At 38.3% G+C, this 57671-nt stretch carries 46 protein-coding genes and 4 tRNA genes (1 of these 50 cut by a window edge); 34 read left to right on the top strand and 16 right to left on the bottom strand.

Annotated elements, in window-relative coordinates; translation table 11 throughout:
• Nucleotides 1-492 carry the start of a penicillin-binding protein 1B gene (gene mrcB / locus ABLC00_RS12655; RefSeq protein ID WP_004886236.1) on the bottom strand. Its footprint begins 1905 nt before the window's first position, so 492 of the gene's 2397 nt are visible here — the first part of the coding sequence; the start codon lies at nucleotides 490-492; the stop codon falls past the left edge of the window.
• Nucleotides 493-677: 185 nt separating this feature from the next.
• On the opposite strand from mrcB, the gene ABLC00_RS12650 reads away from it, so the two are divergent.
• Both ABLC00_RS12650 and ABLC00_RS12645 read left to right on the top strand, forming a co-directional pair.
• Nucleotides 678-1586 carry an NAD(+) kinase gene (locus tag ABLC00_RS12650; protein ID WP_002049094.1) on the top strand — a complete coding sequence of 303 codons (909 nt, stop codon included), beginning with the start codon at nucleotides 678-680 and terminating at the stop codon, nucleotides 1584-1586.
• On the top strand, nucleotides 1583-1855 hold the full coding sequence (locus ABLC00_RS12645) for a YeaC family protein (protein ID WP_003650690.1): 273 nt from the start codon (nucleotides 1583-1585) through the stop codon (nucleotides 1853-1855). Before ABLC00_RS12650 ends, ABLC00_RS12645 begins: the two co-directional genes overlap by 4 nt.
• A 211-nt stretch (nucleotides 1856-2066) precedes the next feature.
• On the opposite strand, the gene ABLC00_RS12640 is transcribed toward ABLC00_RS12645, so the two are convergent.
• Entirely contained in the window at nucleotides 2067-3071 is a 1005-nt protein-coding gene (locus tag ABLC00_RS12640; protein ID WP_004886239.1) for a glycosyl transferase family protein, read from the bottom strand.
• Between the two features lie 498 nt (nucleotides 3072-3569).
• On the opposite strand from ABLC00_RS12640, the gene ABLC00_RS12635 reads away from it, so the two are divergent.
• Nucleotides 3570-4925, top strand: coding sequence for a dicarboxylate/amino acid:cation symporter (locus ABLC00_RS12635; protein ID WP_002049312.1), 1356 nt, complete (start codon nucleotides 3570-3572; stop codon nucleotides 4923-4925).
• A 159-nt stretch (nucleotides 4926-5084) separates the two neighbouring features.
• Nucleotides 5085-6230: an acyl-CoA dehydrogenase family protein gene (locus ABLC00_RS12630; RefSeq protein WP_004886242.1), complete on the top strand. Its 1146-nt coding sequence runs from the start codon at nucleotides 5085-5087 to the stop codon at nucleotides 6228-6230.
• Between the two features lie 50 nt (nucleotides 6231-6280).
• On the opposite strand, the gene ABLC00_RS12625 is transcribed toward ABLC00_RS12630, so the two are convergent.
• Both ABLC00_RS12625 and ABLC00_RS12620 read right to left on the bottom strand, forming a co-directional pair.
• Nucleotides 6281-6904 (bottom strand): hypothetical protein, encoded by a 624-nt coding sequence (locus ABLC00_RS12625; protein WP_004886243.1) that lies wholly within the window; start codon nucleotides 6902-6904, stop codon nucleotides 6281-6283.
• Between the two features lie 108 nt (nucleotides 6905-7012).
• Nucleotides 7013-7957 (bottom strand): alpha/beta hydrolase, encoded by a 945-nt coding sequence (locus ABLC00_RS12620; RefSeq protein ID WP_004886246.1) that lies wholly within the window; start codon nucleotides 7955-7957, stop codon nucleotides 7013-7015.
• Between the two features lie 185 nt (nucleotides 7958-8142).
• Between ABLC00_RS12620 and pheA the strand changes: the two genes are divergently transcribed.
• From pheA to ABLC00_RS12595, 5 genes are all read left to right on the top strand, one after another.
• Nucleotides 8143-9252 carry a prephenate dehydratase gene (gene pheA, locus ABLC00_RS12615; RefSeq protein ID WP_002049199.1) on the top strand — a complete coding sequence of 370 codons (1110 nt, stop codon included), beginning with the start codon at nucleotides 8143-8145 and terminating at the stop codon, nucleotides 9250-9252.
• 108 nt (nucleotides 9253-9360) lie between these two features.
• Nucleotides 9361-11607 (top strand): bifunctional prephenate dehydrogenase/3-phosphoshikimate 1-carboxyvinyltransferase, encoded by a 2247-nt coding sequence (locus ABLC00_RS12610; protein WP_004886249.1) that lies wholly within the window; start codon nucleotides 9361-9363, stop codon nucleotides 11605-11607.
• 127 nt (nucleotides 11608-11734) lie between these two features.
• Nucleotides 11735-12118 (top strand): hypothetical protein, encoded by a 384-nt coding sequence (locus ABLC00_RS12605; protein WP_004886252.1) that lies wholly within the window; start codon nucleotides 11735-11737, stop codon nucleotides 12116-12118.
• A gap of 233 nt (nucleotides 12119-12351) precedes the next feature.
• On the top strand, nucleotides 12352-13782 hold the full coding sequence (locus ABLC00_RS12600; protein WP_004886254.1) for a formylglycine-generating enzyme family protein: 1431 nt from the start codon (nucleotides 12352-12354) through the stop codon (nucleotides 13780-13782).
• A gap of 148 nt (nucleotides 13783-13930) precedes the next feature.
• Nucleotides 13931-15391, top strand: coding sequence for an aminoacyl-histidine dipeptidase (locus tag ABLC00_RS12595; protein ID WP_004886256.1), 1461 nt, complete (start codon nucleotides 13931-13933; stop codon nucleotides 15389-15391).
• 94 nt (nucleotides 15392-15485) lie between these two features.
• Here the strand turns inward: ABLC00_RS12595 and ABLC00_RS12590 are convergent, their stop codons facing one another.
• On the bottom strand, nucleotides 15486-16442 hold the full coding sequence (locus ABLC00_RS12590) for a ribonuclease Z (protein ID WP_002049170.1): 957 nt from the start codon (nucleotides 16440-16442) through the stop codon (nucleotides 15486-15488).
• Between the two features lie 193 nt (nucleotides 16443-16635).
• Nucleotides 16636-17268, bottom strand: a complete 633-nt coding sequence (locus ABLC00_RS12585; RefSeq protein ID WP_016805219.1) for an alpha/beta hydrolase — start codon at nucleotides 17266-17268, stop codon at nucleotides 16636-16638.
• A gap of 125 nt (nucleotides 17269-17393) precedes the next feature.
• On the opposite strand from ABLC00_RS12585, the gene yaaA reads away from it, so the two are divergent.
• Nucleotides 17394-18173 carry a peroxide stress protein YaaA gene (gene yaaA / locus ABLC00_RS12580; RefSeq protein ID WP_004886263.1) on the top strand — a complete coding sequence of 260 codons (780 nt, stop codon included), beginning with the start codon at nucleotides 17394-17396 and terminating at the stop codon, nucleotides 18171-18173.
• Between the two features lie 217 nt (nucleotides 18174-18390).
• Here the strand turns inward: yaaA and ABLC00_RS12575 are convergent, their stop codons facing one another.
• From ABLC00_RS12575 to ABLC00_RS12555, 5 genes are all read right to left on the bottom strand, one after another.
• On the bottom strand, nucleotides 18391-19176 hold the full coding sequence (locus ABLC00_RS12575; protein ID WP_001154366.1) for a thiazole synthase: 786 nt from the start codon (nucleotides 19174-19176) through the stop codon (nucleotides 18391-18393).
• A 13-nt stretch (nucleotides 19177-19189) separates the two neighbouring features.
• Nucleotides 19190-19387, bottom strand: coding sequence for a sulfur carrier protein ThiS (gene thiS, locus ABLC00_RS12570; RefSeq protein WP_001167820.1), 198 nt, complete (start codon nucleotides 19385-19387; stop codon nucleotides 19190-19192).
• Between the two features lie 13 nt (nucleotides 19388-19400).
• On the bottom strand, nucleotides 19401-19766 hold the full coding sequence (locus ABLC00_RS12565; protein WP_002049118.1) for a DUF423 domain-containing protein: 366 nt from the start codon (nucleotides 19764-19766) through the stop codon (nucleotides 19401-19403).
• A gap of 109 nt (nucleotides 19767-19875) precedes the next feature.
• Nucleotides 19876-20742, bottom strand: coding sequence for an RNA polymerase sigma factor RpoH (gene rpoH, locus ABLC00_RS12560; protein ID WP_002049311.1), 867 nt, complete (start codon nucleotides 20740-20742; stop codon nucleotides 19876-19878).
• Nucleotides 20743-20875: 133 nt separating this feature from the next.
• Nucleotides 20876-21121 (bottom strand): sulfurtransferase TusA family protein, encoded by a 246-nt coding sequence (locus ABLC00_RS12555; RefSeq protein WP_004886267.1) that lies wholly within the window; start codon nucleotides 21119-21121, stop codon nucleotides 20876-20878.
• Between the two features lie 374 nt (nucleotides 21122-21495).
• On the opposite strand from ABLC00_RS12555, the gene ABLC00_RS12550 reads away from it, so the two are divergent.
• Entirely contained in the window at nucleotides 21496-21708 is a 213-nt protein-coding gene (locus ABLC00_RS12550) for a cold-shock protein (protein ID WP_000126912.1), read from the top strand.
• Nucleotides 21709-21817: 109 nt separating this feature from the next.
• The gene (rhlB, locus tag ABLC00_RS12545) at nucleotides 21818-22969 is read left to right on the top strand and encodes an ATP-dependent RNA helicase RhlB (protein WP_004886271.1); all 1152 of its coding nucleotides are present in this window, start codon (nucleotides 21818-21820) and stop codon (nucleotides 22967-22969) included.
• 39 nt (nucleotides 22970-23008) lie between these two features.
• Here rhlB and ABLC00_RS12540 read toward each other — a convergent pair whose 3' ends face one another.
• Nucleotides 23009-23389 carry a hypothetical protein gene (locus ABLC00_RS12540; RefSeq protein ID WP_002049100.1) on the bottom strand — a complete coding sequence of 127 codons (381 nt, stop codon included), beginning with the start codon at nucleotides 23387-23389 and terminating at the stop codon, nucleotides 23009-23011.
• 203 nt (nucleotides 23390-23592) lie between these two features.
• Here ABLC00_RS12540 and ABLC00_RS12535 point away from each other — a divergent pair, with 203 nt between their 5' ends.
• The 12 genes from ABLC00_RS12535 (at nucleotide 23593) to ABLC00_RS12480 (ending at nucleotide 35954) form a co-directional block, all read left to right on the top strand.
• Nucleotides 23593-24168 (top strand): nitroreductase, encoded by a 576-nt coding sequence (locus ABLC00_RS12535; protein WP_004886275.1) that lies wholly within the window; start codon nucleotides 23593-23595, stop codon nucleotides 24166-24168.
• Between the two features lie 34 nt (nucleotides 24169-24202).
• Nucleotides 24203-25276: an NAD(P)H-dependent glycerol-3-phosphate dehydrogenase gene (locus tag ABLC00_RS12530; RefSeq protein WP_002049214.1), complete on the top strand. Its 1074-nt coding sequence runs from the start codon at nucleotides 24203-24205 to the stop codon at nucleotides 25274-25276.
• A 55-nt stretch (nucleotides 25277-25331) separates the two neighbouring features.
• Nucleotides 25332-25787 carry a histidine phosphatase family protein gene (locus ABLC00_RS12525; protein ID WP_002049122.1) on the top strand — a complete coding sequence of 152 codons (456 nt, stop codon included), beginning with the start codon at nucleotides 25332-25334 and terminating at the stop codon, nucleotides 25785-25787.
• 22 nt (nucleotides 25788-25809) lie between these two features.
• Nucleotides 25810-26949, top strand: coding sequence for a type II secretion system protein GspL (gene gspL / locus ABLC00_RS12520; RefSeq protein WP_348941022.1), 1140 nt, complete (start codon nucleotides 25810-25812; stop codon nucleotides 26947-26949).
• Nucleotides 26949-27428, top strand: a complete 480-nt coding sequence (gspM, locus tag ABLC00_RS12515) for a type II secretion system protein GspM (protein ID WP_004707877.1) — start codon at nucleotides 26949-26951, stop codon at nucleotides 27426-27428. The genes gspL and gspM overlap by 1 nt, the downstream gene beginning before the upstream one ends.
• 89 nt (nucleotides 27429-27517) lie before the next feature.
• The gene (locus ABLC00_RS12510; protein WP_004707879.1) at nucleotides 27518-28522 is read left to right on the top strand and encodes a quinone-dependent dihydroorotate dehydrogenase; all 1005 of its coding nucleotides are present in this window, start codon (nucleotides 27518-27520) and stop codon (nucleotides 28520-28522) included.
• 6 nt (nucleotides 28523-28528) lie between these two features.
• Complete coding sequence (locus tag ABLC00_RS12505; RefSeq protein WP_002049156.1) at nucleotides 28529-29116, top strand: CvpA family protein; 588 nt, start codon at nucleotides 28529-28531, stop codon at nucleotides 29114-29116.
• 25 nt (nucleotides 29117-29141) lie between these two features.
• Entirely contained in the window at nucleotides 29142-30683 is a 1542-nt protein-coding gene (gene purF, locus ABLC00_RS12500; protein ID WP_004886278.1) for an amidophosphoribosyltransferase, read from the top strand.
• Between the two features lie 78 nt (nucleotides 30684-30761).
• Nucleotides 30762-32651 (top strand): M48 family metalloprotease, encoded by a 1890-nt coding sequence (locus tag ABLC00_RS12495; protein ID WP_033846050.1) that lies wholly within the window; start codon nucleotides 30762-30764, stop codon nucleotides 32649-32651.
• 100 nt (nucleotides 32652-32751) lie between these two features.
• Nucleotides 32752-33405, top strand: a complete 654-nt coding sequence (locus tag ABLC00_RS12490; protein ID WP_004886282.1) for a hypothetical protein — start codon at nucleotides 32752-32754, stop codon at nucleotides 33403-33405.
• An 11-nt stretch (nucleotides 33406-33416) separates the two neighbouring features.
• Nucleotides 33417-34382 carry a D-glycerate dehydrogenase gene (locus tag ABLC00_RS12485; protein WP_004886284.1) on the top strand — a complete coding sequence of 322 codons (966 nt, stop codon included), beginning with the start codon at nucleotides 33417-33419 and terminating at the stop codon, nucleotides 34380-34382.
• 144 nt (nucleotides 34383-34526) lie between these two features.
• Nucleotides 34527-35954 carry a M48 family metalloprotease gene (locus ABLC00_RS12480; protein WP_080775624.1) on the top strand — a complete coding sequence of 476 codons (1428 nt, stop codon included), beginning with the start codon at nucleotides 34527-34529 and terminating at the stop codon, nucleotides 35952-35954.
• A gap of 101 nt (nucleotides 35955-36055) precedes the next feature.
• Here ABLC00_RS12480 and ABLC00_RS12475 read toward each other — a convergent pair whose 3' ends face one another.
• Together ABLC00_RS12475 and rpsU are read right to left on the bottom strand one after the other, a co-directional pair.
• The gene (locus tag ABLC00_RS12475; RefSeq protein WP_004700591.1) at nucleotides 36056-36502 is read right to left on the bottom strand and encodes a GatB/YqeY domain-containing protein; all 447 of its coding nucleotides are present in this window, start codon (nucleotides 36500-36502) and stop codon (nucleotides 36056-36058) included.
• A gap of 26 nt (nucleotides 36503-36528) precedes the next feature.
• Entirely contained in the window at nucleotides 36529-36744 is a 216-nt protein-coding gene (rpsU, locus tag ABLC00_RS12470; RefSeq protein ID WP_001136722.1) for a 30S ribosomal protein S21, read from the bottom strand.
• Between the two features lie 145 nt (nucleotides 36745-36889).
• On the opposite strand from rpsU, the gene tsaD reads away from it, so the two are divergent.
• Entirely contained in the window at nucleotides 36890-37900 is a 1011-nt protein-coding gene (gene tsaD, locus ABLC00_RS12465; RefSeq protein WP_004886287.1) for a tRNA (adenosine(37)-N6)-threonylcarbamoyltransferase complex transferase subunit TsaD, read from the top strand.
• 2 nt (nucleotides 37901-37902) lie between these two features.
• Here the strand turns inward: tsaD and ABLC00_RS12460 are convergent, their stop codons facing one another.
• Together ABLC00_RS12460 and ABLC00_RS12455 are read right to left on the bottom strand one after the other, a co-directional pair.
• Nucleotides 37903-39006 carry a DUF6670 family protein gene (locus ABLC00_RS12460; protein WP_004886289.1) on the bottom strand — a complete coding sequence of 368 codons (1104 nt, stop codon included), beginning with the start codon at nucleotides 39004-39006 and terminating at the stop codon, nucleotides 37903-37905.
• A 101-nt stretch (nucleotides 39007-39107) separates the two neighbouring features.
• On the bottom strand, nucleotides 39108-39989 hold the full coding sequence (locus tag ABLC00_RS12455; protein WP_002049146.1) for an ATP-binding protein: 882 nt from the start codon (nucleotides 39987-39989) through the stop codon (nucleotides 39108-39110).
• Nucleotides 39990-40167: 178 nt separating this feature from the next.
• Here ABLC00_RS12455 and ABLC00_RS12450 point away from each other — a divergent pair, with 178 nt between their 5' ends.
• From ABLC00_RS12450 to ABLC00_RS12410, 9 genes are all read left to right on the top strand, one after another.
• A complete protein-coding gene (locus ABLC00_RS12450; RefSeq protein ID WP_002049303.1) occupies nucleotides 40168-41676 on the top strand; it encodes a DUF3336 domain-containing protein in 1509 nt (502 codons plus the stop codon).
• Nucleotides 41663-42469, top strand: a complete 807-nt coding sequence (locus tag ABLC00_RS12445) for a protein kinase (RefSeq protein ID WP_004886292.1) — start codon at nucleotides 41663-41665, stop codon at nucleotides 42467-42469. The genes ABLC00_RS12450 and ABLC00_RS12445 overlap by 14 nt, the downstream gene beginning before the upstream one ends.
• A gap of 102 nt (nucleotides 42470-42571) precedes the next feature.
• Nucleotides 42572-42656, top strand: a tRNA-Leu gene (locus ABLC00_RS12440).
• Between the two features lie 53 nt (nucleotides 42657-42709).
• Nucleotides 42710-42783, top strand: a tRNA-Trp gene (locus ABLC00_RS12435).
• Between the two features lie 27 nt (nucleotides 42784-42810).
• A tRNA-Leu gene (locus ABLC00_RS12430) sits at nucleotides 42811-42895 on the top strand.
• A 72-nt stretch (nucleotides 42896-42967) separates the two neighbouring features.
• Nucleotides 42968-43041 (top strand) — tRNA-Trp (locus ABLC00_RS12425).
• A 213-nt stretch (nucleotides 43042-43254) separates the two neighbouring features.
• Nucleotides 43255-45012, top strand: a complete 1758-nt coding sequence (locus ABLC00_RS12420) for a ShlB/FhaC/HecB family hemolysin secretion/activation protein (RefSeq protein ID WP_004886294.1) — start codon at nucleotides 43255-43257, stop codon at nucleotides 45010-45012.
• Between the two features lie 63 nt (nucleotides 45013-45075).
• Complete coding sequence (locus ABLC00_RS12415; RefSeq protein WP_033846049.1) at nucleotides 45076-57060, top strand: hemagglutinin repeat-containing protein; 11985 nt, start codon at nucleotides 45076-45078, stop codon at nucleotides 57058-57060.
• A 1-nt stretch (nucleotide 57061) separates the two neighbouring features.
• The gene (locus tag ABLC00_RS12410; protein WP_004886298.1) at nucleotides 57062-57544 is read left to right on the top strand and encodes a contact-dependent growth inhibition system immunity protein; all 483 of its coding nucleotides are present in this window, start codon (nucleotides 57062-57064) and stop codon (nucleotides 57542-57544) included.
• Nucleotides 57545-57671: the final 127 nt, after the last annotated feature.

Below are 57671 nucleotides of genomic sequence, written 5' to 3'. Positions count from 1 at the left end.
ATTATTGAGTTTGATCAGAACACGGTCTTCATTATGCTGAGGATAGATTCCCCCAATCAGTAAAGGTTCTAAACGAGCCACACCTGTTGAAGAAGGTTTTGTACTGCGTACCTCTGCAACTTGGTCGTTTGCAAAGCTAAGTTCTAAAACTTGTTCCGGTTCTACGCTATCACCATAGTCAAAACCGCGTGTATGTACATACATGTTGCTGCCTTGAGCAACGAAGGTTCCAGACTTGTCATAATTACTTGAAGTTTTGTAACCTAATAATTTTAATTCTTGGGTAAAATTTGCTTGAGTAATGGGTGCATTATTATAAATTTCCAAAGGCCGAGCGAACACTTTGGCAGGAATGTCCCAGCGCTGTCCTTCAAATTTTTCACGGATAATATTATCTAAACGAATCAGATAGATACTAAGAGCAATAAAAGCACCAATCACCAATATGGAAAAAATTAGCGCGAAGAAACCGATACCACGTTCAAACTTCATATAAATGAGATAAAACCCTAAACAATACGTTAATGATGCGATAGCTTGTCATCAATTTGCAATGATAAAACTGTGAATAAATGGAAAACTTAGATTGAATTTTACAGCATCTTGTTGTTATGTTTTTTTAAATTAATCAGGTTAATGTTATGATAGCGTAGAATCGCAGCGGAGCTTACTCATTCGTGCAAATTTCACATAAGTCCTTCAGAAACGTCGGGTTAATTGGTCGACCGGATAAATCATCAGTTGTAGAAACACTATGTTTAATTCATGACCATTTGCTAAGTTTAGGCCTAAACCCCATTTTTGATCAGGAAACTGCCGAATTAGTGCCCTATGATCATGCACAAGTTGTTAGTCGTCACTTATTAGGTGAAGTTGCTGATCTGGTGATTGTAGTAGGTGGAGATGGTTCTTTACTTCATGCAGCTAGAGCTTTAGTTCGCTACAATACACCTGTCATTGGTATTAACCGTGGGCGTTTAGGATTTTTAACTGATATTAAGCCTGCGGAAGCTATTTTTAAACTTGATCAGGTATTACAAGGTCATTTCCAACTTGATCGCCGTTTCTTGCTTGAAATGGAAGTACGGACCAATGGTGAAGTCATTTATGATGCAATTGCTTTAAATGACGTTGTACTACACTCAGGTAAGTCGGTACATATGATCGACTTTGAACTTAATATTGATGGTCAATATGTTTACCGTCAGCATAGTGATGGTTTAATTGTTTCGACCCCGACAGGATCAACTGCTTATGCATTGTCAGGTGGTGGTCCAATTTTACATCCGAGTATGGATGCTATTGCATTAGTCCCTATGCACCCCCATACATTATCTTCACGCCCAATCGTAGTTGGTGGGCAAAGTGAAATTAAAATCGTCATTCGCGAAAATCGGGTATTACCGATGGTGAGTGCAGATGGGCAACATAGTGTATCGCTCAATGTTGGTGACAGTTTGCACATCCGCAAACACCCATTTAAATTAAGTTTATTACACCCACCAGGTTATGATTTCTATATGGCTTGTCGTACCAAACTGGGTTGGAACCAAGATTTTGAATCTTTTCAAAGAGATGAATCATGAATATTGAACAAATGCTATCTGTTTTAAACCCTGAAATTGTAGAGCGTTTAAAAACAGCAGTAGAAATTGGTAAATGGCCAAATGGTGTTGTTTTAACGAAAGAGCAGCGCGAAACATGTATGCAAGCCGTGATTGCTTGGGAGTTAAAGAACTTACCGGAAGAACAGCGTAGCGGTTATATTGACCGTGGTACAAAAGAAGAGGGTGAGGTTTGTGAAGATGATCATCACAAGCATGAGCCTGAATTTAAACCGATTCGTTTTGTTTAAAACCGTATTTTAAAACAAAAGAATAAATCCTAGTTAGCATTTGCTATCGCGTCGGCGACATGGATGTCGCCAGTTGAGCAACAGTACATGGAAGTACTGTTTGCTCAACAAAAGATTTTTGTTACTTTTCATCTTTGAAAAGTAAGTATTGCCTATATGTAGCAATATAAGAAAAACATGCTATAGAAGGCTGTATGGTCTTATATTAGTTTTATTGGCTTGAATTACGTGTTTCCCATAACACTTTTGCTTTTTGCATTGCTTCCTCAAAATTAGAAACAACGCCCATGGTATATAACGCAATACCCATAGTTTCTGTTACGGCCATTTCCCCATATTCATGATTTTGCTTTCCAAGCCAGACCGCTTTAAAGGTGGCTAAGTCTAACTCTTCTTCAATTGGGCTACGTTCAGGCGTAAGCTTTGGCAACTCATGCTCATAGAGTTCTCCATTTTTAATTCCGCAAATCAGGGTTTTCGCGTCTGGGTTTCGTTCAAATTCACCGCCTTCACCTTTAATGACTGCACTATTTTGATAGCCTAAGCGAAGCGCACTATGCTGATGAGAAGTTCTGTATGCAGGATGGAATATGGCTTGCAAGGTGGCCTTAGCGCTAAAAGGATTAATGAGGCGGGCTAACGTATGAATAGGCGAGCGTAAACCCATCACATTTCTCAAAGAAATTAAATCACTTAAAACAGGTGAAATTACATCTAATGGTAAGTAAGCAAAATTCTGTTCGGCCAATTGTGTGCGGACTTCTTGTTCAGAATGGCAAATTTTATAATCTAAATATTGCAAAACTTGTTCGGTATAGACCCGGTTAATCGTATGTCCAGAAGCGCCATGCATGACGATTTTATAGCTGTGGTGAGCAAGGGTAAGAGCTGCTAATAAAAACCAAGGGTAATGTTTCCGCTTGCCTGCATAAGATGACCAGTCCAAGTCCACATCTAAAGGTTGAAAATTAAGTTGGTCTTTGGTGGCTTGTACAAAGCCTGCAAGCTCATCAATGGACTCTTCTTTAACACGTAGCAGCATTAAAAAAGCACCCAACTGAACATCAAGAACTTCACCTTTTAAAATCATGGTAAAAGCCTGATAGGCCTCTTCATAACTTAGTGAGCGAGAGCCGGTTTTCCCCTTACCTAAAATACGGACATATTGAGCAAAGGGATGTTCAGCATCTTTATAGATATTACGTTTAGTATTCATGGCAATTCAAAACAGTAAAAATAAGGGGGAGACAGCTCAAAATGAATTGTCTACAAGGACTTATCAATATGACATAAAAAACTGCTGAAAAAATATCAAAAGTGTTTCTCATACTAAAGTCTTAAGGCTGCATGAGTGTTTTTTGTGCGTATTAGCCAAAATTTTAACCGAATTGCTATTTAATTCGAGTAAACTTTCACGTGCTTTTTTGAGCACTCATATCATAATTTTATGTGATTCTCCTATATCTTCAGCTTTTTATTGGAAAAGTAAGAGGTTATTTCTGGCTACTCAAAGTGGTTGGAAACTTCAGGTATTCTCCTGTTTTAGAAAACTGTATTTCGTTTTCATTGAGGTAGTAGGAAGGTTTTTTGTTCCCAAAAAACCGTTTCCCTTTTGCGGTGTTTATGTGAAAGGTTAGGGCTGTGTATTCGTAAAGAATAGACGTTTCATTTTGATATTTCCAACGGACTTGGAAATATAGATTGAAGTAAAGTTATGGCTAAAAAACCGATTTATAAATCACTTTATTTTCAAGTGATTATTGCGATTATTGCGGGTGTTCTGGTTGGGCATTTCTCACCAAGTACAACGCAAATAGTGAATGGTGTTGAACACCATATTCCAGGTTTAGGTGAGCAACTCAAGCCATTAGGTGATGCTTTTATTCGTTTGATTAAAATGATCATCGCACCTGTTATTTTCTGTACAGTGGTCAGTGGTATCGCTGGTATGGAAAGTATGAAGTCAGTGGGTAAAACTGGCGGTGTTGCGTTGTTATACTTCGAGATCGTTTCAACAATCGCACTTCTGATTGGCCTTGTGGTGATTAACATTGCAAAGCCAGGCGTAGGAATGAATATTGATCCTGCGACTCTGGACACTTCAGGTATCCAAAAATACGTCACTTCTGGTGAGTCACAATCTACCGTTGATTTCTTAATGCATATCATCCCAGATACAGTAGTGGGTGCATTTGCAAATGGTGAAATCTTACAGGTCCTTCTTTTTGCAATTCTATTTGGCTTTGCACTGCATAAGTTAGGTGATGCAGGACGTCCGGTATTAAAGTTAATTGATCAAATTGCACATGTGTTCTTTAACATTGTAAATATGATCATGAAGCTTGCTCCACTAGGTGCGTTCGGGGCAATGGCGTTTACTATCGGTAAATATGGTGTGGGTTCACTGGTACAGTTGGGCCAGCTCATCCTCTGTTTCTACATTACCTGTTTATTATTTATTTTCTTGGTATTAGGAACCATCAGCCGTTTGAGTGGATTTAGCATTCTTAAAATGGTGCGTTTGATTCGTGAAGAACTTTTAATTGTACTTGGTACATCTTCTTCTGAGTCAGTTCTACCACGTATGCTACGTAAGCTTGAAATCGCAGGTTGTGAAAAGTCTGTGGTTGGTTTAGTCATCCCAACAGGTTATTCATTTAACCTCGATGGTACTTCAATTTATTTGACCATGGCTGCAATCTTTATTGCTCAGGCAACAAATACACAGCTTGATATCCAGCATCAAATTACTTTGCTATTGGTACTTTTAATTTCATCTAAAGGTGCGGCGGGTGTAACGGGTTCTGGTTTTATTGTTATGGCTGCAACTTTATCTGCTGTTGGTCATATACCAGTTGCAGGTTTGGCATTGATTTTAGGTATTGACCGTTTCATGTCAGAAGCTCGTGCTTTAACGAACCTTGTTGGTAACTCTTTAGCAACGATTGTGGTTGCGAAATGGGTTGGTGCATTAGATAAAGATAAACTAAATGATGCACTGAATAATCCCGATGAAGTAGATAGAAAAATGCTTGAGCAAAAAAGTGTAATTGCTGAGGCATCTCACTAATCATTTATCGTAATAAAAAAGGAGGCTAAGCTTCCTTTTTTATTGGCTGACTGAAAAGTACAGTTTAAATGAGCAGCTATGCCATGACAGTAACTAAAAAAATGATTAGCATGCACAGCAATGAGATTCGATAAAACAATAAAGCCGAAGGAAAATATTATGTTGGCATATGATGCAGATTTAGAATTATTCCGTGATAATTTTAAACGTTTTATGAATGAGCATATTGCTCCACATTACGACCAATGGGAACGTGAAGGAATTATGCCGCGTTCAGTGTGGAATCAACTGGGCGAAAATGGCTTTCTATGTGTGGATGTCCCAGAAGAATATGGCGGTTATGGGGTTCCAACTTACTATTCATTAATGTTAGTTGAAGAGTCTGCTCGAGCTGGTTTTTGTGCATTATCAACTGCTATTTCATGTCACTCTGAAATTGCTGCACCTTATATTTTACATATTGGTACAGAAGAGCAAAAACAATATTGGTTGCCGAAAATGGTAACTGGTGAAGTGGTTGGGGCAATTGGTATGACTGAACCGGGTGCTGGTTCAGACTTACAATCAATGCGTACGAGCGCCATTTTGCAAGATGACCATTATTTACTAAATGGATCAAAAACATTTATTTCAAATGGTCAACATGCTGACCTTGTGGTGCTTGCAGTAAAAACCGATCCTCAAGCGCGTGCGAAAGGGGTGTCATTATTATTGGCAGATACTCATCTGGAAGGCTTTAAGAAAGGTACCAACCTAGACAAAATCGGTCTGCATTCTCAAGATACTTCTGAGCTATTTTTTGACAATGTTAAGGTTCCTAAAAACCAGTTACTCGGTCAAGCTGGACAAGGCTTTGCTTATTTAATGCAAGAGTTACCGCGAGAACGTACCGCTATTGCATCTACCGCAATTGGAGCTATTCGTGGTGCAATTGATTTAGCAACGGCTTATGTAAAAGAACGTCATGCATTTGGTCAGCCTATTTCTCAATTCCAAAATACGCGTTTTGTTTTAGCTCAAGCAAAAATTGATGAGCTTGCTACTACTGCTTTTTATGAGAGAAACGTTGCTTTATATCAAGAAGGTAAACTTGATGTTGAAACGGCTGCAGCACTGAAAAGTTTTAGTACAGATATGCAAATGAAAGTAGCTGACAACTTGCTGCAACTTTTTGGTGGTTATGGTTATATGACTGAATATCCAATTTCACGTTTCTTTGTAGATGCTCGTATTCAGCGTATTTACGGTGGTACAAATGAAATTATGAAAGAAATCGTAGCGCGTGGCTTAATTGGTAAAGCCTAATTAAATAGTTTTAAAAAAAGCCTACCTTTGAGTAGGCTTTTTTATATTAACTATTTGTTAGTTCGATAAATGACAGGAAAGTCTTGTTGCTTGGGTAACTTGTGTAAGGCCTGATTGATCTTTATTAAAAATGCATCTGCTTCATCTTGACGAAAAGAGTCTTCGGTATATTTGCTACGTTTTTGATTGATGCCACAACCCGTTATTTCCATATTTTCAGGATTAAATGACCAGTCATTTGGATTCTTTAAGTTAATGTCTAAATCACTTTCACAGCTTTTCCATAAATGTAAAAACTCATTTGATAATTCTGTTTTAAATCCTCGTGCTGGATAGACCGAGAAGCCTTTCATTTCGGGATTAGAAAATTGTATAAAAATATCTACTGGCATACCTCCCCAAATGATTGCTGTATTTTCTGGTAATGCAATGCCTGATAAATTTTTTTCTTTTAAAGCATGTGTTTGCTCAAATTTCTGTCTGAAATTTTGCGATTGATAGGTCAGCTTGGTTTGAGGTGGGATTGGAATACCACGAATTTGATTACTGACAGTCGTCATATAGTACGGAGAATTATCAGTACCATTGCAACCTGCAATTATTGGACAACCGCCGCAAGCCGTTAAACTAAAAGTTGTAAAACCCAATAGGCTTAAAACAATAATTTTATTCATTCTATTTTACTGTTGTTATGACATATTGGGTCAGTATAACCAATCCATGCATTAAGAGGGCTATCTTTAAGAACAACGAAATAATCAGCTTTAAATGTAATTATGTTTTTACTTGGCTGGCTGATGTAATGGTCCATCAAATAAAGATTTACAGCTTTCTAAATTTTGACAAGAAGCAAACATAAGTGCTTTAGGTAAGCTCGCATATAAATTTGTAATGTGTTGTTCGGCAGGGTTATAAAAATGCCAATAACTAAATTCGTTTGAACGTTTATTTTCTAAAGCTTTAAAAAAGTCTGCTTCATTAAGCGTATTATTCAGTTGAGTAAGAGGGCCACCTTGTTCATGTGTACCGACTGTGGTCATGAGTAAAGGGAAATGATTTGGTTTTTGACTTTGCCAATGTTCTAACTGTTGAAATAACATGCCTTGATCAAACCACAAAGAAGGACTTGCAGCGAAGTAACGCTGAAATGCATTTGGCTTTTGAAAAAAATGATAAAGTACAAACAAGCCTCCAAAAGAGTGCCCATAGAGGCTTTGTTGCTGGCTGTTAACTGGAAACTGATTTGCAATTTCAGGTTTGAGTTCGTTATTTAAAAAGGCAATGAACTGATCAGCACCACCATATTTATATTTACCGTGTGCTTGAAATTGGGCAGAAGGTTCTGGTGTGTAATCATAAGCACGCTTTTGCACATCAAAGTTTTTTTGATGTGGATAACCAACAGCTACAATCATGAGCGGATCTAAACCTAATTTAGTCGAACCTGCTCCAATTGACTGAGCAATATTGGCAGCACTAGGGAAAGTTGCATTTCCATCTAATATATAAAGTACAGGGTAACCATGTTGGGGCGGGGCCACAGGCGGTTTATAAATTTGAATTAGATATTCATGACCTGTATTTTTAGATTTGATTTGAAATTGTGCCTGATTATTTTGAAAAACGATTTTTGATTGATCTTTTATTGAAGGTTGAGCCAAAACAGGCATACTTATTAAAGTGCCCAAGAGAAAACTACAAGATAAAAAGAAAAATGGTTTAAGCATAATAAAGTTAAGAAAATGTTATAAGTAAAATAATAAATGAAAATCATTATCAAATAAAGTAATCTTATTGACAGGTTTGAGAGTGATTAACGAAAAAAGCCGGTACACCGATATTGCCTAACAAATCAAAGCCGACTATTGTTATACTCTCGTTTAAAAGATGATTTTTCTGAGGCTGCATTCCAATGATCAACGATGATCAAAACAAAACGACTTCTCTTAGTTTAGAACAAATTCGCGAAGATATTGATAGCGTAGATCAACAGATTCAAGAGTTATTAAATCGCCGCGCAAGCCTTGCTGAAGCTGTTGCTAAAGCTAAATTTGCTTCCGAAGAGAATCCTTTGTTTTATCGTCCTGAACGTGAAGCACAAGTATTACGCAAAGTTATGGAACGCAATCAGGGACCTTTATCTGATGTAACCATGGCGCGTCTGTTCCGTGAAATTATGTCTGCTTGCCTTGCTTTAGAAGCTCCGCAAAGCATTGCATTCTTAGGACCTGAAGGTACTTTTACGCAATCTGCTGTGCTTAAACATTTTGGTAAAGATGCAGTTGTACGTCCATTACCAACTATTGATGAAGTGTTCCGTGAAGTAGAAGCGGGTAGTGCACATTATGGTGTAGTTCCAGTTGAAAACTCATCTGAAGGTATTGTGAACCACACACTAGATTGCTTTAAAACATCGAATTTAAATGTGATTGGTGAAGTTGAATTGCGTATTCATCATCAATTCCTAGTTTCTGAAAATACGCGTAAAGACAGCATTAAACAGATTTATGCGCACCAGCAAACTTTGGCGCAATGCCGTCAATGGTTAGACGCGCATTATCCAGGTGTTGAACGTGTTGCCTTAAACTCAAATGCAGAAGCTGCACGCCGTATTCGCAACGAATGGCACTCAGCAGCAATTGCATCTGATATTGCAGCAGGTATGTATAATCTTGAAATCTTGCATAGCAATATTGAAGATAATCCGGAAAATACCACTCGTTTCTTAGTGATTGGCCGTGAAAAAATTCCACAAAGTGGCAATGACAAAACATCGTTATTAATTTCAGCACATGATCGTGCAGGTGCTTTATTAGAAATTTTAGCGCCGTTTGCAAAACATAATATTAGCTTAACGAGTATTGAGACCCGTCCAGCATTACCTGAAAAATGGGCATATGTATTCTTTATCGATTTAGAAGGTCATATTGATCAAGAAAACGTTGCTGCTGCAATCAATGATATCCGTCCAATGGTAAAAGAGCTTCGTATTTTAGGTTCTTATCCTGCTGCTGTTCTTTAATTACTTACGTTGGAATAATGACATATATCCAAAGGAATATGTCATTAAGCTTAAAAAACAAATTGCTCAAAGATTTAAATAACTTTGAGCAAAAGCAAAGTTGAAGTTATGTCACAACCCCTATTTAAAAAAGTTGCATTTATTGGTTTAGGACTCATTGGGTCGAGTTTGGCTCGCGTTATTGTTGCAGAAAAGTTGGCGACAACTATTGTGGCATCTACACGCTCACAGAAAACTTTAGAAGATGCAAAATTACTTGGTTTAATACAAGAAGGATTTTCCGATCCTGTAGAGGCCGTGAGAGGGGCGGATTTAATTGTTTTAGCCTTACCTGTACGTGCTACACAAAAAGTGCTTGAGCAAATTAAACCTTATTTGTCAGAAACCACAATTTTGACCGATGTGGGAAGTACAAAAGGTAATGTGGTTGATGCAGCAAAAGCTGTATTTGGTGAAGATTTACCAACGGGTTTTGTACCCGGGCATCCTATTGCAGGTAGTGAACACACGGGTGTTCATGCAGGTAAAGTCGATCTCTTTGCAAATCATAAAGTGATTTTAACGCCGTTACCAACAAGTGCAGAATGGGCTGTTGAGAAACTAATTCAACTTTGGTCAGCTGCTAAAGCTGAAGTGATATGTATGGATGTTGCTAAACATGATGAGGTTTTGGCACATACGAGCCATTTACCGCATTTAATGGCATTTAATCTAGTCGAGCAACTTGCAAACCGTGAAGATAACTTGGATATTTTCCGTTATGCGGCTGGTGGCTTCCGTGACTTTTCACGAATTGCAGCAAGTGATCCTCAAATGTGGCATGACATTTTCTTTGCCAATAAAACCGCTATCTTAAATGCTGTAGATGGCTTCGAAAAGCAACTTACCGTACTTAGAAAATTGATTGAAAACGAAGATTCTCATGCATTAATGGGTTTACTCGGCCATGCTCAGGCAGCACGTCAACATTTCAATCATATGTTAGCCAAAAAACCTTTAATGGAGAAAAATAAGGTGACACAGCAATTCAGTATCTTACCGGGAAATAAGACTTTTAAAGGTAAATTTACCGTACCGGGTGACAAATCTGTGTCACATCGCTCCATTATGTTTGGTGCTATTGCAGAAGGCACTACGCATGTAACTGGCTTCCTTGAAGGTGAAGATGCTTTAGCAACTTTACAAGCTTTTCGTGATATGGGTGTAAGCATTGAAGGCCCTAAAAATGGTGAAGTGATCATTCATGGCGTGGGTATGTATGGCTTAAAAGCACCAGCAAGTGCATTGTATATGGGTAACTCTGGAACAAGCATGCGTTTGCTTTCAGGTATGCTTTCTGCCCAAAAGTTTGATTCTGTTATGACAGGTGATGCGTCACTTTCTAAACGTCCAATGGAGCGTATTGCTAAACCCTTACGTTTAATGGGTGCGCAAATTCAAACAACAGGCGAGAAAGGTACACCACCTGTAAGTATTACTGGTGGTCAGCAATTAAAAGGTATTCAATACGATTTACCTATGGCATCTGCTCAAGTGAAGTCTGGTATTTTACTTGCTGGTTTATGGGCTGAAGGTGAAACTTCGGTAACTGAGCCGGAACCAACACGTGATCATACAGAGCGTATGCTTCGTGCATTTGGCTATGATGTTAAAACTGAAGGTAATAAAATCTCACTCGTTGGTGGTGGAAAATTAGTAGGTACTAATATTCAAGTACCATCTGATATTTCATCTGCTGCTTTCTTTATGGTGGGTGCTGCAATTACTGAGGGTGCAGACGTTGTACTTGAAGCGGTAGGCATTAACCCAACACGTACAGGTGTAATTGAAATTTTAAAACAGATGGGTGCTGACCTGACTGTTGAAAATGAACGTATTGCTGGTGGCGAACCTATTGCTGATATTCATATTAAAGGTTCGCGTACCCTTAAAGGTATTCATATGCCTGAAGATCAAGTACCTTTGGCAATTGATGAATTCCCAGCATTATTTATTGCAGCGGCTTGTGCTGAAGGGCAAACAGTACTCACAGGTGCGGCAGAGCTTCGTGTGAAAGAATCTGACCGTATTCAAGTTATGGCAGATGGTTTAAAAATCATGGGTATTGACTGCACACCAACTGAAGATGGCATCATTATCGAAGGAAAAGGCAAATCTGGCGATTGGTCACCAATCTTTGCTGGCGGTGAAATCGAATCGCACCATGACCATCGTATTGCTATGAGTTTTAGTATGGCAGGTCTTCGTACTTCTGGTCCGATTACAATTCATGGTACTGAAACTGTTGCTACAAGTTTCCCAACATTTACTGAGTTGGCGAATCGTGCAGGTTTAACGATTGAAGTTAGCCAATAACTTTTGACCTCATACATTTTATAATTGCTAACACAATAGCAACGGCAGCAGCGAGCTAAAGGCTTGGCTGCTGTTTGTTTATTGCTTATGCTAAGTGCAGATAATGATAATAGTGTTAGGACAAAGGATGAAAAAATTACAATTTATTGCCAGTTGCCCAGAACATGGGGTGCTTGATCATCCACCAAATGAATGCCATATCACTCAAGAATATGTAGCGGCCTTATTATTTAAACAATTGGGACATTATGGTTTCGATGCACAGCATATTGTACATGAGCATGAAAAAGTAGAAGTGAGTATTGATAATCATCTTTTGCCGTTGTCTATTACTTGCCAGAAAACGGACCACGATGGGCATTTAATGTGTGAAATCTTTGCCAATCCAGATGAAGAACAAGACTGGTTTGAGAAAATCGAAACACAAAGCATTATTCGTCAGCTTGCGCAGGCTGTTGAAAATAGTTTGAAAGCCGATCAGAGTTTCTCCGAATTTGTTTGGAAGTCTTGACCAATTAAGCATATTTTGTGAAGAGAGGGTGAACATATTTGTTCACCCTTTTGATTTATTAATATTGATAAGAATTTTTTATTTTTGTAGTGACATTATTTAATAAAAATTAACAAACAAAAAAATAATATTGTTTGAATTTTGATCTAAATTTCTATTAATTTAAAAATGCTATTTAACAAACAACTAATCAATTTCCTCTTTTTATTTATATTATTTTACAGAGAATTAACATGAATATAATTTCCAGTAATTATTCAAAAGGCTTTGGTATATTGATTATCTCCTTATTATCAGCTTGTAATAATGATGATAAAGATACAACCATAAATTCGAAGAATCAGAAGTTGCTAGAAGAAACTATTACTTCCTTGGAAAATCTTAAACAAACTTTGGTATGGCAAGAAAATCAATGTGATAGTGTCTATTCTAAAGTTATCGGTGAGGCGACAGTAGCTCAAAAATCAACGGCAGAACTAAGAGCCAATATCGCGAGTTCAAATAATTTAGGAGTTTTTCTTGATAATCAAATTATTCCGAAACTAGCTCAGCTTACTGATGAGTCGACTGTATTAAGAGCGAGATGTAATGCTCCAGACTATGATGGAACAGGCGTAAGTATTGAACGACCTGCTATGCTTAGAGAAATGTTAAGTGAGTGGAAAGGAACAATTAATTTATTAATTCGTCAAATAAATAACCCTCCTAATATGAATCCTGAAATTAAATTAGCTTCATTAACCAATATCAATGTTAATCAATTAACGGCAGCAAAATCTAAATTTAAAGATTGTTCAGATAGTTTTTGTCCAGAAATGACGGTTATTCCAGCTGGTAGTTTTTTAATGGGCGGAAATATAAATGAGCAAGAGCAACAAAATGTACCGGCTCAATCTCGGCCATATGAATTACCTCAAAATTTAGTACAAGTTGAAAAACCATTCGCAATGTCAACTTATGAAACAACAATTGCTGAGTTTCAGGCTTTCCAAAAGGAAACTGGCTGGGAGGTCGAGGGGTGCCGTAATTGGGAAACGCGAAATGGTGTTTTCAATATGTGGTATCGAGATGATTTAAATCCAAATAATTCGGGTATGAATCAGACACCTCAGGATCCTGTTGTATGTGTACGCCGTGAAGATGGAAGAGCATTCGCGAAATGGTTATCTAAAAAAACGGGCCAGACTTACCGTTTACCAACAGAGGTTGAGTGGGAGTATGCGGCTCGTGCTGGAACGACAACAGCCTATTATTGGGGGGATGACCTTAATCTTGACCAAGCTTGTAAATATGCAAATGTATTAGATCCAACAACAGTTGGAGCACTACCACAAACTAATGGTTGGAGTTTATTTAATTGCACAGATGGTTATCCTTTTACTTCACCAGTAGGGAAGTTTTTACCAAACAATTTCGGTTTATATGATATGAGTGCCAATGCCCGAGAATGGGTCGATGATTGCTGGCATGCAAATTATGAAAATGCTCCTAGTGTAAATCGTCGTTGGGGTGAGGAAAATAATGGGCAGTGTAACTTCCCAGTTTTACGTGGGGGAGCATGGATATATAACACTTATAACGTACGAACTGCCTATCGTAATGCTTATGTAACTTCACAAGCCCGTTCAATCATGTGGGGTTTCCGTTTGGTTCGTGAAATTTAACTTTGATTTTTATATCTAATCTATTCTACATTTAGAGTCATTTTTAATTTATCAGCGTCGATTTTAATAAAGGCTAAAACTGCGCTGATAAATTCTTATCTTTGAATAAACCTAAGTTTATTAAGAATATTTTTGAGAGTATAAATATATGGTGCCATTTGATTTTTCAAACTTATCTCCTCAAATTGTTTGGCAGCATTTTCAAACACTTTGTACGATTCCGCGTCCCTCAAAGCATGAACAACAGCTTCGTGAGTATCTAAAAAACTGGGCCGAAAGTCGGAATTTAGAAACTTACGTAGATGAAGTTGGTAATTTAATTATCCGAAAAGATGCAACTACGGGTAAAGAACATGTATCTGGCGTTATTCTTCAAGGCCACTTAGATATGGTCACACAAGCTAACACTGGCACGGTACATGATTTCTTTAAAGACCCGATTTGTCCAGTCCTCGAAGATGGCTGGTTAATTGCCAAAGACACTACTTTAGGTGCTGATAATGGCATAGGGGTGGCTTTGGCTTTAGCTGTTTTAGATTCAAATGATATTGCTCATGGACCAATAGAAGTTCTTTTAACAGTCGATGAAGAAGCAGGTATGAGCGGTGCTCGACTTTTAGAAGCCGGTATATTAAAAGGAAAATGGTTATTTAATATTGATACAGAAGAATGGGGTGAGTTGTATCTAGGGTGTGCTGGTAGTATTGATATTGAGGTAGAGCAACCGCTTAGCTATGAACCAATTTCTAAAGATTTAAATATTGTGAATATTCAGGTGGCTGGTCTTAAAGGCGGACACTCTGGCATAGATATCCATTTAGGACGCGGCAATGCAAATGTTATTTTGGCTCGTTTTTTAAATCAATATTTAGGCTCACTTGGTGGGCATCTTGTTGAGTTTACAGGTGGTACGGCCCGTAATGCTTTACCGAGAGAAGCTGTAGCGACTATTGCAATTTCATCTAACCAATTGCCTGAATTAGAAAAATTACTCGATGAATATCAAACAGCATGGAAAAAACAGCTACAAGGTGTTGATGACAATCTGCAATTAACAATTCAGCCTAATAGTGCTGAAGTGACTGAAGTGATTGCTCAACAACAGCAAAACGAGTGGTTACAAGCTTTAGCAACAAGTCCTTATGGCGTTGCAAGTATGAGTCAAGCTCTCCCAGATGTGGTTGAAACTTCAAATAACATTGGAGTGGTGAGACTAAATAGAGAAGGCGGAAAAGCTGTTTTAATGGTTCGCTCAATGGTGAACCAAGAAGCTCAAGATTTTGCAGAAAAAATTCAGGCGCATTTTCGTCAATTTAATATCGCCTCTATACTCACACCATTAGTTTCAGGTTGGACACCAAATCCTGACTCGGCGGCTTTAAAGTGTTTGCAACAAGCCTATCAAAATGCATTTAATATTGAGCCAAATCTTAAAGTGATTCATGCAGGCTTGGAGTGTGGAATTATTGCCGAGCATTATCCACATTTACAGATGGTTTCGTTTGGGCCTGATATTCAAGGTGCACATGCACCAGGCGAACGAGTAAAAGTAGATACTGTAGAGAAATGCTGGAAGCTACTGGTAACCGCTTTGGCATCTGTAGAGTAATTTTTTAAGAAATAAGAAGCTCAGTTATGAGCTTCTTAAACTTTTACATGGAAATGATGTGTAGTTAATTCGATCTCTCAATAAATATAATTTTTTACTCGATTTTTAAAAGTTGTCCTGTTTCATTTAAAGTAAATTCATCAAAATCATTTGCTAAATAAAAATGACCTTTATAAAACTGGCGAACTTCTTCGGAAATAGCTTGCTGGCCAGATTTATCCTGATGTCTAGGACTAAAATGCGTCAGAATTAAATTACCCAAAGATTGCTGTTCTGCAAATTCAGCCACCATTTTTGCTGAGCTATGCATTGGACCTTTGCCGATTTTATCTAAAACCGTTTGCAAGTATGTTGATTCGTGAATAAGGAGTTGGGCATCTTTGCAAGCGTCGGCTAATAGTTCTGGTTGGTCATTATCACCACCTATAATTGCATGAACTTGTTGATTTTGAATTTTGATAAAGTCTTGAGCTTTTAAAGTTTGTCCCTCAAATTCAATATTGTAGCCACGTTTTAAATGGCCCCACATATCGCCTTGAGGCACGCCTAGCTGTGTGAGAGCTTGGATATCTAACTTCTTCTGAATAGATTTGATATAAATACTAAAAGCAAAACTTGGAACACGATGGCTTAGAGGATGTGCTTGAACAATAAATTCATCAGTGATCTGTTGTGGCTGTATTGCATCATTCACATCAATAAATTGCAGTGAATAGGGTAAGTGTAAGTCTGTGAGTTGGGCCGTGATCTCAAACCATTGCTGAATTTCTTTCGGAGCAATCACGATTAAGGGTTTGCTACGAGCATTCATTCCCGCACTTGCCAATAAACCAACTAGACCATAACAATGATCGCCGTGAACATGTGTAATACAAATGGCAACTAGGTTTTGCAAGGAAAGTTTAGCTTGTTGAATGCGGTGCTGTGTACCTTCGCCGGCATCAACTAAAATCCAGTCCTTATTTTTGCTGTTACGAACCGCTAATCCTGAAACATTACGGGAAAGTGTGGGTACACCTGATGATGTGCCTAAAAAGGTAAAATGAAGCATATTCTTGGAATTTTTTAATCAAATGCGTAATTTATATTATAGACACTTATTAGAATTTTATAAAAATTATAGTAAATGATAGCGACCGAGTAAAAAATATTTGGCACGTTCTGGGTTAAGTTGGAATAATTTTCAATAAGGACATACTTGAAAATGATGGGCATACTCTCAAGTTATGCCCATCAAATACACTTTATTTCATGATAATAAAGCGTGTAATGATTTGACGAAGCTGTTTTAAATAACCTGTAAAGAAGTGGTTAGCGCCCGGTAAAATCGTAATTGGATGCTTCTGCGGTTTTGCCCATGCAATTGCATCTGAAAGTAAAGTAATATCATCTTGCTCACCATGAATGAGTAGAATATCACCTTGAATTTCAGGGGTTTTATAGTGACGTAATCCCACAACAGTAGCTGTTGGTAAACCACACAAAATTAATTGTACAGGCTGTAATTCAGGGCTAAGCTGCGCATGACATTTTGCCAAAACATGTGAGCCGAAGCTAAAACCGCCTGCATAGAATGGTAAGCCTTCATGAAGCTTACGAACGTGTTCAATCACAGCTAAAATATCTTCGGTTTCGCCATGGCCTTCATCATGAACACCTTCACTGCCACCTAAACCACGGAAACTAGGACGGTAAACAATACAACCATATTCATTAAAGATTTGGGTTAAAAGAGCAGGGACTTTATGTTGAGGAGTTCCACCTTGCAATGGGTGCGGATGGCAAACAACCGCAAAGCCTTTGATTTCACCTTCAGGGCGGTCTACAAAAAGTTCAATTTTACCTACTGGACCCTGAATGAAAATTTGCTCAGACATATAAGAATCGATAAATAACAATACGTATTCCTATTTTACCGATAGTCGTCATTGAAAACACGAGTTAGCATTAAAAAATATCTACTGTTATAGTTGGTATTAAGAATAATTTTTTCAGGTTGTCTATGCTTGCTTTAATTTCTCCTGCAAAAACTTTAGATTATGAAACAGCGTTACCTACAGATGTGTTTACTCAGCCTCGCTTATTAGAAAACTCAGCACAATTAATTGATGTTTGCCGCAAACTTTCCGCTTCGGAAATTGCGAGTTTAATGAATGTCAGTGAAAAAATTGCTGCATTGAATGCTGATCGTTTTAGAGACTGGACTCCCGAATTTAATTTCTCAAATGCTCGCCAAGCTATTTATGCGTTTAAAGGGGATGTCTACACGGGTTTAGATGCTTATCATTTAAAAGACAAAGATATTGATTTTGCACAGCAGCATTTGCGTATGCTCTCTGGTTTATATGGTTTATTGCGTCCCTTAGATTTAATGATGCCTTATCGTCTTGAGATGGGCACTAAATTAAAAAATACGCGTGGTCATAATTTGTATGAATTTTGGGGTGATATCATCACTAACCAAATTAATGAAGACTTGGCAGCAATTAAATCTGAATTGCTGGTAAATCTAGCTTCGGATGAATATTACAAGTCTGTCAATGAAAAGAAAATTAAGGCTGATATTGTGAAGCCTGTTTTCCTTGACCAGAAAAATGGCAAATATAAAGTCATTAGTTTCTATGCGAAAAAAGCACGCGGTTTAATGGCTCGTTTTATTGTTGAAAACCAATTAAATAAAGCTGAAGATATCAAAGCGTTTAATACTGAGGGTTACTACTTTGATGCTGATAACTCATCTGCAAAAGAGTTGGTATTTAAGCGCGATGAGCAAGTGGCTTAATTAAATTAATAATTTTACGTGATATGCGACCTTTGGTCTCATGTTTAATTTATTAAGCTCTATATTGGCTATGCTTTACTTTTGAAAGGTCAAAAGTAACAAAAACCTTTGTTGAACAGAGGGCACATCCATGTGGCCCCTGTTCAACAGTGGCATCCATGCCACTTGGCACGATAGCTTTTGTTATCGTGCTTTAAAATTTAGGCAAAATTAATGATTACTTAAAGAAATAACCAGTCTCAGGTGAACTAGCATTTGCCATGCGTTTACGTGGCATACGTCCAGCTAAAAATGCTTCACGTCCAGCTTCAACAGCTTTCTTCATTGCAGAAGCCATTAAAATAGGATTTTGCGCAGCTGCAATGGCAGTATTCATCAGCACGCCATCACAACCAAGTTCCATCGCAATAGCTGCATCACTTGCTGTACCAACACCTGCATCTACTAAAACTGGTACTTTCGCATTTTCTTTAATAATTGAAATGGTGTGCGGGTTTAAAATACCTAAACCTGAACCAATCAAACTACCTAAAGGCATAATTGCAACACAACCCATACTTTCAAGTTCTTGCGCAATGATTGGGTCATCCGAGGTGTAGACCATAATCTCAAAACCGTCATCAATTAAAGTGCGAGCAGCTTTTAAGGTCTCGGTTACATTTGGATATAAGGTTTTTTCATCACCCAACACTTCAAGCTTTACTAGGTTATGACCATCGAGTAATTCACGGGCTAACATGCATGTGCGTACTGCGCTGTCAGCATCAAAACAACCTGCGGTATTTGGCAAAATTGTATATTTTTCTGGTGGGATGACTGAAAGTAAATTCGGTTGATCTGGATTTTGTCCAATATTCACGCGGCGGATTGCGACAGTTACGATTTCAGCACCACTGGCTTGAATAGCTAAATCCGTTTCATTTAAGTCTTTATATTTGCCAGTTCCTACCAATAAACGAGATTGAAAAGAACGTGAACCAATAATGAGAGGGGTGTCTTGCATGGATAACTCCGACTTAGCCGCCGCCAACAGCGTGAATAATTTCGATACGGTCATGTTGAGCAATCGTAATTTGCTCTAATTTGCTTTTAGGTACGATTTGCTGATTGTGTTCAACAGCAAAACGTTTTCCTTCAAGTGCCAACTCCTGAATGAGTTGCAAAAGGTTTTGGCTAGGCGTGTCCGTTAATTCGCCATTTAAATAAATTTGCATGATCACATTCCGATTATTTTGCGTATTTGAAAGCATTCCAAGCCAAAACTAGCCATCCAGCAATCATTAAGGCTCCACCGATTGGCGTAATTGCACCTAATATGCGTGGTAAACCTAATGCCATGATATAAAGCGAACCACAAAAGAACAGAATGCCAATCTGAATAAGCAAGAAAGATAACTTGATTGGGAAATGGGGAAGAACCTTACTTAGAATACCAAGGGCTAATAGCCCAAGTGCATGATAAAAAAAGTAGTCGGTTGCAGTCTGCCACCAAGCAATTTGTTCAGGGCTCGCGTGAGCTTTAAGACCATGTGCTCCAAAAGCACCCAACATGACTGCAAAAGCAAGATTAAGGGCTGAAATGGCAATCCACATAACAAAAAACGCAACTGAATAATGAAAGGCAACGTTACCATAGAATAGGTTGGCTAAACATAGCCAGATAAAACAAAAGGGCTGACCGCCCTCTTATTTTTTATTTACTTTAGCTTGCTGACATAGCGACTTTAATTTTTTCCATCGCATTTTTTTCAAGCTGACGAATACGTTCTGCTGATACATTATATTCAGCAGCAAGCTCATGTAGGGTAGATTTATCGTCATCTAACCAACGGCGCTGCAAAATATTACGCGAACGATCATCTAACTGGTCCATTGCATCATGTAAAGCAGATGTACTTTGCTCTTCCCAGTCTTCATTTTCAACTAAACGAGCAGGGTCGTAACGGTTATCTTCAAGATACAACGCAGGTGCTGTATGTGGAGTATCGTCGTCATCATCGCCTTGCGCTTCAAAAGCAGCATCATAAGCAGTTAAACGACCTTCCATTTCCAAAACTTGTTCTGGAGTTACATTTAAGTCGTTAGCAATAGATTGGGCTTCTTCGAGTGTTAATTTTTTACTCGATTTTTTCAAACTACGTAAGTTGAAGAAAAGTTTACGTTGAGCTTTAGTTGTTGCAATTTTTACAATACGCCAGTTACGAATAACGTATTCATGAATCTCTGCCTTAATCCAGTGGACGGCAAAAGATACGAGACGTACGCCCATGTTTGGGTCAAAACGTTTTACGGCTTTCATTAAGCCTAAGTTACCTTCTTGAATAAGGTCGCCTTGAGGGAGGCCATAACCTGCATAGCTGCGCGCAATATGAACGACAAAACGTAAATGCGACATTACCAGCATTTTTGCGGCATCAAGATCTTGGTCATAATAATAACGTTCAGCAAGTTCTTTTTCTTGCTCGGCCGTTAAAATAGGAATCTGATTGACAGTACTGATATATGCACCAAGGTTTACACCGGGCGCAGACAATGACAGGGGCATCAATTGATTGCTGCTGTCACTCATGAGTTCTCCTTATAGGATAGGATGGATTAACCAATAAATTCATCTTAATTTGAATTGGCTTCATAATTAAGGAAAATTGGGTAGAAAAATGTAAAATTTTATGCAGTTTCTAATCTTAGATTTTAACAAAGAATCATTGAGTTTCAATTAAATAGTGAAATTCTCTTTCTGAAATCTGCATGGTTTGACACATAAAATGATGTAAAGTGCAGTAACGCGTTACATCAATTTCACTATGCGGGTCAGATGATTTCAATAAAAATAGCTGCTTTCCTGATACTTTCTTAAGTTCACGTTTTAACATTAATAAAGGCATTGGACATGGTTGACCAAGGGCATTAATTTCAATAGGTGCTACAGCAGAAGAAGTAGTGCTCATTCATTTTAAAAACAACTAAAAAAAATATTTTAACAAATTTTTTTACGAACTCTAGGTGTTTTATAAAAATTAAGAGCTAAAGGAATACATAAAAATTATTGTAATAAGCTGTTTAAAAAAAGAGCTAAAAATAGGGGAAATATTTGAAAAAAATTCTATTAATTGTCATAAACCCGTGTTAAGCTCGAACCGTTTTAGGAATTACCACACAGTTAAATTGTTTTAATAACCTATAACAAATGGATGTAACCGGAAATTGTTGATAGTTTTACAGAATGATTACAAGCTTTAAGATTATAAAAATTTTAAAACCTTGTTTGCTCTGCTGTTTGCAACACCGGAAGGTCCTTTTTTCATCATCTGAGGATTGACTTATGACAGCTCGTGAACAAGGCGTAGTAAAGTGGTTTAATGACACTAAAGGCTTTGGTTTTATTCAACGTAACGGCGGCGACGATGTATTCGTTCACTTCCGTGCAATCGTAGGTGACGGTCACCGTTCTCTACGTGACGGTCAACGTGTAGAATTTAGCGTTGTACAAGGTCAAAAAGGTTTTCAAGCTGAAAACGTTCAGCCTTTAGACTAAGACTAATTCATCTTTTTGATGAATCATGGACGCTCCAATTTTTGAATTGGGGCGTTTTTGTTTATAATGATCTTCTCATTCGAGAGATTGTTTGTTAGAGCGCGTATTTATGACATCTGGTTTTGAAACCTTGAATTTACATCCGCAACTTAAAAAGGCGATTGATGCTTTAGGGTTTACTCAAATGACCCCAATTCAGCAAAAGGTTTTAAAATATACATTAGCCGGGCACGATGCAATTGGGCGAGCACAGACAGGAACAGGTAAGACAGCTGCCTTTCTGATTAGTGTAATTAATGATTTACTCAATAATCCGGTTAAAGAACAACGTTTCCGTGGCGAACCTCGTGCTTTAATCTTGGCACCTACTCGTGAGTTGGCCTTGCAAATTGAAAGCGATGCAAAGTTTCTCACAAAATTCTCTAATTTACATTTAGTGACCCTATTGGGTGGTGTTGATTTTGATAAGCAGAAGAAACAACTTGATGCTAATTTTGTCGATATCATGGTTGCTACACCAGGACGGTTAATCGATTTTGTAGAACAAAAAGAAGTCTGGCTCGATCAAATTGAATTTTTGGTAATTGATGAAGCTGACCGTTTATTAGATATGGGCTTTATTCCTTCGGTAAAACGTATTGTTCGTTATTCACCACGTAAGGAACAACGTCAAACCCTGATGTTCTCGGCGACTTTTAGTTACGACGTCTTAAATTTAGCAAGACAGTGGTTGTTTGAGCCTGTAACAGTTGAAATTGAGCCTGAACAAAAGACCAATAACGATGTAGAACAACGTGTTTATGTTGTAGCTAAACAAGATAAATATCGTCTTTTACAAGATATTTTACGTGAAGAACCAATTGATAAAGTCATGATCTTTGCCAACCGCCGTGATCAAGTGCGCCGTCTTTATGACCATTTGAAAAAAGATGGATATAAAGTAGGAATGCTATCTGGTGAGATTGCTCAAGATAAACGTTTGAAAATGCTAGAGCAGTTTAAGCAAGGGAAGCATAACATCATGATTGCAACGGATGTTGCAGGTCGTGGTATTCATGTAGATGGCGTATCGCATGTTATCAACTTCACTTTACCTGAGCAGTCTGATGACTATGTTCACCGTATTGGGCGTACAGGTCGTGCAGGTGCACAAGGAGTAAGTATTAGTTTCTTGTCTGAAGATGATGCTTTCTATTTACCAGAAATTGAAAAAGCAATTGGTAAAAAACTACCACTTACCCGATTAGACGGGTATTGCTAATAAAAAAAATCCCAATCAATTGATTGGGATTTTTTTCAATTAATTAATTTTACAATAGAATGTAAGCGTTGTTTGATAGTCGTCATCTTTTGCTAAAGACGCATTTTTACCAGTTAAAGTACCAATAACACCTGCAGCGGCTTCTACCATTTGACCCGTCTTTTCACTTACTACATCTTTTAATACACCATGATAAGTGGTTTTTTCATCAACAATAACAGGAGTTGTATTCTTAGAGCACGTTTTCTGAGCGGCAGTAACTGCATTATTCTTTGCAATTAAATTAGTTTTGCCGATACCAGTCACTTCAAACTGATTATTTTCTTTTTGAATTGCTAAAGTATTTTTAGGAGTGGTAGCACAAGCACCAAGTAATAGAACAACGCCGCTCATTGCGCTCGCTAAAATTATTTTTTTCATGATTCACCTAAGTTAATCGCTAAAAGACATAGCTATTTGAACATAAGTTTTCTATTTGATTTTGAATACGTTGTATGAGTTTTGAAGTTTTGTATTAAAAAATGTCAAACTATAAGTTCACTAAGTTTATAGGCTAGATACCATGGTGGATTAACGGTAGATTATGCTAATCTATTTCGAATTTTTGAGTTAGATCAATATTAATGACGGATTCAGCAATACAAATAATTCACCAAAATATTCATCAGCGTCAGTCTATTGGCCAATTAATTGAGCCAGCTCCAAACTCAGATCAATTAGAGTTGGCTTTTCAGGCTGCTTTAACTGCTCCAGATCATCATAGGCTTAAGCCAACACGCTTTGTCGTTATTTCTGGTGAACAACGTGCTGCTTTTGGTGAGGTTCTAGCAAAAGCATTGGTAGATTTAGGAGAATCTGACCCCGCTCAGCTGGAACGTGTTAAGCAACATCCTTTTCGCGCTCCGCTACTGATTTTAGCTCTTACACAGTTACAAGATCATCCAAAAGTGCCACATTTTGAGCAAATCTTAAGTACTGGTGCGGCAGTACAAAATCTTTTGTTGTCTTTGCAAGCTCAGGGGTTTTCAACTATGTGGCGTAGTGGTGCTGTTGTTGAATCAACTTGGTTAAAACAGCATTTAGGTCTGCAACCGCATGATTTAATTTCAGGTATTATTTACGTTGGCACAGCAGCTAAAGCAATTGCACCGCGTGCAGATATTGAAAGTAAAGAATTCGTAAAAGTTTGGCAGGCTTAAGCGTCTGTAAAAGTAAGAAATAGGATAATAAAGCATGGCTGAATTTAAGTTTACAGATTTGGTGGAACCTGTTGCGGTCGATAAAAAAACGGCACTACGTATTACCGTTTTAGGGGGCGGTAGCTTTGGTACAGCCATGGCGAATTTAGCTGCTCGTAATGGCTGCGATACCATGATCTGGATTCGTGATGCTGAAACAGCAGAAGAAATTAATAAAACCCATATTAATAAACGTTATTTACCAGACTTTACTTTAGAATCTTCACTACGTGCTGTGTCTGATCTTGAGCAAGCGGTATGTGACCGAGATATTATTTTAGTTGCAATTCCTAGCCATTCTTTCCGCGATGTCTTAAAACAAATTGCTCCTTATATTACTGCACAAGCGGTTGTTTCCTTAACCAAAGGTGTTGAAGCTAAAACATTTAGTTTTATGAGCGATATTATTCGTGAAGAACTACCAGAAGTTCCCTATGGTGTATTGTCAGGTCCAAACCTTGCCAAAGAAATTATGGCAGGTATGCCATCTGGTACAGTGATTGCTAGTGATTCTGAACTCGTCCGTTATGCCGTGCAGCATGCGCTTCATAGTGCGTTATTCCGTGTTTTTGGTAGCGATGATGTGCATGGAGTTGAGTTGGGCGGTGCACTTAAGAATATTTATGCAGTCGCGATGGGAATTGGGGCTGCATATAAAATTGGTGAAAATACCAAAAGTATGATTTTAACGCGTGCTTTGGCTGAAATGAGCCGTTTCGCGGTAAAGCAGGGCGCAAACCCGCTTACATTTTTAGGTTTGTCTGGTGTGGGTGATTTATTTGCGACATGTAATAGTCCATTGAGCCGTAATTATCAAATCGGATATGCGCTAGGTTCTGGCAAGACACTTGATCAAGCAAGTAAAGAATTGGGGCAAACTGCTGAAGGTATTAATACAATTGTCCAAGTGCGTGGTAAAGCACAAGAACTAGATGTATATATGCCAATTACCAATGCTTTATATGAAGTCATTTTTGAAGGTGCTCCGCCATTAAATATTGCACTTTCTCTTATGAAAAATGGTCATCGGAGTGATGTGGAGTTTGTTTTACCTCATCATGAAGTCTGACGAATAAATGTCATAAATTGTGGTTATAATGCAGAATTATTAACAAGGAAATTTTATGCAACTGACATTAGTTCGTCATGGGGAAGCTGCTCCACCAGTTAATGGTAATGATATTAAACGCCCCCTTACTGCGCGTGGACATGCACAGGCTGAGCAAACAGCAACATTTTTAAAAGACATTGTAAAACCGGATATTTTTGTTGTTAGTCCTTTGTTGCGTGCTCAGGAAACATTGGCGCATATCCAGACTTATTTTAAAGATGTGCCAGTGCTGTTATGCGACAAAATTAAGCCAGATGATGATGCAAAAGAAGCAGTTGAATGGTTGTCTCAAATTCCTTATGAATCGATTGTAGTGGTTTGCCATATGAATGTAATAGGTCATATTGCAGAGTTACTTACTCATGAAAATTTCAATCCATTTGCGCTTGCTGAAGCTAGAATTTATGATCAAGCTGTTATTGCAAATGGTTTATCAACACAAAAAAATAGTTTTATACCCACAATATAATTAAAAAGGTTATTTCGCCAACATGCTGTATATATGGATGCCTGAAACCAATGGAATATGGCATTGGTCTAACGGAGAGAGCTGGTTGCAGGCTGCGAGTCTCGATCAATTAATACAAGACTTGCAAATACATCAGGGAAAAGAAGCTACGGTTTTTTTTCCGAGTCGTCATGCACAAATGCTTCAGCAAACTATGGCGAAGTCCCACTATAAACAACTGGGGGCTGATGGGGTTAAATATCTACTAGAAGAGTTTGTGACTTTACCGATTGATCATATGAAAGTGGTTCACCATTTTCATGCCGATCAGTTAACTGTCTTGGGTGTCGCTCAAGGGATGGTCGAGACATGGCAACATTCTTTGGCTTTGTTGCCAACCAAACTTGTTTCCTTGCTACCAGATTTTCTAATATTGCCAGAGCCGCAAACCGAGCAAGTTATTCTGTGTAATATTAATCACCAACTTATGGTGCGTGAAAATAAATGGTTGGGTAATTCAATTGATGATTTGGGGCTTTTTTTAGAATTTCAGTCAGCTGAAAAACATTATCAATATAGTGGTTTAACATCAGGGCAACTGGAAAGTTTAGAGGCCGCTTCAAGTGCAGAACAACGTTCTGAGTTCGTTTATCAATTTCAGCTATTAGATAAAACTAAGCAGCATCCTTTCAATGTTTTACCAAAATCAAAAGGCCAGGAGCGTACTTTTTCTGGTTATTGGAAGGCATGTGCTGCCGTTATTTTAGCAATTATTGTAGTGCAGTTTAGCTATGATTTATTGCGTTGGGTCAAATTGAAAAAAGTAGCAAATCTAACTGCTGACCAGACAATTGAACAATATAAATACTGGTTTGGACCATCTAGTCGTGTGACTGAACAAAATATAAAAGGTCAATTTGAAAGTCATTTAAGAATGAGTCAGCAAGGTGATACACAAGCACTTTCTTTGTTAAGCCGTGTTGGACCTATTTTAATGCAAAGACAGATTTTGGCTCAGCAACTTAATTATGATGCTTCAATTTTAACGATGGCATTAAAAGCAAAATCGGCAGATGATTTACAAGCTTTGACACAACAATTAAATCAGCAAGGATTTAAAGCTGAGCTAGGTAATGTCCAAGCAAATGGTGGTGGGGCAATTGGGGTGGTGAAAATACAATAATGAAAATGTTAGCTCAATTGCAGAATCGTTTTGATCAGTGGATTGAAAAAGTTGTTCAATACCTAGATCGTTTAACTGTCCGTGAACGCGTTATGGTGGTCTTTACTACAATTTTTGTGGTAGTGGCTATTGTTGGGTCTTCACTTTGGAAAATGCATTCCTTGGCAGAACAACAGCAAAAACGCTTAAATGATTTAAAAGATCTGATGGTGTGGATGCAAAGTAATGCAGTTACTATGAAGCCTGCAAATGAGCTTGAACTTGATAAGTCTGGAAAAATACAAAGGGTGGCTCAACAGCAAGGTTTAACTGTGACTTCTCAGCAAAATGGAGAGCAGTTACAAATTGTTGTAACGCATCAGAATTATGCAATTTTAGCTAACTTTTTAACACAACTTGCACAGATGGGTCTTAGTATTCAAAAGATGGAAATGGTTTCAAGCGAAGGTCAGATTAAATTAACAGCGACAGTTCAATAACATATCAAAATATGCTTATGTCAAGCATGGTGTTTTGTGCTGCCTGTGCCTATAATATGCGTACCTAAAATCAGTAGACTGTGATTGGTATGTTATATTCACTTGCTCGCCCGATGTTGTTTAGTTTAGCACCAGAGCGTGCCCATGAATTAACATTATCCATGCTTGATAAAGCGCATAAGCTAGGCATGATGCGTCAGGCCGTAGAAGCGAAACCTACTACATGTATGGGAATCGAGTTTCCTAATCCGGTAGGTTTGGCAGCAGGTCTAGATAAAAATGGTGCTCATATTGATGCATTAGCTGGATTAGGTTTCGGTTTCATTGAAATTGGTACAATTACACCTCGCCCGCAATCGGGTAATCCAAAACCACGTTTATTTCGTATTCCTGAAGCTAAAGCCATTATTAACCGTATGGGTTTTAATAATGATGGTGTTGATAAACTTATTGAAAATGTTAAAGCATCAAAGTTTAGAGGCATTTTAGGAATCAATATTGGTAAAAATGCCGATACGCCTGTAGAAAAAGCAGTTGATGATTACTTAATTTGTCTTGAGAAAGTTTATAATTACGCTTCATATATTACTGTCAATATTTCATCACCGAATACTAAAAACTTACGTAGTTTACAAAGTGGTGATGCGTTAACTGAATTACTGCAAACCTTAAAAGCGCGTCAACTTGAGTTGGCTGAGCAATATAACCATTATGTTCCTCTAGTACTTAAAGTTGCTCCGGATTTAACAGCTGAAGATGTTGAGTTTATCTCTGCTCAATTATTAGATTTTAAAATTGATGGTCTTATTGTGACCAATACCACTTTGTCGAGAGAAGGGGTGGAAAACCTGCCTTACGGTAATGAGTCAGGCGGTTTGTCAGGCGCACCTGTATTTGAAAAAAGTACAGAGTGTTTACGTTTATTTGCTCAATCATTGAAAGGACAAATTCCTTTAATCGGTGTGGGTGGTATTTTGTCTGGTGAGCAAGCTTTAGCGAAACAACAAGCTGGAGCAACACTTGTTCAAATTTATAGTGGTCTAATCTACACAGGACCAACGCTTGTAAAGCAATGTGTTGAAGCTATGACCTAATTGAACATGAACACTATTGATATCATCATTCTAATACTTTTGCTCATTGGGGGGCTAAACGGTTTGCGACAAGGATTTATAAAAGCCTTTGCGAACTTGGTAGGATGGATTTTTGCATTAATTATGGGTGCAAAATATGCTGTTCTTCTAGCTCCGTCAATGTCGGGTTTAAGCCAGGATCCGGTGGTTCAAAAGATTGCAGCTTTTGCATTTATTGCACTCATTATTATTGTTTTAACTTGGATCGTCACCGCATTTTTAAATGGCCTCTTGAAAAGTTTAAAATTGGGGCCATTAAATCGTTTAGCAGGTGGTGCTTTTGGTTCGTTGAAGGGTTTATTGGTTGTTCTTATTACTATGCAAGGTGTTGGTCCTTGGGTAGAAAGTTCACCTCATTGGAAGCAATCCAAATTTATCCAGTTTTTATTGCCTTACGCACCTTTAGCCACGGAGCTTTCTAAAGGGGCAGCAAGTGAGGCTTTTCATCAGATAACATCTGGAGGCGGTGTATCTCGCACTTCTCCAAAACCAATGGACGAGTCGGAAGAACCAGAAATCCGGCCCGACCATTCAACAAAGAATCCTTTTTATTAATTCCTAGCTTGTCTGCGAGGTTGCTATGTGTGGAGTTGTTGGTATAGCCGGTAAATCGCCAGTGAACCAAATGTTGTTTGATGCATTAACGATGTTGCAACATCGTGGGCAAGATGCAGCTGGAATAGTAACCTGCCATGAAGGCCGTCTTTTCCTTCGCAAGGATAACGGTATGGTGCGTGATGTTTTTCATACTCGTCATATGAGAGCATTACTTGGTAATTATGGTATTGGTCATGTGCGCTACCCAACTGCGGGCTCTGCTAGTAGTGCTGAAGCTCAACCATTTTATGTGAACTCACCTTACGGTATTACACTTGCGCATAATGGTAACTTGACTAATGCAGAAGAAATTCATGATGACCTGTTTAAAACAGATTTGCGTCACATGAATACTGATTCTGATTCAGAAGTTCTTTTAAACGTTTTTGCACATGAGTTGCAAAAGAAAGGAACGTTAAATCCTACAGCTGAAGATATTTTTCATACGGTTTCTCGTGTTCATGAGCGCTGCCAAGGTGCTTATGGCGTAGTTGCTATGATCACTGGTCATGGTTTGGTTGGTTTCCGCGATCCAAATGGTATTCGTCCATTGATTTATGGTTCGCGTATGACTGAACAAGGTGAGATGGAATATATCATTGCATCTGAGTCTGTGGCGATTACTGCTCTTGGTTTTAAAATCGAACGTGATATCGCACCAGGTGAGGCAATTTTCATTGATGCCGAAGGTCAGTTATTCACTAAACAATGTGCGGCTAATCCAAAATATCGCCCATGTATTTTTGAATATGTTTATTTTGCTCGCCCAGATGCAATTATTGATGGTATTTCAGTTTATAAAGCCCGCTTAAAAATGGGTGAAAAATTAGCGCATAAGATTTTGCGTGACTGGGGTGAAGACCATGATATTGATGTGGTTATCCCAATTCCAGATACAAGCCGTACTTCTGCATTAGAACTTGCAAACATTCTTGGTGTGAAGTTCCGTGAAGGGTTTATGAAAAACCGTTATATCGGTCGTACCTTCATTATGCCGGGTCAGCAACAGCGTAAAAAATCTGTACGTCAGAAATTAAACCCGGTTGAGTTGGAGTTTAAAGGCAAGAACGTTCTATTGGTTGATGACTCTATTGTACGTGGTACTACGTGTAATGAGATTATTCAAATGGCGCGTGACTCAGGTGCGAAAAAAGTATACTTTGCTTCAGCAGCACCAAAAGTGATGTATCCAAACGTATATGGTATCGATATGCCTGCTAAAACTGAGCTTATTGCTTCAGAACGCAGTGTAGAAGAAATCCAAGAAATTATTGGTGCTGATCGTTTAGTATTCCAAGATTTGGAAGACTTGAAGAACGCCGTACGTACAAGTAAGGTTCCTACATTAACTGAGTTTGATTGCTCTGTTTTTGATGGTATCTATGTAACTGGTGGAATTGATGCAGACTATCTGAATAATTTGGAACAGAAGCGTAATGATTCTGCGAAAAAGAAAAAAGATGGTTATATTGATGTCAATATTGATGCAGCGTCAGTAGATTTGACGGGTATTAAAGAAGAATAGAAATAGCCGAAAAAAGCGGGTGTTTCCCGCTTTTTTCTTTTATGATGAAACTTAACAATGTAATTGGGAATATTTACATTGAAAGAAGTAAGCCACTATTTAATCGAAAATAAAAATATGGCATGGTCCATCACTATGTGTTTGGTCGCTGTGCTTTTGACTATTTTTATTTTAAATCTCATTTTAGGTTTACTTGTTCATTTTTTTGATTATAGCCAACCGATTTGGTGGCATGCTTTAAGTCCCTATTTTATTGCTCTTTTGCTTTTTATTATGGTTTGGTCGGTGGTGACCGAGCTTTACATTTTACGTAAAGGTGGTCATTCCCTTGCCAAACAGCTTAAAGCACGTCGTTTGGTAAAAGGCGAGAGTACACCAGAAGAACATGCGGCATTAAAAATTACAGAACATTTGGCGCAAACATTTTCTCTTAACGTTCCAACTCTCTATGTTTTGCCTGATGAAGTAGGTGTAAATGCATTAACAGCTGGTTTTCACTCAAATGATATTGTCATTATTTTGACTTGGGGAGCTTTACAGAATCTAGATGAACTAGAGCTGTATGGTTTACTGGGTCATGAATTTAACCAAATTTTATCTGGTGAGGCTGTAGAAAATACTAAATTAAAAATTTTATACAGCGGTTTAACGACCTTCAGTCAATGGGGCAGTAAGCTCGCAAAACAAGGTTTTAAGCGCTACAGTCCGGGTTATAAGCATAAGTTCGAGACTGTGTTTGTAGCTGTTGGTGGAGTGATTTGGTTAGCAGGAAGTTTAGGTGTTTTAATCACTCGCTTTATTAAATATTTAACATTAAGTGGCCGCACATTTCGCAATGACCAAAAAACTATGCGGTTGCTAAAAAATAGTACGAATACCCAAACATTATTACGTATTTATGTTCACCATTCAGGATCACAAATTCATAGTGCTTATTCTGAATCAATCGCGCATATGTGTTTTGCAAATTCACTTAGCCCTCAAAGCTGGATGAATATTCACCCGAGCATTCGTGAACGTATTTACGAACTTAATCCAACTTTACTGCAAGATTTACAATTAGAAAATTTAAAGAAACTTCGCAATAGGCCTTTATTTAGTCTTTTCCGTTCATTAGAAGAATCTGAGACGGAAATCTATATTCCGTGGTCATCACCACAACCGCTGCCATTATTGCGTCTTTCTCCAATTAGCTTTGCATTAAATGATGCGATCAAGCCTTTAAGTAGTGATATCCGACGTAATAAAAAACGCCCTGAACTTATTCAGCGTGCATTGCAAACAGCCACTGGTTCGCGTGAGGTGATGGTTGCGATTTTAATGATTCGTCAATATCGAGAATTTATTCCGCAAGAAGCCCCTGTAAGCCATTCGATAGTCGATGCTTTGCTTAATTTGGATGGTCGTATTCATATTCAGATATTTCACGACGCATGTAAAAATATTGGCCATATGCCTGCAAGTATTGCGCGTCAATTTTTGACAAAACTAGCACTTATTATTCAGGAAGATGGAGAGATCGGACTGCTTGATGCGCTACTATTAGAGCGGGTCAAATATGAATTGAACTTGATGCCACTTCATTTTCCAACAGCATTTGAAGAAGTGAAACCTCAAATAGTTCGTTTAATTGATGCGTTACTTCATGTGCAGCAAATTAATAGTCCAAACCAGTTGGAAGTCCGTGAGCGTATTTTGCGTTCTTTACTTAACCCAGATGAAATGCATATTTATGATGAAATTTCGGATGAGCCTTTAGACTTGGCTGAAATTTTAAATGACATTGCTGGGCTTTTACTTCGTGACCGTCTAAGTATTTTGGCGATTGCTGAGATGTGTTTATGGAGTGACCGCATTATTACTCAAGATGAACTTGATGTGCTGGAGTTACTCTACTGGCGATTTGGTTTTGAGTCCGATGAAATTGTAGAGCAAATGCAGAAGAAAAATAGCGTTATGATTATTTAAGAGACATATGTGATTTCCACTAGCGATCATTAAAAGAAAACGCTGAAAAAAAGTCAGAAGCCCGTTAGAATGTGTGTAGATTAGAGGTACTGATTTAAACATGATTGGGCAGCAAAGAAATATACTGGCAACTTTAGGAATTGATATATGGATTCCTAGAACACAAGCGTGCCAAAAAAATAATGCCCATACTGTATGGCGAGATCAGATTGTTGAATCTCATACACCAATTATCGCACCTACAATAGATGTTCCTGCTTTTGGACAAAAGCCATCTAAGCCTTTGTTGCCTGAAGCACCTAAAGTTGTAGAGCAACCTTCAATAGCAATTAGAGATGTTCCGCAGTCTGAAAGGGTTATTGAAAAACCTATGATTACTGTTGAGCAAGAGGCGATTGCTCCATTCGAGTTGCAGGCTTATTGCCTTGAAAAGTGTGTAATCTTTGTTGATGTGACAGCACTAGAAAAAGAAGAGAAACAACTTTGGACAAATATACAAAAGGCTAAAGTGGGTCACTATGCTGAATTAAAATGGCCTTTTCCCTTAGCGGCATATCAAGATCAACGTGGCGTGAGTTCATATATTCAGGGTTTTTTAGATGCTGTAGCGGCAGAAAAAAAGATTTTGTGTTTAGGTAAATGTGCGTATATTCAACATGCAAATCTTATTCATTTAGCTAGTTTAAAAGAAATGTTAGATAAGCCTCTCCTTAAGAAAAGATTGTGGCAACTTATGCAAGATAACAATGAGTAGTAGGGATATACATGAAAAAGGTTGTAGTTTTTAGTCAAATTGATGAAGAGATTTTGTCGCGGTTGCAGCAGGATTATCATGTTGTCATATTAAACCCTAAACTGGGTGATATCAATGAACAGATACGACAAGAAGTGGTAGATGCTGATGGAATGATTGGCGCGGGACGCTTACTTAATGAAAGTAACCTTGCTCCAGCACAAAAATTAAAAATTATTTCATCTGTGACTGTTGGTTATGATAATTATGATGTTGCTTATTTGAACCAAAAGAAAATCTGGTTATCAAACACACCTCATGTTTTGACAGAAACTACTGCGGATCTTGCCTTTACTCTATTGTTAAGCGCAGCTAGAAAAGTACCATTTTTAGACCACTGGACTAAACAAGGCGAATGGAAAAGAACAGTAGGGCCACAGCAGTTTGGTCTGGATGTTTTTGGTAAAACACTTGGTATTATTGGACTTGGTAATATTGGTGCTGCAATTGCGCGTCGTGGTTTTTATGGTTTTAACATGAATATTGTTTACCATAATCGACGCGAAAAGCCTGAATTGGCCGAGCCATTGAATGCTCGATATCTAGGTTTGGATGAGTTGCTACAACAGTCTGATTTTGTAGTCACAGCAGTTGATTTAAATGCAGAATCTAAAGCCTTAATGGGCAAAGCTCAATTTGAGCTGATGCAAAAGCACGCTATCTTTATCAATATTGCGCGCGGTTCAGTGGTTGATGAGCAGGCACTTATTGAAGCTTTGCAGCAGGAAGTCATTTTTGCTGCTGGCTTAGATGTATATGAAAAAGAGCCTTTGCAAGATTCGGCACTTTTTAAATTACCAAATGTTGTTACTTTGCCTCATGTGGGGTCTGCTACAGCTGAAACACGCAAAAAAATGGCAAATTTAGCTTATAAAAACTTAGTAGAAGCATTGGAAGATAAAACACCAAGGTATTTGGTGAACCCTAATTTCGTATAAATATTGAATAACACTTCATTGCAAATATAGTCTATTTTCAATGTTATAGTGAAAGCCTGCTCATATGATGTAAGAAACTCAAGCATTATATGAATGGGCTTTTTTGTTAGTTTAATTTTTAATAGAGAAGAACTTTTGAAATTTTTGCCAGTTATTTTAAGTTTGGCTTTTATAACAAATGCCTCTTACGCTGATCCTTTTGACTCAAAACCAGCTTCTGGGCAGGTTGAAATTCCGAATATTGGTAGTGGAATAGGATTACTTGATCAACAAAAAGAAAAATTTATCGGTGAAAAAGTTTTCCGTGAAGTGCATAAACAAATGCCAGTCATACAGGATGTATGGTTAGAAGATCAGTTTTTTCAAGTTTTCTCTAATATCTTAGGTGAAACACAGCTTGGGCAACCTATTGGGCTTGTGGTCATTAAAGACCCACAAATTAATGCCTTTGCTGTTCCTGGTGGTTTATTTGCATTAAATACAGGTCTTATTTCCTCGGCTCGAAATATTGATGAGATTGCTGGAGTGATGGCGCATGAGATTGCTCACGTTTCGCAAAGGCACTTTAGTCGTTCAGAAGAGGCTTTTAAAGGACAAACTCTTTTAAGCTTGGCTGGTTTGCTAGCAGGTGTGGCTTTGGCTGCTCAGGCAGGCGGGGATGCTGGAGCTGCAGTCATGTTGGGTACGCAAGCTGCACTTCTAGATAAACAGCTCACTTATAGTCGTAATCAAGAGCGTGAAGCTGACCGTATTGGAATGCAATATATGTATGCTGCAGGTTATAACCCGCAAAGTATGGCAGATTATTTTGAAACGATGCACAGAGCAACAAGTCATGTAAGTTTCCTGCCGGATTTTTGGCTTACGCATCCCTTAACGACTGAACGTATGAGCGAGGCCCGTTTAAGAGCAAACCAGATGCCTAAAGTTAAAAGTCGAATATATGATGTCGATTTTGAAATTTTAAAATGGTACACCATGGTGGTTGCGGGAGAGGCGACTGAAAACCAATTGCAAAGTCTGGCATCGCAAAAAAATCTCGCAGGGTTACTGGCTTTATCTGCTTTTTATCTTAAACAAGGAGATTATGCCCAAGCTCAAACAACCTTAGATCAAGTAAAATCTAGTAGTAAGCCACTTGTTTCTTTAATTCAAACAGATATTTATTTGGGTCAGAATAAACTTGATCAGGCCTATAATTCGATCGCTCCCTTACAAATGACAATGCCTGAAAATAAAGCGTTTAGCTATAAGTTGGCTGAGGTGTTGTTGCGTCAGGGGAAATATACGCAAGTACAGACACTTGTTCAGCGTTTTATTAATAAAAATGCTAGAGATATTCAAGGCTGGCAACTATTACAGCAAGCCGCTAATTTAGATAAAGAGTCACCATTAAGAGCGGTGAATGTGTTGCGATATCGTGCAGAAGCACAGTATTGGTCTGGTAGTGAAGAAAATGCAATTAAATCTATGCTACATGCACAAAGACTAGCGAAAGGCAATCAAGCCATGTCAGCTAAAATTGACGGTCGATTAAAGCAAATGCAAGATGAGCGACGAATGAAAATTTAGAGCTTGTAGTTTGAGCTTATGCTTTTCAAACACACAGATATACTTAAACTGACAAGTAAATGAAAGCTTAGTCTAAGAGTATATAAAGAGAGAGGAGGGAATTAAGCTAATTTAGCTTTAATTTTTGCTGAAACTTGAGCAGGATCGGCACGCCCGGCTATGATCGGACGTAGAGAATTCATCACCTTACCCATATCTTTCATGCTAGTTGCTTCTTGAGCAGCAATCGTTTGCTCAATGATAGAATCAAGCTCTTCCTCAGTCATAGCTTCTGGTAGAAACTGGGAAATAATCTCAGCTTCGGCTTGTTCTTTACTAGCTAAATCATCACGACCAGCACCTTCAAAGGCTTTGATCGATTCTTTACGTTGTTTAATTTGCTTTTCAATGACCGCAAGAACCTGAGCGTCGCCAAGCTCTATGCGCTCATCAACTTCGATTTGCTTAATTGCTGCTTGTAGACTACGCAAAACCGTCACTGTTGCCATATCTTTGGCACGCATAGAAGTTTTTAATGCATCAGTAATTTGGTCTTTTAAAGTAGTCATAATTTCAGCAGTCAATCACAAATTAATTAGTAAAGGCGAGTAGTACGTACAGATTCACGAGCCAATTTCTTTTGGTAGCGTTTAACTGCAGCAGCTTTTTTGCGCTTACGTTCTTGAGTTGGTTTTTCGTAGAATTCGCGCTTACGAACGTCAGCTAAAACACCAGCTTTTTCGCATGAACGTTTGAAACGACGGATAGCTACGTCAACTGGTTCGCCTTCTTTCAACTTAACTTGTGGCATGTAAAATCCTCTAGATTATGGATAAGATCAGGCACACCATTGCGCCGGATCACAAGTGAAGGTCAGTATTTTACTCATTTACAACTCATATCACAAGTCTATAATAGCGATTGCAATATTTTGACTCATATAAAAGGCAGTTTTGATGATTGTTTTAGGCTTGGAAACTTCTTGTGATGAAACAGGGTTGGCACTTTATGATAGCGAACTCGGCTTACGGGGACAGGTTCTTTATAGCCAGATAAAACTTCATGCCGAATATGGTGGTGTGGTTCCGGAGTTAGCTTCTCGTGATCATGTTCGTAAGCTTATTCCTTTAATGAATCAGCTGCTTGAACAAAGTGGTGTTAAGAAACAGGAAATTGATGCAGTCGCTTATACACGTGGCCCAGGTTTAATGGGAGCATTAATGACAGGCGCATTATTTGGAAGAACTTTAGCTTTTTCTTTAAATAAGCCTGCCATCGGTGTTCACCATATGGAAGGACACATGTTAGCTCCATTGCTCTCAAGCCAACCGCCTGAATTTCCATTTGTAGCATTACTTGTTTCAGGTGGACATACACAATTGATGGCGGCTCATGCGATTGGTCAATATGAGTTATTGGGTGAATCAATTGATGACGCAGCCGGTGAAGCTTTCGATAAAGTTGCAAAAATGATGAATCTGCCATATCCGGGTGGTCCAAATATCGCAAAACTGGCGCTATCTGGTGATCCTTTAGCATTTGAGTTTCCCCGTCCAATGCTTCATCAAGGTCTAGATTTTTCTTTTAGTGGCTTAAAAACGGCAGTTTCTGTTCAACTGAAAAAATTGAATGGCGAAAACCGTGATGCTGACATTGCTGCTTCATTCCAAGAAGCTATTGTAGACACCTTAGTAAAAAAATCGGTAAAAGCTTTAAAGCAAACTGGATTTAAGCGTTTAGTGATTGCTGGTGGGGTGAGTGCAAATTTACGATTACGCGAACAGTTGGAAACTTCATTGGCCAAAATTAAAGCGCAAGTTTACTATGCTGAACCTGCCTTATGTACTGATAATGGGGCAATGATTGCATTTGCAGGTTATCAGCGTTTAAAAGCGGGCCAACACGATGGCTTGGCTGTCACGACTACACCGCGTTGGCCAATGACAGAATTGTCTATTCCTAAATAAAATTATTCATCTGCAAAGGCTTGTTGGTTTTCAATATCTATATATTCGATATAACCCCGGCCTTGCACTTCATTGCCAAAATAATGGCCCGTAAATATATAACCACTTGCATAACCTTGCCCATGACCATAGCGGAATGGGCAGTCAATTTCTGCCTGAATGTTTAAGATAATTTGCTTTGCATCATTTCGAGCGATCCATGAAAAATATTTTGGAAGTTGCATTTTTTTGCCCGTTGGAGAAATGAAGTCATCAACTTGGTGTGAAATAATATCAAAGCTAACGTCTGTATAAATTTCAGCTGGTCGATCAAGATGTCTAATGTGCAAGGTATAGGTTACTGTTTGCCCCACAATATCTGCTTTTGTTAGAAGAAGTTGAGTGTTTTCATTTAAATTGATGATTTGATAAGTGAAAAAATCAAGCGGTAGTTTATGGTTCTCAGGTATAAGTTGAGTTGTGAATGAGTGGGGACCAACTGCACGAGCATATTCGTAAGTGCAAAGCCCTTCGCTTTCAATGCGTTTTTCCTGATAGTTTAAAAAACCTTTAAACTTTGCCAACAAACTAAAATGGTCATAGACTGGTGTTTTTATGAACCATGAAACATGTGAAGTCACATCAATATCAAAGTCGAAATCTAGACCCTTATAACGCCCATTAATATGAATTTGAGGGAATTTTCCTTGAATTGAAATTTCCTGACCAAGCTCTATTAAACTTCCATCTTTATTAATTTTTGTCTCTTCGGGAATGATATAGGCTTTCAATAATGCTTGTTCAAGGGCGGCTGTACTTGAAAAGAAAGTCGCTGTTTTTCTAGGGTTTCCAACAATAATATCATCATGATCAAAAGCAAGTGCGCCAGGCGTACCGATTAAAATCATAATATTTAAATAGCGATGAGGTTCTGGCAAAAGTGGAAAAAAGATTCCGTAGTGGGTCCAGCTATAGTATTTTTCGTCAACACGTGGGCGAATGATATGAGATTGAGTAAAAGGAAGGGTTGAATATTTTTTTGCTTGATCTAAAAAGCCTTGTGCGAATAACAAACTTTTAGCAACAGTTTTGCTTACTAGAGAAATTTTTGGCAATTGTTTTTTCATATATAAACCTAAAGAAAACTATCTATATTTAGGTTATGGAAAACAATTGCCAAAGCTAAGCGGTTTATAGGCCAAAGCTAAGGCTTTGTGGGACATTTTATTTAACTGTTAGACAGTTCTTTTAAAGCGTTTAATCCAATCCAATGTTTAGAAAACTGATAAGCCGCACGACCAGAGCGCTGACCACGCATTTGACACCAACGTAAACTCTCAGCTCGAACTTCATCATTGAAAGGCATGTTCGCTTTATCTAGATAATGTTCTACGATTTCTAAATATAAATTTTGATCCATTGGGTAAAAAGATAACCACAAACCAAAACGGTCTGATAGAGAGATCTTTTCTTCAATCGCTTCTTGAGGATGTAGTTCGGTATATTGGGGCACATCTACTTTGGTTACAGGTGTGTTTTCGTGCATGAACTCAGGTAACAAGTGGCGACGGTTACTGGTCGCATAAATAATAAAATTTGTTGAACCTGACTGTAATGAACCATCCAATACACTTTTTAAACTACGATAATTTTCATCTTCAGCATTAAACGCTAAGTCATCACAGTAAACGATATACTTTTCAGGTCGGTTTTGAATAATTTTTTGAATTTTTGGTAAGTCTGCTAAATCATCACGTTCAATTTCAATTAAACGTAATCCTTGAGATGCATACTCTGTGAGTAAAGCACGAACAATAGAGGATTTACCTGTACCACGTGAGCCTGTTAACAGTACATCATTTGCGGGTAAGCCATTTAAAAACTGCAAAGTATTTTGAATAATTTTTTCTTTTTGACGTTCGATGCCTTTTAAGTCATCAAGATAAATATTCTTAGGCGTATAAATGGCTTTAAGTTGCTGGTTTTCCCATCTAAAAGCTGGTGCAGTGAAATCAGTTTCTTGCTTCGGTTCAGGTAAGACCTGCTGTAACTGATTTAATACAAGTGATAAGGTTTGAACTAAATTGTCGGGTAAATCAATGGTAGCCATGGTTAATCAATCATGTTAAACAGTAATTTACTAGGATACTAACACCGAAATTTGCAAGCTGACAAAAAAGATACTGGTAATGCAGTTTATCGGTTTTGCAATTGATTGAAATGTTCAGACCGCGCATAGTGTTGTCATGTCTATTCAGTAAAATCATCTGTGAAGATGAGGACGAAATATGTTTGAAAAAATACGAAGTGATATGAATCCACATCAGGCTTACCGTATCAAAAAATTACAACGTCAATTAGACATGGCTGAATCTTATGAAGAATGGAAGTCTTTTGCATTAAAACTGGATGAAGAGACAGGTGCACAAGAGTGGAAGTTTGATAATAGTTCGCCTTACTTCGATGCCGAGCTCATTTCTTATCGTTACACTTTACTGAAAAGATATCGACAGCAACATCGCACTTTAGATTTGATTTATCTTTTAAAAGAAGGGCTAACCTACGATATTGCAAATATTGGTCATCCTATGTTGTTTGCTGCCACACATGTAGGCACAAAAAAATTAATTGAAGATTATATTGAAGAAGTCAGTCAAAGCTTGGCTTATATTGCATCTAGTGAATGTATTACGTTTCAAAGAAAAGAAAAAATCGAGTTTTTTGAAAATTGTGAAAAAGCTTATGGTCAGCCTGCTCTTATGTTTTCGGGTGGTGCAACTTTAGGTCTTTTTCATACTGGTGTATGTAAAGCTTTAATTGAACAAGATTTAATGCCTAAGGTACTGTCAGGCTCAAGTGCGGGCGCTATTATGACTGGTATGTTGGGAATTTCTGCCAGTGAAGATATTCAAAATTTGTTAAATGGCGAGCAATTTTTTAGTGATGCGTTTCACTTTAGAAAACTTCGTGAACTTATAAAAGGGAATGGTGGTATTGCAGATGTCCACTATTTAAAAAAATTCCTCATTGAAAATTTGGGCGATCTTACTTTTGAAGAAGCATTCAAAAAATCAGGTTTGAATATTAATGTCGCTGTTGCGCCGTACGATGCAACAGAAAATCCTCGGATTATGAATGCAATTATGACACCCAATGTTTTAGTTTGGAGTGCTGTGTTGGCTTCTTGTGCTGTACCAGTTTTATTTCCGCCTGTGCGTTTAACCAGTAAGCGTTATGATGGTGAACATACCCCTTATATGGCAAACACTAAATGGGTAGATGGTAGTGTGCGTAGTGACTTCCCACAAGAAAGAATGGCAAGGCTTTATAATTTAAACTACACCATTGCTAGTCAAGTAAATCCGCATGTTGTGCCATTTATGCAAGATGATGCACACCGTTTCCGTAAGGATGTTTTAAGTTGGCCAGAACGTATTTTAAGACGCCAAGGTAAAGTGCTTTCGATGGGAATAATGGATTTTACCCGTCAAAGATTAGGAGCCATTTCTCCAGTAAGGAGATTGCTTGATCACGGATATGGTGTAGTAGGGCAGCGATATTATGGAGATGTTAATATTATTGCCAAATATAGCTTAAAACATTATGCCTATACGCTACAAAACCCTCGTCCACATTTATTTAAACGATTACAGCGAGAAGGTGAGCGTGCGACTTGGCCGAAAATATCTTCTATAGAAACTCATGCGCGTATTGGTAAAACAATTCAGCATTGTTTAGAAGTTTTACGTTTTGAAGAAAAGAAACAACAGCCAGAGTCTTATTATGCTGAAGCATGATTTTGCTTCTCATATAGAACACTTAAAATGCGTAACAAAACCTAAAAGTTCAGCTTTAGGAAGGCATCTATGGACATGTTCTATAGATGCTCATTACTACTGGCTAAAATATCAAGTGCCGCATGTACATGCTCAAGGTGAGCAAGATTTTTTGCATGAATTGCAATTTTATGAAGATATTCAGCATAAAAATATAAATTGGATTTTGCCATTTAAAATAGTTGATGCTGACATTATTTCCCCACTACAACTGCTTAAAGGGAAAGTATTAATTTTGCCAGGCACCGATTGCTGGTTTGATGAGTTAGATCAAAAGCAAAATTTAAAAGATATTCATGAGATGATCTATACAGCGCTTATGGCTTTAGCAGAACTTCATGAGCTAGGGTGGATTCATGGCGATATTAAAAAAGAACACTTTCGAAAGTTTGAGCAAAGACTTTATTTAATCGATTTTGAAAAAGCACGGCTTATAACTACTCCTGATTCAATCATTGATGCTACGCCAAGATATATGGCACCTGAACTGTTCCATGGAACTAGGAAGAATATACAAAGCGATTTATATGCTTTTGGAGTTGTTTTATATGAATGGCTAAGTCAAATACGTTTACAAGCAAACACTTATCATGACTGGGCTGTATTGCATTGCCAAAACTTAAACATTCAATTGCCAGATTTATTTCAAATTTTTTACCCGTTACTGGTGGGGTTATTGCAAAAACAGCAGAAAAATCGATTTTCAAATGCATTTGAAGCAATCAATTGTTTAAATGCTCTCTCAAACTTATAAAAATCATTGATCTAGTATCTGTATACAATTTACACGGTCAGTTTTTTTTAGAAAAAAAACACTTGTCACTGTTAGATCTTATCGCTAATATACACAGCCATCGGGGGCGTGGCGAAATTGGTAGACGCACTGGATTTAGGTTCCAGCGCCGCAAGGTGTAAGAGTTCGAGTCTCTTCGCCCCCACCACTTTAAGTTAAGACTTAAAGTTGATTTGAATGTTAAATCATTTAAATCTTGGAAGAGGATTGGTGTAATGGTAGCATGACGGTCTCCAAAACCGTTCGTCAAGGTTCGAATCCTTGATCCTCTGCCACATTTATTTTAAATAAATGTCCCAGATGGGGGCGTGGCGAAATTGGTAGACGCACTGGATTTAGGTTCCAGCGCCGCAAGGTGTAAGAGTTCGAGTCTCTTCGCCCCCACCATTGAAAAAAGCAAGACGATGATCTTGCTTTTTTTATGATTAAATCCAAAGGGTTTAATTGTGTATATTATATAGAGGATTGGTGTAATGGTAGCATGACGGTCTCCAAAACCGTTCGTCAAGGTTCGAATCCTTGATCCTCTGCCAAGATTCAAAAAAGCTCCTGTTGAGGGAGCTTTTTTTATGTCTAACTGATTTTTATAAATAAATTGTGATTTAAAACTAATATCTTATAAAAGTAAGATTTAAGAAAATAAGATTTATTTTACATACAGACAAATCTGTATAAAAAATGCTTCCACTTTGTTAAGGTTTTGTTAAAATAAAATTAAGTTGATATTAATCACGGTTTAATTTTATATGTTGAACTATAACAAATTTAATAAAAGTGTCTTATTCATCTGCTTATCACTAACGGGGGGGCTAAGTTTTGCTGCGGACTCGGATGATCCTATTCGTCAGAGAATTCAGGCTGACCAAACTATTCGACAACAGCAACGTGATAGTGCTTTAGAAAAACAAATACAACCAGATGTAAACGTCAATCTAGGGCAAGAACAAAATAAGATTTCAGCTCAGCAATTACAATATTTACGTTCTAACAGTGAAACCCCTTGTTTTGAAATTAAGAAAATACTTTTAGAAGGTGAAGAAGCCCATCAATTCATATCAGATTTTAATGTTATTACTACTGGCAAGAACAATATTATTGGAAGATGTTTAGGGGTAAATGGACTAAACCAAGCCCTTGATCTTGTACAAAATAAAATTATAGCAAATGGTTATGTAACCACACGAGTTTTACTTCCTCAACAAAATATTGCATCTGGTACGGTGCGTGTTCGTGTTATTCCCGGACGAGTGGATCAGATTAAGTTTGCTGAGGGTACTTCTAAACGTGCACATTTATGGAATGCTTTACCGATGAAGTCGGGTGAGCTGTTAAATATTCGTGATATGGAGCAAGGTTTAGAAAACTTTAAACGAGTACCTACGGTTGAGGCTGACTTTAAAATCCAGCCAGCAGAACAAAAAAAAGAATCAGGCTATAGTGATGTGGTTTTAGCTTGGCAACAGGCTAAACCTTATCGCTTACACCTCGGAATTGATGATTCAGGGAGTGAGGCGACAGGAAAATATCAAGGTACAGCGACTTTATCACTTGATCATGTGCTGACCTTAAATGATCTATTTTATATCAGCTATAACCATGATTTAGGAGGTGGAAACTCTGGTAAACATGGTACTGATGGTTTTTATGCAAGCTATACCATTCCATTTGATTACTGGTTATTTTCAACTAGTTATAGTCGCTCTAATTACCTGCAAACAGTTGCTGGAAGTAGTGAAACTTATCAATATAGCGGTAAAAGCGAACTCATTAATGCAGATTTATCTCGAGTGATTTATCGAGATGCACACCGTAAAACAGCCTTAGGTTTTGGTGGGTGGTACCGTGAATCACAAAACTATATTAATGATGTAGAAATTGAAGTACAGCGCCGTAAAACTGCAGGTTGGAAAGCCACTCTTGATCATGTTGAATATTTTTCTAATGCCACTTTAAACGGCAATGTGACTTATAAGCGTGGTACAGGCTGGTTGAATGCAATGAGAGCACCAGAAGAAGACTTTGGGGAAGCTTATACGCATGTCGGGATTCTACAAGCGAATGCCAGTTTACAAGTGCCTTTTAAAGTGGGTCAGCAAAATCTGCAATATCTAGCTGAATGGCGTACTCAACACAGCAATCAACCTTTAACTCCTCAAGACAGATTTTCAATTGGAAACCGTTATACCGTAAGAGGTTTTGATGGTGAGCAAACTTTATTGGCCGATAACGGTTTCTTAGTTCGCAATGAACTAAGTGGCTCAATTATGAATAAGCCACACTCTTGGTATGCAGGTATCGATTACGGAGAGGTTGGTGGAAAAACTGCACATTATCCGAATCCTTTACCAGGCACGAGTTTATTAGGTGCAGTTATTGGGTTACGTGGACAAATTGCTCCCTTGCGTTTGAATTATGACGCTTTTGTAGGAGCACCGTTGAAAAAACCAGATCACTTCGAAACAGATGATTACACGACTGGATTTAGCGTGAATTGGACCTATTAATTCAAGTTTAAAGGTCCAGAACTTAATCAACTTTATTAAAAAAAGATTTAGTGAGATTTTAGAATGAATAAGAACCGTTATCGTATTATTTTTAGCCATGCTCGCGGTATGTTTATTGCTGTTGCTGAAATTGTAAAAAGTAAAACCAAACAAGCAGGGCAAAGTCAGGGACAAATCGGAACAGATTCGACCATAGATTCGGTTCTACCTATTCATTATAAGAAACTCAATCCACTTAATTTTGCTGTAATTGGCTGTTTGGGAGCATTGGTGATTAGCTTGCCAATGAGCAGTGTTGCTGAAACTCAGATTATTGCCGATAAAGGTGCACCTACATCGCAGCAACCGACCATTTTAAATAGCGCAAATGGAACAACTCAGGTCAATATTCAGACACCAAGCGCTGGGGGTGTTTCACGTAATACCTATACTCAATTTGATGTTGGGCAAGAAGGCGCTATTTTAAATAACTCACGTAATAACACCCAAACCCAATTAGGAGGCTGGGTACAAGGTAACCCATGGCTCGCAAAAGGCGAAGCCAAGGTTATTTTGAATGAAGTGAATAGTAATAATCCAAGTCAACTCAAAGGCTATATTGAGGTTGCCGGAAAACAAGCACAAGTTGTTATTGCGAATCCATCTGGTTTGATCTGTGATGGCTGTGGTGTGATTAACGCAGACCGTTTTACTTTAACTACAGGTCAAGCGGTGATGAACCAAGGTTATCTTGAATCATTCCGCGTCCGCGAGGGGCAGGTCACGATTGAAGGTAAAGGCTTAAACGGAAGTTTAACTCCCTATACAGATATTTATGCGCGTGCTTTAAAAGTCAATGCAGGCTTGTATGCAAATGAACTTAATACGGTACTTGGACAAAATGATATTCAAGTCAAAGACCAAGTAGCTCCTCAAATCACGGCAACAACAGGACCCACAACCACACCTCCGCCAAACTTTGCTTTAGATGTAGGCCAATTGGGTGGCATGTATGCTGGAAAAATCTTTTTAGTTGGAACAGAGCAAGGGTTAGGTGTACGTAACGCAGGTACGATAAATAGTACTCAAAGTACGCTTACGCTGAACGCAAATGGTGATTTGGTCAATAATGGTAACTTGATCGCGAATAAAGATCAGGTACAGCTGAAAGCTCAAAATACTAAAAATACCGGTAATGTCAGTAGCGCAACTTCACAAATTTCTATTGAAAGTCAAAATCTAGATAACTCTGGTTTAATCAGTAGTGCTGATGAGTTACGTCTTAATCAACAAAATAGTTTGAGTAATAGTGGCACATTGAATGCTGCTCGCCTTGTTATTGATGTGGGTAGTCTAAAAAATAGTGGTTCTATCGAACAAACAGGTTTGCAAGGGCTAGATTTAAAGTCAGGTTCAATGACAAACCTTGGTGGTAAAATCGGAATTGCTAAAAATACCACAGGTGGTGGTACTGGCGGGTCGACAGGTGGCAGTGTTCCGACAGTTCCAACTGATCCATCCAAAGATGGCGGAAGTTTAGAAGTTGCTACTCCAATAGATACGACCCCAAAAACTTATGACCAAGGTTATATTCATGTTAAGGAACAACTAAATAATGACCAAGGGGCGATCATTGCCAATGGTGGTGTAGATTTAGACAGCCAAAATGGTCTAGATAACCAAGGCGGTCAACTTAATCTGGGTGCTATTCATATTAAAGGGAATAGCTTTAATAACAACCAAGGTGAGCTCACAGTTAAAAGTGCTGATATCCAAACCTCAAGTTTTAGTAACCAACAAGGATTACTGCAATCACTCACTTCTTTAGATGTAAATAGCCAGTCGATTGATAATCAGGGCGGTAAAATTAATGCCTTGAATAATATTAGTATGATCTCGAGCGGAAACATTCTAAATCAAGCGGGGCAGATCGCGAGTTCGTCTGAACTTTATTTACAGGGATTGGGCCTAAACAACAGTGGGGGTGATCTGGAGGCTGAACAATTATTAAAACTTAATCTTTCAGGTCATTTGAATAACCAGAAAGGAAAAATAGTCACTAATAATAACTTGGATAGTTCGCTTTTTGGTCTAGATAACGACCAAGGTGAAATTTCTGCAAAAAATATTACGATTCAAAACAAAGATCAGGCTTTAAATAACGGATCTGGAACGATTTATGCCGACCAAAGTTTAAAAATTCAAACTGGATCTTTAAATAATGCAGTCAACGGTACGTTATCTAGTCATGAAAATCTGCAAATTGATAGTCAACAACTCACCAATCAGGGCTATATTCGTGCTGATCAACAATTAAAAATTAATAATACAGGTGTTATGACACAGCAAGGAGGTATTCTTTCAGCCTACGGTAATATTGATTTAACGAGTCAGCGTCTTGTTAGTGATGAAAAAAGTGTTATTGCGGTCGGTATCAATGCTCAAGGTGAGCAAGATCAAAATGCTCAAGCAGATTTAAATATTAAAACAGAGCAGGCACTTGAGCATCACGGAAAACTACTGGCAAGCCATAATATTGATTTAGATGGGGCAAATGTAGATTTATCGCAAGGAACGGCAGCAGCTCAAAATATAAATATTACAGCTCGTGATGGAGATATAAATAATCAGTCTGGTATGTTGCAGGCTGACACTATCCAATTAAATGCAATACAAAGCCAGCAAAGTCTGATTAACCAGAGTGGTCAAATTCTTGCGAAAAAATTGAATCTGAACATTGGGAAAGATATTAATAACCAACAAGGTTTGATTCAGCACACTGCGTCAGATGACCTGAATTTAACTGTTCAGGGAGTCATTAATAACCAGCAAGGCCGTATTCTCACAAATGCAAATCAGTTAAATATTCAAGCACAGGGTTTAAATAGTGACTCTGGTGTGATCCTGCATTCGGGCCAAGCTGGCTTAAATATGGATATACAAAATATCCATGCGCAAAAGGCTGAATTGAGAACTAATGGCGCACTTAAACTTACGACCGATCAAGCACTATTAGACCAATCAAAAGTGTCTGCTACTCAAGCCAATATTCAAGCCAACCAATTTACTGACCGTAATGGTGAAATGTTGTTTAGTGCGGTAAATGGTCAAAGTTCAATTCGTGTAAATGGTGACTACCAACATCAAGGAAGTGTATTACAAAGTAACCATAGCTTAGACATTCAAACAGGTTCGCTTAGTAACCAAAGTGGGAATATCTTAGTCACTCAAAATGAAGCAACCTCACAACCAGTACAGTTAAATATTGTTAGTCAAAACGATATTCAAAATGATTTGGGTAACATTGTGAGTGAAGGCCAGCTTACATTGAAAGCTGGAAAGGGGCTAAGCAACCAACAAGGTAGTATAATTAGTTCTAATACGCTTGAGCTTACAACAGATCAGTTAATTAATAACCAGTCAGGGCAGATACAAGCTAAGGATATTAAGCTCTCTGCATCAAACTTAGATAATAGTTCAGGAGTAATTGCTGCTAAAACTGGTGATGTATCACTCAATATTAATAATCAGTTGATTAATGGTCGTGTTGAGCAGGGTAAATCGGCTGGTATTATTCAGGCAGCACAAAATATAGATGTTCAGACTGGGTTATTAGACAATAGTGGTCTGATTTATGCCGGCCAAGATCAACAACTCAAAGTTGCTCAAAATCTTAAAAATGCTGGACAGTTAGCTGCTCAAAATAACTTAAATATACAGACGGCTACACTGACCCAGACTTCTGCAGGGAGCATTATTGCTGGTTTAACATCAGATGGTTCATTAGCAAATCAGGGTAATCTTAACATTGATGCTACAGGTGCTATAAGTGCGCAGGGGCAACTGATCGCGGGCGGTGATTTAAGTAGTCAGGCAGCGAGTCATGTCTTAAACCAAAGCCTTGTTCAAGCAAAAAATATTTCGCTCAACAGTAAATCTGGTCAATTGAGCGCTCAACAAAGTACGATTCAGGCCGCACAGCAACTTAATTTAACCACTCCAGATACGCTAGATACTCAACAAGCCAATTTAAAGGCGAATAAAGTTCAAATTAATGCAAAAGACTTAAATAACCAGTCAGGACATATCCAGCAAACAGGTTTAGATCACACTCAAATTTTGTTGACAGGTGATTTAAGCAATCAAAACGGGCAAATTGACAGTCTAGGCCAAAAACTACAAATAAATGCCAATAATTTAAATAACCAGAATGGTCTCATCCAATCTGGTACAACAGACAGCCAACTTATACTCGCTATAGCTAATACGCTCAATAATAATCAGGGCAATATCAAAACTGCTGGTAGTTTGCAAACGAATAGTTCCGAGTTAAACAATGATGCTGGAACGCTACTTAGCTTCAATGGTTTTAACATCAATACACAGCAGCTTAGTAATCAAGCAGGTCAAATTGTTGAGGCTGGAACACAAGACAATATTGTTAACCAATTAATTGTTAAAAACCTTCTAAACAATAGTAATGGCAAGATTCAGACAAATCATAATCTTGAAATTCAGGCTGGTGCGTTAAAAAACAATATGGGCAGTATTGTGACCGCAGGCACAGCAGGTCTTAACCTCAACACAGCATCACGACTCGATAACCAGTCTGGAAATATTCATTCCAGTGGTGATCTAAATATAAAAGCTCAAGACATTTTGAATGATCAGGGACAAATTCTTGCTGCCAAAAATGCTCAGTTTAATAGCCAAGACACCTTAAGTAACCAAGCGGGATTAATCGCAGCACAACAACAATTAATGATTCAAAGTGCTGCTTTGAATAACCAAGCGGGTCAAATTGGGTCGGTAGATGCGGGCGTAAATATCCAGACGACTCAGCAAGCATTGAATAATCAGAGTGGTAAGATTCAGGCGAATCAAGCGATTAACCTCGATGTACAGGGCCTTGATAATAGTCTACAAGGCTTGATTAGTAGTACTAAAGGTGATCAAAGCAAAATTCAGATTGATACTCACCAGCAGAGCCTGAATAACCAAAATGGACAGATTAATAGCGGTAATACATTACAGATTAGTACCAATAGTCTGAACAATCAGCAAGGTCTAATCACTGCACAGGGTGATCTTGGTATAAACGCCGTGCAACTGATTGATAACCGACAAACCTATTTAAATGCTACCTTGCCAGAGTTGGCCCAAGGTATTCAATCTTTAGGACAAGTCTTATTACAAACGTCCGAATTAAATAATGAACAAGGTCAGGTCATTGCTGGAAATGGATTAACCATTCAAGCGCCTAAGGTGAATAACAGTAATGCGGGCTTGTTAGCCAGTGGACAAGACTTACTGATCGACAGTGTTGGACAAGCAGGTACGATTAATAATCAGAAAGGCAAAATCAGTGCTAACCGAAACATTAGTCTAAATACAGGCCTGATGACCGGAAGCCAACTCGATAATAGTCAGCAGGGCCTCATTAGTGCTGCAAAGCAAGTCAAAATTGTTAGTCAAAATATTGATAATTCAAACAATGACCAGAACCAAGGTATTCAGGCAGGGCAAATAGAAATAGCCGCTAGTACTTTAAATAATAGTGCTGGGCGAATCTCCGCTGAGCAGCAACTTAATTTAAATATTTTAGATAATTTAAACAATACCAAAGGCTTAATTAGCAGTCTTGATCAATTAACAATACAAGGTCAGCAAGACAATAATCGTCTAATTGTAAACAATCAGCAAGGGACTATTATTGCAGGTGAAGAAGGCTCATCAACTGCAGGATTAAATATTCTGGCCAAAGGTTTAACAGGCGATGGTAAGGTCTTAAGTCAGGGACAGCTAAATCTTCAGCTCAATGATGATTATGTACAAGATGCTCAAGGTCAGTTGCAGGCACAGGGAAATTTAAACCTTAGCTCTAAAGGTAAAGTTACCAATCATGGTGCAATCAAAAGCAACGGACAGTTATCTATTTTAGCAAATACAATTGAAAATGCTGTAGATGGCAGTTTGGAAAGCCAGCAAACTCAACTTGAATCTGTAGGTGTGCTCAATAATTATGGACTCATTAATGGTTCAAATACATATGTTAAGGCAGGCCAACTCAATAATATTGCCGGACGTATTTATGGTGACCATATTGCAATTCAGGCGAATACTTTAAATAACCAAAGCCTCAATGGTTTAGCGCCAGTCATTGCCTCAAGAGGTGATCTGGATCTGGGCGTACAGGTTTTAAACAATCTTGAAAATAACCTAAATCATCAAAGTGGTTCGCAAATTATTGCCATGGGAGACTTGCGTATAGGAGGTTCGCTTGACTCACAGTGGCATGCTCAAGGAACTGCGCAGCAAGTCAATAACCGAAGTTCTGTAATTAACGCGAATGGCAATATCGACTTGAATGCTGATACTGTTAATAACCAGAATGTCTTTTTTACAACCAAACAACAGCAGACCACTGAGCAACTCGATTACTGGAATATGTATATTTCAGATTCGCGTGCCGGATGGTATAACCCTGGCCCTCAGTCCTTAATTACTCAGGAAATCTATAGCCAGAATCCAGATTTATTTACTAAATTAAAGCCTGCACAACAGCTTGTGACTTCCTATGACAACGCAACGATGCAGGATTATTTGAGTCGTCCTGATGGTTATTTCTTCATTGTAAATAACTATGACGATAGCTCTGCTGGCAACATGTTTAAGGGCTATGTCGTTTATAACGGACAGCTCTATAGTACTGACCATTATGAAAATGTGAAAAGTACGCAAACTACGACCACGACTGTAGCAGATGAGTCAGCACCTGCTGTGATCAGTGCAGGGGGTAATTTAAGTTTCACAGGCACAATTAATAATGACAAAAGCCAAATTATGGTGGGTCAAAAGCTGATTGGGGATGCCAAAGCAATTCACAATGTCGATGCCAAAGGTCCTAAAATTACACATGAAGAAGGAACGGTAACACCAAGTTATGGCAGTTATGGTGGCAAGGGGCACGATAGAGTCTGGGCTTCTGCTGAACAGGCTTATAACCCAGCAGATGTTACCAAAGGGGTGGATTTATTTATCTATGAAAATCCAACCAGTGCGACGCCTGTTAAAGTGCAAGACCAAACCCAGCAAGTCAATAAAGACAATTTGGCTGAACAGGCGCTGAGTCAAAACCATGAATCTACTATTATTGGTCAGCAAAATACACAGGTTAATCAAACAGAAACTGTTCAACAAACTGCAGCTCAATCTGATCGTATTCAATCAAATGAAATTAAAACAGGTCAGGCACAGCTTGAAGGCGTAGTCGGGGCAAACACTACCGATCATAAAGCCATGAGTAATCGTGCAGTCGATCAAATTCAAAACACTGATACTAAGGCTGCCTCTGTTCAGGGGCAAACAACACAGATTGATGGTAGTGGTTTCGAGATTCGCACCAACAACGCTAACGTTAAAGTCCCAAATAATGCGTTGTATAGTAAAAATCCGGACAGCCGTGCTAACTACCTTGTTGAGACAGATCCAGCGTTTAGTAACTATCGCAACTGGTTATCTTCAGATTATATGTTGAATGCATTAGGACTTGACCCAGCGCTTCAACAAAAAAGATTGGGTGATGGTTACTATGAACAACGTATGGTACAAGACCAAGTTGCTCAACTAACTGGCTACCGTTTTTTACAAGGATATGGTTCCGATGAGGAACAATATAAGGCGCTCATGAATAATGGGCTGAGCTATGCAAAACAGTACAACTTACGTCCTGGTATTGCACTTACTCCAGAACAAATGGCGCAATTAAGCAGCGATATTGTTTGGTTGGTAGAAAAAGAAACTACCCTACCAGATGGTACAAAAACCAAAGCTTTAGTCCCGCAAGTTTATGTTAAAGCGCGTGTGGGGGATTTAAAAGGTGATGGAACTTTAATTAGTGCCGATAGTATTCAGCTCAATTTAAGTAAAGATTTGACCAACGCGGGAACAATTGCTGGACGACAAGTTGTTCAAATTAATAGCCAGAATTTAAACAACCTTGCTGGAAACATCCGTGGTGGTGTAGTTAGCCTTGGTACTGAAAAAGATTTAAATAATATTGGTGGTATGATTCAGGCCGATCAAGCCATGAATTTGCAGGTAAAAGGTAACCTGAATATTCAGTCAACCACACAGAGCCGTCAAAATGCATTAGGCCAGAGCAACTATAGCTGGACAGGAATAGATCGAATTGCTGGTCTTTATGTAGGTTCAGCACAACAGCAAGCGTTGAGCGATCAGCCAACCTTAGTGATGAATGTTGGAGGTGACACTCGTATATTGGCTGCAAATATCCAGAATAATAGCGGTGGACAAACTATTATTCGTACGGGCGGTGATCTTAAAGTCGGTAGCCTGAATACGGAAGTGACCAACAATGTGGTGGGTAGCTCAAAAGCTTATCATTTAGATACACGACAAGTCGAAGTTGGCAGCCAGATTAAGAGCCAAGGTGATTTAAGCTTACAAGGAAACAATATCCAGATTCATGGTTCACAAATTAGTAGTTCAGAAGGCTTAACTGCGTTACAGGCGAAAGAACAGTTACAGATTGAAGAGGGCCGAAACAAACTTGATCAACAAGATCAGTCAAGCTTTAGTAAGAAAGGTAAGCTGAGTAGCTCTACGACCAGTGACTTTAGTCATCGTAGTTCAGATGTTGCGGTCGGTAGCATTGTTGAAGGCAAAAAAGTGCTATTGGATGCAGGAAATATCAATGTCCGTGGCAGTAATATTGTTTCTGATGAGTTGACGCAGATTCAAGCCAAAGACAATGCAAATATTGAGGGAGCTCAGAACCAATACAACAGTCAAACCAATAGTGTTGTTAAAAACTCTGGTCTTATGTCTACGGGTGGCATTGGTTTTAGTTTAGGTAAAAAACAGGAAACTACTTTAAAAACCGAACAACAACTCACCAATAGTGTTTCTCAAGTAGGCAGCTTAAACGGTAATACCAATATTGTAGCGGGTAAGACCTATCAGCAAACGGGAAGTACCGTTTCATCACAGAAAGGCGATGTGAATATATTGGCAGAGCAGGTCAATATTGAAGCTGCTAAAGAACAAAGCACAAGTGATTATAAGCATGAGATGCAACAGAAAGGTTTAACACTTGCAGTAAATGTTCCCGTAGTCTCGGCTGTACAAAGTGTAGCGGAGTCTGCTAAGCAGGTTGGTCAAAGCAAGAATGATCGTGTGAATGCAATGGCAGCAGCCAATGCTGGCTTTGATGCTTATAAGGCTGGACAGGCTTTAAGTTCATTACAAGGTGCATTATCAAATGCAGGTTCACTCAATGGTGGTGTAGAAGTTGGTGTTAGTCTGACTTATGGTGAACAGAAAAATACTGAAACAAGCCATTCACAAAGTACCACTGCGAGTCAAAGTCAGGTCAATGCTGGCGGACGTACATCTATTGTGGCCACAGGCGCAGGGGATCAATCGAACATTAATATTGTTGGTTCAGATGTGTTGGGGCAACAAGGCACACGCTTGGCTGCCGATAATAATGTCAATATTAAAGCAGCAGAACAAAACCATATTGAAGAAAGTAAAAATGAAAGTGCAGGCTGGAATGCTGGAGTTACTGTAAGTAACCAAACCGGTTTTGGTGTAACGGCTGGCGGTAACTTGGGTAAAGGTAAGGGTAATGGTACCGACACAAGTTATGTGAATAGCCATGTGGGTTCTAAAGATAGTCTAACCACGATAACAAGCGGAAAAACGACGAATATTATTGGCGGACAAGTACAAGGTAAAGGTGTACAGATTGAAGCCGATAACTTAAATGTTGAAAGCTTACAGGACAAAGCGACATACAAGAGCAAACAACAGAATATGTCAGCACAAGTGAGTGTAGGTTTTAGTGGAGGCAATGTATCTGGAAGCTTTAGCAAGTCTAATGTAGATGCGAATTATGCATCTGTAAATGAGCAGTCAGGTGTATTTACAGGGGAGGACGGTTACCAAATTAAGGTAAATAAAAACACTGACTTGAAAGGTGCAATTATTACGTCGACTCAGACTGCTGAGAACTTGAAGAAAAATAGTCTAGATACAGGAACTTTAACATCTTCTAACATTCAAAATGTGACTGAATATGATGCCAAGGGTATTTCTGTAGGTGGTGGTTTTAATGCCGGGAAAAGTGGTACGGCAGGTAACAAAGAACCTGGCACGGTACTTTCGACACCAAACAAAATTGATCAACACGCTTCAACAACAGTAGGGGTAAGTAAATCTGTTGGGTTTGGCCTAGACAGTGATAAAGACAGTAGTGTGACCAAGAGTGGTGTGAATACCCAAAACATTACAATTCGAGATGAACAAGGCCAGCAAGCGTTAATAGGTAAAACTGCCGGAAAGATCAAATCTGAGATATTGACGTCTGTAACCACAGATACTGCACGTGAGAATAGTGGAGCACTGCAAAATAACTTTGATAAAGATAGAGTTCAAAGTGAAATTAATTTGCAAATGGACGTAACGAAGAACTTTGATGCGAACCGTCAGGAAGCAAAAGCTGAGATCAATAAGAAGATTGATGATGCGAAAAAAGAAAATCAATCTATTATAGACAAACAAAAACAAGGTCTAGGCTTAAGTAAACAAGAGCAAGACCAATTGAATGCTTATAATGACAAAGTTGAAAATTATCAAAGACTAGGCGTATTACTAGACAGTATATCAACAGGTTTATCCGCTACAACAAGTTCAGGTCTAGGTATAGCGACTGCAACCTTAAGTCCAGCGGCAAGCTATCAGATTGGACAATATTTCAAAGAACAAGCGAGTAATAATCCAAATGGTCAACTCACGAGTGGTCAAGAAGCTGCACATATTTTAGCTCATACCGTTCTTGGTGCAGCAGTTGCCGCGGCTGGTGGAAATGATGCGATGACTGCGGGACTTTCAGCAGGAGGAGCAGAGGCAGCGGCACCAATATTATCGAGTTTCTTGTATGGAAAAGATGCCAAAGACCTCACAGCAGATCAGAAATCTACAATTAGTTCTATTGTAGGTTTAGCAGGTAGTGCAGTTGGAGCAACGACGGGTGATATTAGTTCTACAGTTCAAAGTGGGCAAGTTGCGCAGAATGCGGTGGAGAATAATATATTTGGTGTTTTAACATCTAATAAGCAAATAGATAAACAAAAAAATAATGAATATTTCCAAAGAGAATTTGCATGTAAAGGTAATGCACAGTGTTTAAAAACTGTATTGACAGAAAATGCATTGGATGCCATGAAATATGCGCAAAAAGAACTCATATTAAATGGTAAGAACTATAAACCAGGAGATATCATATCTAATCCTGACCCTAAATCTGATGGATCGGGCCTTAAGTATATTGTAGTAAACAAAAATGGCGTGCTTAAAGCAGAAATTTTACCTGCCGCTGATCAAGTTTATTACTACGTAACGCATAAACAGGAGCTTTCAAAGTCAATTGAAGATATGTCATTCTTTAGTCCTGGGGCTAACTCGGTATTAGGGATTTATGGAGCAGCGACAGGGCAAACGTTATTAAGTGGTACTCAACTATCCACTGGTCAAAGGGTATTATCAGCAGTTGATGGGGTAAGCAGTGTTTTACCGGGAGTGGTATTCTTAAAGGATAGTAAAGTCCTTAGTTCAGATAGTGTGGGGATGACGTGGGGTAAAGGAATTAATGAACAGGGGAAACCGTGGGAAAATTATATTCAATCTACCTCGCCTGCAACAACGATTGACTTAAATTCGATTAAGTCGAATTTTAAAGCATTTGATCACTTTGATCCTGCAACAGGTTTGGCTACAAGTGATAAAACTTTAAATACAGCGGCTAAAACCTATCAAGATCCGAAAAAGATTACGTCTCAGATTAATAAGTATATTGATCAGATGGATAATTTTACTGGAGATAATAAAGGAAGATTTGAATTAACAAATGATAAAATTAAGTCAAAGGAAATGCAGTTAGCTATTCCTGTTAACACGAGTAAAAGCCAATTAGATGCAATTCAGAAGTCAATTGATTACGCTAATACGAAAGGCATTACAATTAAAGTTACTAAGGTGAAATAAGATGAAACATGTAAATGTATATTTTAATTCTCAATATATTGAAGTGACATCGTGGAATGATGGTGGATGTTGGCTTTTAAATTTAGATTTTGAACCAATCAAACTATCAACAAATGTTAAAAATAAAATTTTGGGTGAGTCTATTCAAATTGCTTTAAATGCAGGGAAAAATATTCCTCCTGAGAATGTTAAGAATATTTTATTTTCTCCGGAATTAGACAGCCTAATGACGGAAAGAGATAAAAAATTAATGGCAGAGTTCGGTTACAAATCAAAAAAAGCATTATTCAAACATATGAGAAAAGTAAGCATAACGTATATCAATGATACCTATAAAATTTCACCATCACATCAAGATGGACTAGATTATAGTTTCACAGGCTTAAGTAAAGCTGATGAAATTATTCTTCCAAATGATGCAACGGATGAAGAACTAGGGCAAGCAGTTCGCCTAGCTTATGAAAAGTGCACAAGTATTTATTAATTTATAGATTACTTTGGTTACTATTTTCGAGAGATGTGGACAAGCTTGGGGTTGTCCACAAATTTGACGAAACACTTTATAAAGATACTCTTACAAAATCAATTGAATATGCAAATAGTAAAGGTAT

Source organism: Acinetobacter nosocomialis, from assembly GCF_041021905.1.
In the GTDB taxonomy this organism is placed as follows: domain Bacteria; phylum Pseudomonadota; class Gammaproteobacteria; order Pseudomonadales; family Moraxellaceae; genus Acinetobacter; species Acinetobacter nosocomialis.
The sequence above is the reverse complement of the archived record's forward strand: the minus strand, read 5'-3'. Positions and strand labels throughout refer to the sequence as shown.

What these genes read in the sequence shown, in the direction of transcription:
- ABLC00_RS12645 (WP_003650690.1), top strand. Translation starts at nt 1,583, where the DNA reads ATGAATATTGAACAAATGCTATCTGTTTTAAACCCTGAAATTGTAGAG.
- ABLC00_RS12640 (WP_004886239.1), bottom strand. Translation starts at nt 3,071, where the DNA reads ATGAATACTAAACGTAATATCTATAAAGATGCTGAACATCCCTTTGCT.
- ABLC00_RS12635 (WP_002049312.1), top strand. Translation starts at nt 3,570, where the DNA reads ATGGCTAAAAAACCGATTTATAAATCACTTTATTTTCAAGTGATTATT.
- ABLC00_RS12630 (WP_004886242.1), top strand. Translation starts at nt 5,085, where the DNA reads ATGTTGGCATATGATGCAGATTTAGAATTATTCCGTGATAATTTTAAA.
- ABLC00_RS12625 (WP_004886243.1), bottom strand. Translation starts at nt 6,904, where the DNA reads ATGAATAAAATTATTGTTTTAAGCCTATTGGGTTTTACAACTTTTAGT.
- ABLC00_RS12620 (WP_004886246.1), bottom strand. Translation starts at nt 7,957, where the DNA reads ATGCTTAAACCATTTTTCTTTTTATCTTGTAGTTTTCTCTTGGGCACT.
- pheA (WP_002049199.1), top strand. Translation starts at nt 8,143, where the DNA reads ATGATCAACGATGATCAAAACAAAACGACTTCTCTTAGTTTAGAACAA.
- ABLC00_RS12610 (WP_004886249.1), top strand. Translation starts at nt 9,361, where the DNA reads ATGTCACAACCCCTATTTAAAAAAGTTGCATTTATTGGTTTAGGACTC.
- ABLC00_RS12605 (WP_004886252.1), top strand. Translation starts at nt 11,735, where the DNA reads ATGAAAAAATTACAATTTATTGCCAGTTGCCCAGAACATGGGGTGCTT.
- ABLC00_RS12600 (WP_004886254.1), top strand. Translation starts at nt 12,352, where the DNA reads ATGAATATAATTTCCAGTAATTATTCAAAAGGCTTTGGTATATTGATT.
- ABLC00_RS12595 (WP_004886256.1), top strand. Translation starts at nt 13,931, where the DNA reads ATGGTGCCATTTGATTTTTCAAACTTATCTCCTCAAATTGTTTGGCAG.
- ABLC00_RS12590 (WP_002049170.1), bottom strand. Translation starts at nt 16,442, where the DNA reads ATGCTTCATTTTACCTTTTTAGGCACATCATCAGGTGTACCCACACTT.
- ABLC00_RS12585 (WP_016805219.1), bottom strand. Translation starts at nt 17,268, where the DNA reads ATGTCTGAGCAAATTTTCATTCAGGGTCCAGTAGGTAAAATTGAACTT.
- yaaA (WP_004886263.1), top strand. Translation starts at nt 17,394, where the DNA reads ATGCTTGCTTTAATTTCTCCTGCAAAAACTTTAGATTATGAAACAGCG.
- ABLC00_RS12575 (WP_001154366.1), bottom strand. Translation starts at nt 19,176, where the DNA reads ATGCAAGACACCCCTCTCATTATTGGTTCACGTTCTTTTCAATCTCGT.
- thiS (WP_001167820.1), bottom strand. Translation starts at nt 19,387, where the DNA reads ATGCAAATTTATTTAAATGGCGAATTAACGGACACGCCTAGCCAAAAC.
- ABLC00_RS12565 (WP_002049118.1), bottom strand. Translation starts at nt 19,766, where the DNA reads ATGTGGATTGCCATTTCAGCCCTTAATCTTGCTTTTGCAGTCATGTTG.
- rpoH (WP_002049311.1), bottom strand. Translation starts at nt 20,742, where the DNA reads ATGAGTGACAGCAGCAATCAATTGATGCCCCTGTCATTGTCTGCGCCC.
- ABLC00_RS12555 (WP_004886267.1), bottom strand. Translation starts at nt 21,121, where the DNA reads ATGAGCACTACTTCTTCTGCTGTAGCACCTATTGAAATTAATGCCCTT.
- ABLC00_RS12550 (WP_000126912.1), top strand. Translation starts at nt 21,496, where the DNA reads ATGACAGCTCGTGAACAAGGCGTAGTAAAGTGGTTTAATGACACTAAA.
- rhlB (WP_004886271.1), top strand. Translation starts at nt 21,818, where the DNA reads ATGACATCTGGTTTTGAAACCTTGAATTTACATCCGCAACTTAAAAAG.
- ABLC00_RS12540 (WP_002049100.1), bottom strand. Translation starts at nt 23,389, where the DNA reads ATGAAAAAAATAATTTTAGCGAGCGCAATGAGCGGCGTTGTTCTATTA.
- ABLC00_RS12535 (WP_004886275.1), top strand. Translation starts at nt 23,593, where the DNA reads ATGACGGATTCAGCAATACAAATAATTCACCAAAATATTCATCAGCGT.
- ABLC00_RS12530 (WP_002049214.1), top strand. Translation starts at nt 24,203, where the DNA reads ATGGCTGAATTTAAGTTTACAGATTTGGTGGAACCTGTTGCGGTCGAT.
- ABLC00_RS12525 (WP_002049122.1), top strand. Translation starts at nt 25,332, where the DNA reads ATGCAACTGACATTAGTTCGTCATGGGGAAGCTGCTCCACCAGTTAAT.
- gspL (WP_348941022.1), top strand. Translation starts at nt 25,810, where the DNA reads ATGCTGTATATATGGATGCCTGAAACCAATGGAATATGGCATTGGTCT.
- gspM (WP_004707877.1), top strand. Translation starts at nt 26,949, where the DNA reads ATGAAAATGTTAGCTCAATTGCAGAATCGTTTTGATCAGTGGATTGAA.
- ABLC00_RS12510 (WP_004707879.1), top strand. Translation starts at nt 27,518, where the DNA reads ATGTTATATTCACTTGCTCGCCCGATGTTGTTTAGTTTAGCACCAGAG.
- ABLC00_RS12505 (WP_002049156.1), top strand. Translation starts at nt 28,529, where the DNA reads ATGAACACTATTGATATCATCATTCTAATACTTTTGCTCATTGGGGGG.
- purF (WP_004886278.1), top strand. Translation starts at nt 29,142, where the DNA reads ATGTGTGGAGTTGTTGGTATAGCCGGTAAATCGCCAGTGAACCAAATG.
- ABLC00_RS12490 (WP_004886282.1), top strand. Translation starts at nt 32,752, where the DNA reads ATGATTGGGCAGCAAAGAAATATACTGGCAACTTTAGGAATTGATATA.
- ABLC00_RS12485 (WP_004886284.1), top strand. Translation starts at nt 33,417, where the DNA reads ATGAAAAAGGTTGTAGTTTTTAGTCAAATTGATGAAGAGATTTTGTCG.
- ABLC00_RS12475 (WP_004700591.1), bottom strand. Translation starts at nt 36,502, where the DNA reads ATGACTACTTTAAAAGACCAAATTACTGATGCATTAAAAACTTCTATG.
- rpsU (WP_001136722.1), bottom strand. Translation starts at nt 36,744, where the DNA reads ATGCCACAAGTTAAGTTGAAAGAAGGCGAACCAGTTGACGTAGCTATC.
- tsaD (WP_004886287.1), top strand. Translation starts at nt 36,890, where the DNA reads ATGATTGTTTTAGGCTTGGAAACTTCTTGTGATGAAACAGGGTTGGCA.
- ABLC00_RS12460 (WP_004886289.1), bottom strand. Translation starts at nt 39,006, where the DNA reads ATGAAAAAACAATTGCCAAAAATTTCTCTAGTAAGCAAAACTGTTGCT.
- ABLC00_RS12455 (WP_002049146.1), bottom strand. Translation starts at nt 39,989, where the DNA reads ATGGCTACCATTGATTTACCCGACAATTTAGTTCAAACCTTATCACTT.
- ABLC00_RS12450 (WP_002049303.1), top strand. Translation starts at nt 40,168, where the DNA reads ATGTTTGAAAAAATACGAAGTGATATGAATCCACATCAGGCTTACCGT.
- ABLC00_RS12445 (WP_004886292.1), top strand. Translation starts at nt 41,663, where the DNA reads ATGCTGAAGCATGATTTTGCTTCTCATATAGAACACTTAAAATGCGTA.
- ABLC00_RS12420 (WP_004886294.1), top strand. Translation starts at nt 43,255, where the DNA reads ATGTTGAACTATAACAAATTTAATAAAAGTGTCTTATTCATCTGCTTA.
- ABLC00_RS12415 (WP_033846049.1), top strand. Translation starts at nt 45,076, where the DNA reads ATGAATAAGAACCGTTATCGTATTATTTTTAGCCATGCTCGCGGTATG.
- ABLC00_RS12410 (WP_004886298.1), top strand. Translation starts at nt 57,062, where the DNA reads ATGAAACATGTAAATGTATATTTTAATTCTCAATATATTGAAGTGACA.